This window comes from Delftia sp. NA_296.1 (genome assembly GCF_052692095.1).
Map to the genome: position 1 here is coordinate 569,037 of NZ_JBQZGF010000004.1, position 50,712 is coordinate 619,748.

At 65.4% G+C, this 50,712-nt stretch carries 52 protein-coding genes (1 of these 52 cut by a window edge); 23 read left to right on the forward strand and 29 right to left on the reverse strand.

All coding sequences use genetic code 11. The features are described from left to right. The 3 genes from ACUTR7_RS13495 to ACUTR7_RS13505 all read left to right on the forward strand — a co-directional run. A protein-coding gene (locus tag ACUTR7_RS13495) for a hypothetical protein (protein WP_445609009.1) crosses the window boundary here: on the forward strand, positions 1-451 show its 3' end. Its footprint begins 566 nt before the window's first position; only the last 451 of its 1,017 coding nucleotides appear in the window; its start codon lies off the left edge, out of view; its stop codon occupies positions 449-451. A gap of 110 nt (positions 452-561) precedes the next feature. Then, complete coding sequence (locus ACUTR7_RS13500) at positions 562-1,644, forward strand: GGDEF domain-containing response regulator (protein WP_012207049.1); 1,083 nt, start codon at positions 562-564, stop codon at positions 1,642-1,644. A gap of 108 nt (positions 1,645-1,752) precedes the next feature. After that, entirely contained in the window at positions 1,753-2,421 is a 669-nt protein-coding gene (locus tag ACUTR7_RS13505; protein ID WP_170962006.1) for a mechanosensitive ion channel family protein, read from the forward strand. A gap of 67 nt (positions 2,422-2,488) precedes the next feature. Here the strand turns inward: ACUTR7_RS13505 and purT are convergent, their stop codons facing one another. From purT to ACUTR7_RS13630, 25 genes are all read right to left on the reverse strand, one after another. Further along, entirely contained in the window at positions 2,489-3,706 is a 1,218-nt protein-coding gene (gene purT / locus ACUTR7_RS13510; RefSeq protein WP_197944081.1) for a formate-dependent phosphoribosylglycinamide formyltransferase, read from the reverse strand. 110 nt (positions 3,707-3,816) lie between these two features. Then, positions 3,817-4,479, reverse strand: a complete 663-nt coding sequence (locus tag ACUTR7_RS13515; RefSeq protein ID WP_445609010.1) for an HD domain-containing protein — start codon at positions 4,477-4,479, stop codon at positions 3,817-3,819. A gap of 18 nt (positions 4,480-4,497) precedes the next feature. Continuing rightward, positions 4,498-5,157 carry a DUF1294 domain-containing protein gene (locus tag ACUTR7_RS13520; protein ID WP_445609011.1) on the reverse strand — a complete coding sequence of 220 codons (660 nt, stop codon included), beginning with the start codon at positions 5,155-5,157 and terminating at the stop codon, positions 4,498-4,500. Positions 5,158-5,164: 7 nt separating this feature from the next. Beyond that, positions 5,165-6,262: a 6-phosphofructokinase gene (locus ACUTR7_RS13525; protein ID WP_063328133.1), complete on the reverse strand. Its 1,098-nt coding sequence runs from the start codon at positions 6,260-6,262 to the stop codon at positions 5,165-5,167. 110 nt (positions 6,263-6,372) lie between these two features. Next, on the reverse strand, positions 6,373-7,464 hold the full coding sequence (gene nagZ / locus ACUTR7_RS13530; RefSeq protein ID WP_278535110.1) for a beta-N-acetylhexosaminidase: 1,092 nt from the start codon (positions 7,462-7,464) through the stop codon (positions 6,373-6,375). Positions 7,465-7,523: 59 nt separating this feature from the next. Next, positions 7,524-7,919 carry a holo-ACP synthase gene (gene acpS / locus ACUTR7_RS13535; RefSeq protein ID WP_012207056.1) on the reverse strand — a complete coding sequence of 132 codons (396 nt, stop codon included), beginning with the start codon at positions 7,917-7,919 and terminating at the stop codon, positions 7,524-7,526. Between the two features lie 20 nt (positions 7,920-7,939). Further along, the gene (locus ACUTR7_RS13540; RefSeq protein WP_445609012.1) at positions 7,940-8,713 is read right to left on the reverse strand and encodes a pyridoxine 5'-phosphate synthase; all 774 of its coding nucleotides are present in this window, start codon (positions 8,711-8,713) and stop codon (positions 7,940-7,942) included. Beyond that, positions 8,710-9,480 (reverse strand): DNA repair protein RecO, encoded by a 771-nt coding sequence (recO, locus tag ACUTR7_RS13545; RefSeq protein WP_012207058.1) that lies wholly within the window; start codon positions 9,478-9,480, stop codon positions 8,710-8,712. The genes ACUTR7_RS13540 and recO overlap by 4 nt, the downstream gene beginning before the upstream one ends. Positions 9,481-9,507: 27 nt before the next feature. Next, positions 9,508-10,542, reverse strand: a complete 1,035-nt coding sequence (era, locus tag ACUTR7_RS13550) for a GTPase Era (protein ID WP_012207059.1) — start codon at positions 10,540-10,542, stop codon at positions 9,508-9,510. Beyond that, complete coding sequence (gene rnc, locus ACUTR7_RS13555; protein WP_012207060.1) at positions 10,539-11,222, reverse strand: ribonuclease III; 684 nt, start codon at positions 11,220-11,222, stop codon at positions 10,539-10,541. Before rnc ends, era begins: the two co-directional genes overlap by 4 nt. Next, on the reverse strand, positions 11,223-11,585 hold the full coding sequence (locus tag ACUTR7_RS13560) for a DUF4845 domain-containing protein (protein ID WP_012207061.1): 363 nt from the start codon (positions 11,583-11,585) through the stop codon (positions 11,223-11,225). 80 nt (positions 11,586-11,665) lie between these two features. Further along, on the reverse strand, positions 11,666-12,643 hold the full coding sequence (gene lepB / locus ACUTR7_RS13565) for a signal peptidase I (RefSeq protein WP_012207062.1): 978 nt from the start codon (positions 12,641-12,643) through the stop codon (positions 11,666-11,668). Then, on the reverse strand, positions 12,643-14,451 hold the full coding sequence (gene lepA / locus ACUTR7_RS13570) for a translation elongation factor 4 (RefSeq protein WP_012207063.1): 1,809 nt from the start codon (positions 14,449-14,451) through the stop codon (positions 12,643-12,645). Before lepA ends, lepB begins: the two co-directional genes overlap by 1 nt. 428 nt (positions 14,452-14,879) lie before the next feature. Further along, positions 14,880-16,352, reverse strand: coding sequence for a DegQ family serine endoprotease (locus ACUTR7_RS13575; protein WP_445609013.1), 1,473 nt, complete (start codon positions 16,350-16,352; stop codon positions 14,880-14,882). A 304-nt stretch (positions 16,353-16,656) separates the two neighbouring features. After that, positions 16,657-17,373 carry a sigma-E factor negative regulatory protein gene (locus tag ACUTR7_RS13580; RefSeq protein ID WP_013800997.1) on the reverse strand — a complete coding sequence of 239 codons (717 nt, stop codon included), beginning with the start codon at positions 17,371-17,373 and terminating at the stop codon, positions 16,657-16,659. A gap of 77 nt (positions 17,374-17,450) precedes the next feature. After that, a complete protein-coding gene (gene rpoE / locus ACUTR7_RS13585) occupies positions 17,451-18,080 on the reverse strand; it encodes an RNA polymerase sigma factor RpoE (protein ID WP_043783676.1) in 630 nt (209 codons plus the stop codon). Positions 18,081-18,118: 38 nt separating this feature from the next. Beyond that, positions 18,119-18,640, reverse strand: a complete 522-nt coding sequence (locus ACUTR7_RS13590; RefSeq protein ID WP_445609014.1) for a hypothetical protein — start codon at positions 18,638-18,640, stop codon at positions 18,119-18,121. A gap of 85 nt (positions 18,641-18,725) precedes the next feature. Then, on the reverse strand, positions 18,726-19,970 hold the full coding sequence (fabF, locus tag ACUTR7_RS13595) for a beta-ketoacyl-ACP synthase II (RefSeq protein ID WP_013800994.1): 1,245 nt from the start codon (positions 19,968-19,970) through the stop codon (positions 18,726-18,728). A 39-nt stretch (positions 19,971-20,009) separates the two neighbouring features. After that, the gene (gene acpP / locus ACUTR7_RS13600) at positions 20,010-20,249 is read right to left on the reverse strand and encodes an acyl carrier protein (protein WP_003058049.1); all 240 of its coding nucleotides are present in this window, start codon (positions 20,247-20,249) and stop codon (positions 20,010-20,012) included. A gap of 149 nt (positions 20,250-20,398) precedes the next feature. Beyond that, on the reverse strand, positions 20,399-21,145 hold the full coding sequence (gene fabG / locus ACUTR7_RS13605; protein WP_013800993.1) for a 3-oxoacyl-ACP reductase FabG: 747 nt from the start codon (positions 21,143-21,145) through the stop codon (positions 20,399-20,401). Continuing rightward, positions 21,142-22,086, reverse strand: coding sequence for an ACP S-malonyltransferase (gene fabD, locus ACUTR7_RS13610; RefSeq protein ID WP_043796600.1), 945 nt, complete (start codon positions 22,084-22,086; stop codon positions 21,142-21,144). Before fabD ends, fabG begins: the two co-directional genes overlap by 4 nt. A 56-nt stretch (positions 22,087-22,142) precedes the next feature. Beyond that, positions 22,143-23,120 carry a beta-ketoacyl-ACP synthase III gene (locus tag ACUTR7_RS13615; protein WP_012207070.1) on the reverse strand — a complete coding sequence of 326 codons (978 nt, stop codon included), beginning with the start codon at positions 23,118-23,120 and terminating at the stop codon, positions 22,143-22,145. A gap of 5 nt (positions 23,121-23,125) precedes the next feature. Continuing rightward, entirely contained in the window at positions 23,126-24,166 is a 1,041-nt protein-coding gene (plsX, locus tag ACUTR7_RS13620; RefSeq protein WP_013800990.1) for a phosphate acyltransferase PlsX, read from the reverse strand. Positions 24,167-24,279: 113 nt separating this feature from the next. Beyond that, positions 24,280-24,462 carry a 50S ribosomal protein L32 gene (gene rpmF, locus ACUTR7_RS13625; protein WP_012207072.1) on the reverse strand — a complete coding sequence of 61 codons (183 nt, stop codon included), beginning with the start codon at positions 24,460-24,462 and terminating at the stop codon, positions 24,280-24,282. Positions 24,463-24,599: 137 nt separating this feature from the next. Next, positions 24,600-25,157, reverse strand: a complete 558-nt coding sequence (locus tag ACUTR7_RS13630) for a YceD family protein (RefSeq protein WP_192366257.1) — start codon at positions 25,155-25,157, stop codon at positions 24,600-24,602. A 25-nt stretch (positions 25,158-25,182) separates the two neighbouring features. On the opposite strand from ACUTR7_RS13630, the gene ACUTR7_RS13635 reads away from it, so the two are divergent. Together ACUTR7_RS13635 and ACUTR7_RS13640 are read left to right on the forward strand one after the other, a co-directional pair. Further along, positions 25,183-25,803, forward strand: coding sequence for a Maf family nucleotide pyrophosphatase (locus tag ACUTR7_RS13635; protein ID WP_013800988.1), 621 nt, complete (start codon positions 25,183-25,185; stop codon positions 25,801-25,803). Further along, on the forward strand, positions 25,800-26,591 hold the full coding sequence (locus ACUTR7_RS13640; RefSeq protein WP_013800987.1) for an SAM-dependent methyltransferase: 792 nt from the start codon (positions 25,800-25,802) through the stop codon (positions 26,589-26,591). Before ACUTR7_RS13635 ends, ACUTR7_RS13640 begins: the two co-directional genes overlap by 4 nt. A gap of 84 nt (positions 26,592-26,675) precedes the next feature. On the opposite strand, the gene ACUTR7_RS13645 is transcribed toward ACUTR7_RS13640, so the two are convergent. The 4 genes from ACUTR7_RS13645 to ACUTR7_RS13660 are packed head-to-tail and all read right to left on the reverse strand — an operon-like array spanning position 26,676 to position 29,914. Then, positions 26,676-27,722, reverse strand: coding sequence for a S49 family peptidase (locus ACUTR7_RS13645; RefSeq protein WP_012207076.1), 1,047 nt, complete (start codon positions 27,720-27,722; stop codon positions 26,676-26,678). 1 nt (position 27,723) lies between these two features. Then, positions 27,724-28,092, reverse strand: a complete 369-nt coding sequence (locus ACUTR7_RS13650; protein WP_013800985.1) for a Rieske (2Fe-2S) protein — start codon at positions 28,090-28,092, stop codon at positions 27,724-27,726. A gap of 49 nt (positions 28,093-28,141) precedes the next feature. Continuing rightward, the gene (locus ACUTR7_RS13655) at positions 28,142-28,828 is read right to left on the reverse strand and encodes an HAD family hydrolase (RefSeq protein ID WP_012207078.1); all 687 of its coding nucleotides are present in this window, start codon (positions 28,826-28,828) and stop codon (positions 28,142-28,144) included. Between the two features lie 24 nt (positions 28,829-28,852). Further along, positions 28,853-29,914, reverse strand: a complete 1,062-nt coding sequence (locus tag ACUTR7_RS13660) for an RluA family pseudouridine synthase (RefSeq protein WP_445609030.1) — start codon at positions 29,912-29,914, stop codon at positions 28,853-28,855. A 535-nt stretch (positions 29,915-30,449) separates the two neighbouring features. On the opposite strand from ACUTR7_RS13660, the gene ACUTR7_RS13665 reads away from it, so the two are divergent. From ACUTR7_RS13665 to ACUTR7_RS13750, 18 genes are all read left to right on the forward strand, one after another. Then, positions 30,450-33,602 (forward strand): Rne/Rng family ribonuclease, encoded by a 3,153-nt coding sequence (locus tag ACUTR7_RS13665; RefSeq protein WP_445609015.1) that lies wholly within the window; start codon positions 30,450-30,452, stop codon positions 33,600-33,602. 118 nt (positions 33,603-33,720) lie between these two features. Further along, positions 33,721-34,506, forward strand: coding sequence for a peroxide stress protein YaaA (gene yaaA, locus ACUTR7_RS13670; RefSeq protein WP_013800980.1), 786 nt, complete (start codon positions 33,721-33,723; stop codon positions 34,504-34,506). Positions 34,507-34,586: 80 nt separating this feature from the next. Then, a complete protein-coding gene (locus ACUTR7_RS13675) occupies positions 34,587-35,471 on the forward strand; it encodes a 2OG-Fe(II) oxygenase (protein ID WP_012207082.1) in 885 nt (294 codons plus the stop codon). 156 nt (positions 35,472-35,627) lie between these two features. After that, positions 35,628-36,476 carry an NADPH-dependent 7-cyano-7-deazaguanine reductase QueF gene (queF, locus tag ACUTR7_RS13680; protein ID WP_013800978.1) on the forward strand — a complete coding sequence of 283 codons (849 nt, stop codon included), beginning with the start codon at positions 35,628-35,630 and terminating at the stop codon, positions 36,474-36,476. A gap of 747 nt (positions 36,477-37,223) precedes the next feature. Next, a complete protein-coding gene (locus tag ACUTR7_RS13685; protein ID WP_016447810.1) occupies positions 37,224-37,490 on the forward strand; it encodes a Flp family type IVb pilin in 267 nt (88 codons plus the stop codon). A 12-nt stretch (positions 37,491-37,502) separates the two neighbouring features. Further along, complete coding sequence (locus ACUTR7_RS13690; protein ID WP_445609016.1) at positions 37,503-38,981, forward strand: pilus assembly protein TadG-related protein; 1,479 nt, start codon at positions 37,503-37,505, stop codon at positions 38,979-38,981. Continuing rightward, positions 38,978-39,790, forward strand: coding sequence for a TadE/TadG family type IV pilus assembly protein (locus ACUTR7_RS13695; protein ID WP_445609017.1), 813 nt, complete (start codon positions 38,978-38,980; stop codon positions 39,788-39,790). The genes ACUTR7_RS13690 and ACUTR7_RS13695 overlap by 4 nt, the downstream gene beginning before the upstream one ends. Positions 39,791-39,804: 14 nt before the next feature. Further along, on the forward strand, positions 39,805-40,536 hold the full coding sequence (locus ACUTR7_RS13700; RefSeq protein WP_445609018.1) for a hypothetical protein: 732 nt from the start codon (positions 39,805-39,807) through the stop codon (positions 40,534-40,536). Then, on the forward strand, positions 40,533-40,712 hold the full coding sequence (locus ACUTR7_RS13705; protein ID WP_197955387.1) for a hypothetical protein: 180 nt from the start codon (positions 40,533-40,535) through the stop codon (positions 40,710-40,712). Before ACUTR7_RS13700 ends, ACUTR7_RS13705 begins: the two co-directional genes overlap by 4 nt. 73 nt (positions 40,713-40,785) lie before the next feature. Next, positions 40,786-41,739 (forward strand): Flp pilus assembly protein CpaB, encoded by a 954-nt coding sequence (cpaB, locus tag ACUTR7_RS13710; RefSeq protein ID WP_445609019.1) that lies wholly within the window; start codon positions 40,786-40,788, stop codon positions 41,737-41,739. 51 nt (positions 41,740-41,790) lie between these two features. Beyond that, the gene (locus tag ACUTR7_RS13715; protein WP_445609020.1) at positions 41,791-44,019 is read left to right on the forward strand and encodes a pilus assembly protein N-terminal domain-containing protein; all 2,229 of its coding nucleotides are present in this window, start codon (positions 41,791-41,793) and stop codon (positions 44,017-44,019) included. Continuing rightward, positions 44,016-45,773, forward strand: coding sequence for an ATPase, T2SS/T4P/T4SS family (locus tag ACUTR7_RS13720; protein ID WP_445609021.1), 1,758 nt, complete (start codon positions 44,016-44,018; stop codon positions 45,771-45,773). Before ACUTR7_RS13715 ends, ACUTR7_RS13720 begins: the two co-directional genes overlap by 4 nt. Then, positions 45,770-46,639: a type II secretion system F family protein gene (locus tag ACUTR7_RS13725; protein WP_238002004.1), complete on the forward strand. Its 870-nt coding sequence runs from the start codon at positions 45,770-45,772 to the stop codon at positions 46,637-46,639. The genes ACUTR7_RS13720 and ACUTR7_RS13725 overlap by 4 nt, the downstream gene beginning before the upstream one ends. 10 nt (positions 46,640-46,649) lie before the next feature. Further along, the gene (locus ACUTR7_RS13730) at positions 46,650-47,582 is read left to right on the forward strand and encodes a type II secretion system F family protein (RefSeq protein ID WP_071956650.1); all 933 of its coding nucleotides are present in this window, start codon (positions 46,650-46,652) and stop codon (positions 47,580-47,582) included. Positions 47,583-47,587: 5 nt separating this feature from the next. Beyond that, on the forward strand, positions 47,588-47,968 hold the full coding sequence (locus ACUTR7_RS13735; RefSeq protein ID WP_227469496.1) for a DUF192 domain-containing protein: 381 nt from the start codon (positions 47,588-47,590) through the stop codon (positions 47,966-47,968). A gap of 157 nt (positions 47,969-48,125) precedes the next feature. Further along, positions 48,126-49,289, forward strand: coding sequence for a hypothetical protein (locus ACUTR7_RS13740; RefSeq protein WP_016451155.1), 1,164 nt, complete (start codon positions 48,126-48,128; stop codon positions 49,287-49,289). Positions 49,290-49,348: 59 nt separating this feature from the next. Beyond that, positions 49,349-50,290, forward strand: coding sequence for a TadE/TadG family type IV pilus assembly protein (locus ACUTR7_RS13745; protein ID WP_445609022.1), 942 nt, complete (start codon positions 49,349-49,351; stop codon positions 50,288-50,290). Further along, positions 50,290-50,712, forward strand: a 423-nt coding sequence (locus ACUTR7_RS13750) for a DUF6531 domain-containing protein (protein ID WP_445609023.1), incomplete at its 3' end; no start/stop codon positions are given. The genes ACUTR7_RS13745 and ACUTR7_RS13750, both read left to right, overlap by 1 nt.

Consider the following 50,712-nt stretch of genomic DNA (forward strand, 5'->3'; position numbering starts at 1 on the left):
CATGGAGCGCGTCCAGACCTTCCAACAAAGCCACCCCGACTGGGGCCTGCGCGTCTACGAAACACCCAAGGGCCTGCGCGTCATCGTCACGCATGCCGATTTCGCATCGGACGATCCGGCCGTCGGGCGGCTGTTCGACGCCCTGCAGGTGGACCCGCTCTATGCCCTGCTGTGCGAGCGCCAGCAATGCTTTCGCGCACGTGTCTCCGGCAAGCCCTGGCGCATGGGCCTGACCGGCCTATCCACCTCGCTGCGCAGCTGGCCCGTTCCCGAAGACCGGCAGGAGGAGCGCCGCCAGTGGGCACTTGCCTATGACAGCAAAGCCCAGGGCTTTGCTGCCTGCAGGCTGCTGCAGCAACTGGGCAACCCGCGCATCTGCCCGGCTGCCGACGCCTTTGTGCAGTGGCATGACGAGGCCAGCCGCGCCCGCACGGATCTGCTGCTGGCCTAGCAAAAGCCCCGTTGCACACAATCGCACACGGACGCGACACCCGACTTACACTGGCGCCATCCCCCGCCGCGCACTGCGCGGCCCCTTGATCCATTCCTGGTTTCGCAACCATGAAGGCCATGCCCCCCGCTCCACCTCCCCTGCCCACCGACAGCGCCGACTCCCCCGCCATCGAGCCCAGCGGAGCACGCTTCGCCAAGCCGACGGACGAGTCCGCGCCCTTTTGCGTGCTGGTCGTGGAAGACCAGGCCTCGGTGCGCACCAGCCTGGTCAGCGAGCTGCTGCACGCGGGCGTGACCCGCGTGCTGGAGGCTGCCGATGGCCCCAGCGCCCTGGTCCTGTTCCGCGAGCAGCGCCCCGACCTGGTGCTGCTGGACATCCGCCTGCCCGGCGAGGATGGCTACTGGGTTGCCCGCCAGCTGCGCGAGGCCGAGCCCGGCGAGTGGACGCCCGTCATCTTCCTGTCCGGCCTGGACAATGACCTGGATGTGTGGCGCGGCATCGAGGCCGGAGGCGACGACTACCTGGTCAAGCCCGTCAAGCCCATCGTGCTCGTGGCCAAGCTGCGCGCCATGCGCCGCCTGCTGGACATGCGCAGGCGCCTGGTATCACTGTCGGCCGAACTGCACGAGGCCAACCAGAAGCTCAATGAAATGGTCGAGCTCGACCAGCTCACGGGCCTGGTCAACCGCCGAGGCTTCGACCGCATCCTGCATGCCGAGATCGCCTCGGCCCGCCGCGAAGGCCAGCCGCTGACGCTGATGCTCTGCGACCTGGACCATTTCAAGCGCTACAACGACACCTATGGCCACGTGCATGGCGATGAATGCCTGAAACAGATCGGACGCCTGCTGCGCGAGGTCTGCGTACGCCCCCGTGACGTGGCGGCGCGCTATGGCGGCGAGGAATTCGCGCTCATCCTGCCGCGCACGCCACGCTCGGGCGCCATGACGTTTGCGCGTGCCGTGGGCCAGATGCTGCGCGTGCTGCGCATACGCCACCCCGATTCGCCCCATGAATCGGGTCTCACGCTGTCGGGCGGCATCACCACCTGCATTCCCGACGAATACACCAGCGCCGAAGCCATGCTCATGCGCGCCGACCAGGCACTGTACGCGGCCAAGGCGCAGGGGCGTGACCGCTTCTTCAGCTTCGAGATGCAGATGGACACAGTGGAGCAGCGCCGCACCTGACTGCCGGGCCTTGCGCCTGCGCTTACGATCGCAGCTCAATGCCGGGCGCGCACGAGCTGCGCATCCGGGTCCCGAAAGCGGATTCCTGTTTCCTGAATGTTTGAAGTTATGCGTCGTTTTCAAGCGCACCTGCCCACCTGGATGCAGGATTGGCTGGAGTTCATCATCCCCGGTGCCCAGATCCTGCTGATCATCGGTGCGGCCTGGCTGCTCAATCGCCTGGTTCGCCGGCTGATCGCACGCGCAGGCCGGCACTACGGCCTGCCGCCGGAGCTGCTGGTGCCGCTGCGCGGCGTGTTCCGCTGGATTCTCATCGCCGCCACCGTGCCCCTGGTACTGGAGCGCCTGGGCGTCTCGGCCACCGTCCTGTGGACGGCCTTCACCGGCTTTGCCACCGTGGGCGCCGTGGCCTTCTTCGCGGCCTGGAGCGTGCTGTCCAACCTGTTCTGCGCCCTGCTCATCGTCATCGTCGGGCCCTTTCGCCTGGGTGACTACATCGAGGTGCTGGACACGGCTGAAAAGCCCGGTGCCAAGGGCCGCGTGATCGACATCAACATGCTCTACACCACCTTGCAGGACGCCCATGCGCCCGATGGCTCACCCAACCTGCTGCAGATCCCCAACTCGCTGATCTTCCAGCGCGTGGTCCGGCGCTGGAAGGGCGGCCTGGGTGCGGATGGCGAGCATGCCAGCCACGGCGAGGAGGAGCGCGCCATCCGGCTGACCACGCCGCATGATGCCCAGCCCTCGCAGCCGCCCATGCACACGACCAACTAAGCTCACCTTCCCACGAAAAAAGCCGCCGCCCGGTGCAGGGACGGCGGCTTTGTCGTTCAGCAGCGCCTCAGGGCTTGCGCGGCTTGACCTTGCTGGCAGCCAGCTTGGCGTTGGTGCGCGCCTGCTCCACATCCTGGGCGCGCGCCAGGGCCACGCCCATGCGGCGCTTGACGAAGCTCTCTGGCTTGCCGAACAGGCGCAGGTCCGTGCCCGGCACGGCCAGGGCCTCGTCCACGCCGTCGAACACCAGGCCTTCGGCATCCTGCCCGCCATAGATCACGGCGCTGGCTCCGGGGTTGCGCAGCGAGGCATCCACGGGCAGGCCCAGAATGGCGCGCGCATGCAGCTCGAACTCGCTTTGCCACTGCGTGGCCAGCGTGACCAGCCCCGTGTCGTGCGGGCGCGGCGAGACTTCGCTGAACCAGACCTGCTCGCCCTTGACGAACAGCTCCACGCCAAACAAGCCCAGGCCGCCCAGGTCATCGGTCACCGCCTTGGCGATGTCGCGCGACTTCTGCAGCGCCGCCGGGTGCATGGGATGGGGCTGCCAGCTTTCCACATAGTCACCGGACTGCTGGATGTGGCCGATCGGATCGCAGAAATGCGTCTGCACCTGGCCGTCCGCACCCTTGGCGCGCACCGTGAGCTGGGTGATTTCGTAGTCGAAGTCGATGAAGCCTTCGACGATCACACGGCCATGGCTCACCCGGCCGCCGGCCATGGCGTAGTCCCAGGCCTTGGCCACGTCGTCCGGGCCGTCCAGCTTGCTCTGGCCCTTGCCCGAGCTGCTCATCACGGGCTTGACCACGCAAGGGAAGCCGATGGCGGGCTGGCCATCCGTGCCGTCGATGGCGGCCTGCAGCTCCTGCTGCGAATCACAGAAGCGATAAGGGCTGGTGGCCAGGCCCAGCGTCTCGGCGGCCAAGCGGCGAATGCCTTCGCGGTCCATGGTCAGGCGCGCGGCGCGGGCCGTGGGGATCACGGTGACCACACCGGCCGCTTCCAGCTCTTCCAGCATCGGCGTGGCAATGGCCTCGATCTCGGGCACGACCAGGTCGGGCTTCTCGGCCTCGATCAAGGCCTTGAGCTGGGCCGGATCGCTCATGGTGATGGTGCGCGCGTGGTGGGCCACCTGCTGGCCGGGCGCATTCTCGTAGCGGTCCACGGCGATCGTCTCCACGCCCAGGCGCTGCAGCGCGATCAGCACTTCCTTGCCGAGTTCGCCGCTGCCCAGCAGCATGACTTTGGTGGCATGGGGGGAGTAAGGGGTTCCAAGGGTGGTCATCTGCGCGTCCTGTGAGCCAGGCGGAGCCTGGGCAAGATAAGAAAGAGAGGGAGGCAGGCCTGCACGGCCCGCAGCAGCCCCCGATCATAGGACGCCGACGCAGGCGCCGCCTACAAACCCAGCGCCTGCGCGAGGTTGCGCCGCGCCCGCGCCTCCAGCCGTTGCCGGAACCAGTCAGTGCAGTAGATGGCCTCGCGCTGCATGAAGCCCAGCAGCACCTCGCGGCGCTTGGCGCGGTACAGCGGCAAGGGCACCCATTCGTATTCGGCCCGCACCTGCACTTCGTATTCGGCAAACCGCAGAGGGTCGGCCGCGAGAATGCCCAGGTCGGCATCCACCAGCAGTTGGGCGTCGATTCCGGATGGCTGTGCAGCGTGGCAGGTCGCCATGATCAGGCCGTGCACGCGCCCGGCCACATCGGCAGGCAGACCCTGCTCACGCAGCACGGCGGCGGCCCAGTCGGCGCTGCGCGCCTCGTTGTCCTTGGCTTGAGTTTGGTAGATAGCGTCATGGAACCACAGCGCCAGAGCCACCTCGCCGGGGTGCTCGGCCAGGCCCAGCGCCGGTTGCAGCAGGCCCATGGCCTCGCCCAGATGCTGCAGCGTGTGGTAGTGGCGCTGGGGCTCGCTGTAGCTTTGCAGCAGTTGGGCCAGCACAGGCTGCGGAGCGCTGGCACCCAGTGCGGACCAGGCGCTCTCCCAATACGCCTGCCAGGTCTGCAGCGATGCATCGTTGGCGGAGGGCATTTGGGGCCGTGGTCCAGCATGGGTCATCGCCAGTTCCTTCAATTTTCAGAAGATGCCGGGCGCCAGCGCCCGCAGCGGCGCACCTGCCGATGACAGCAGCCATGCCAGCAGGCCGCAGTTGAGCACCACGGTGATCCAGAACACCAGTTGGAATGAAGCCTTGCTGGACTTGTGCCGCAGCAGCCCCTGCGCGAGCAGCGCGCCGGGCCAGCCGCACAGCAGTGCCAGCAGGAGCAGACGGCTTTCGCTGGTGCGCCAGCGGTCGTGCCTGGCGGCGGACTTGTCGAATCCATAGACCATGAAGGTCACAAAGCTTGCCGCCGCATACAGGCCGACCAGTGTCCAGGGCATGCGGCCGCTCCAGGCAACAGCCAGCAGCACGCAGAAGAAGGCAACGGCCAGGCCTACCGCCACCGGGCCTCGCACAGGCGGCAGAGGCCGCGAAGGCGTGCCGGCACGGCTTCGCCGCGCAGGCTGCGGGCGGCCGGTCCTTGGTTCGTCAATGAAGGCCACATCCTGCGCGCGCCATTTTCCCTGGGCGTTGCGGCTGGGCACATAGCTGACACGCTCTCCGCCCTCGGGCCTGCGGCGGCGATCGGTGAAGGACTTGATATGGACAAAGACCTGCGCGCCGCCTCCATCGGGTTCGATGAAGCCGAAGCCCTGCTCGTCCTTCCAGCCGGTGAGACGACCCTGCTGCCGCATGGCGGGCTCAGTGGCTGCCGGCTGCGGCCGGCCGCGCATCCTGCTTGCATGGCTCGCCCAGGCAAATGCCTATGTCGCGCGCCATGGTGAGCAGGCCGTGGTCCAGGGGCACGGTGCGCTGGGTGTTGGCCACGCGGGAGATTTCCACGCTGCCGATCTCGCCACCCTGCAGCGTGACCATGCGGCCGAAGCGCCCCGACAGCACCAGTTGCGCCGCATGGTGGCCGTACTGCGTGGCCAGCACGCGGTCAAAGGGCGTGGGGTCGCCGCCGCGCTGTACATGGCCGAGGACCGTGGTGCGCACCTCGCTCCTGAGGTGGGGCTGCAGGCGCTCGCGCAGCACATGGCCGACACCGCCCAGGCGGACCGGGTCGGGGCTTTGCTCGATGCGCTCGCGCACCGTGAGGCTGGCGCCGCTTTCCTTGGCGCCCTCGCCGATGCAGATGATGGTGTAGCGCTGGCGCTGCTCGCGGCCCCGGCAGAAATCGACGATGGCCTGCAGGTCGTAATCGATCTCGGGCAGCAGGATGACGTCGGCCGCACCGGCAATGCCGGCCTCCAGCGCCAGCCATCCAGCATGGCGCCCCATGGTCTCGACGATCATCACGCGGTGGTGGCTGTTGGCCGTGCTCTCGATGCGGCGCAGCGCCTCGGTGGCCGTGGCCACGGCGGTGTCGAAGCCAAAGCTGCGCTCGCAATTGGCAATGTCGTTGTCTATGGTCTTGGGCACGCCCACGCAGGTCAGCCCCACCTGTTCGGCCAGGCCATGCGCCAGGCTCATGGTGCCGTCACCGCCGATGGCCACCACCACGTCCAGGCCCAGCGCACGGACATTGCGGCCCACATGCTCCAGCGTGGCCGCATCGCGAAGGGGGTTGGCGCTGTTGCTGGTGCCCAGGATGGTGCCTCCCACATGCAGGATGCCCGAGACCTCGTCCCAGCCCAGCGGCTTGACGCCGGGCGGGTCGAGCATCAGGCCTTCGAAGCCGTCGGCAATGCCCAGCACCTCGCACTGGCCGTGGTTGATCAGGGACTTGGTGACCGCACGGATCACCGCATTCAGGCCGGGGCAGTCGCCACCTCCGGTCAGCACGCCAACGCGCATGGGAAAACTCTCCTGTGAAACACCGGCCGACGCGCCCTTTACGACACGCACATGCCTTTGCAAAGCCCGCCTTGGCCTCGGAGCGGCCAGCGGCGGCATTCTTCAATCCATCAAGGCAGCAGGTCCAGCGCCTGCAGATAGGCAGGCTGGCGCATGAGGTCGTCCCAGGGCTGGGGCACGGTCTCCGGCAGCAGGGCCACGCGGCGCGATTCGCTGTCGGCATCGGGCTGCCAGCGGCCGCTGCGCTGCGCGGCCTCCATGCCGGCCAGCAGCTCGTCCACATGCTCGCCCAGGCCCAGGCTCTGGTTGCACAGCAGCACCATGTCGCAGCCCGCCTCCAGCGCGGCCAGGGCCGCGTCGGTATAGCCGATGAGCTGGCCGTCGATGCGGCGCGCGCCCTCCATGCTCAGGTCGTCGCTGAAAATGGCGCCGTCGTAGCGCAGGCGGCTGCGCAGGATGTCCTTGAGCCACTTGGCAGAAAAACCGGCCGGGCGCTTGTCCACCTTGGGGTAGATCACATGGGCCGGCATCACGGCCGTGAGCACGCTGGACAACCAGGGATAGGGCGCAGCGTCCTCGCCCAGAATGGCGGTGAGGCTGCGGCCATCGACCGGAATGTCCACATGCGAATCGGCCTTGACGAAGCCGTGGCCGGGAAAGTGCTTGCCGCAGTTGCCCATGCCGGCCTGCAGCAGGCCGTGCATGAGGCTGCGGGCCAGCGCGGCCACCACGCGCGGGTCGCGGTGGAAGCTGCGGTCGCCGATGACGCTGCTGGCACCATAGTCAAGGTCCAGCACCGGGGTGAAGCTGAAATCCACGCCGCAGGCGCGCAGCTCGGTGCCCAGCACGTAGCCGGCCGCCGTGGCGGCATTCATGGCAGCCAGGGCACCGCTGCCTTCACGGTGCTTGCCGCCCTTGCCGTCGTCCATCCACATCTGGCCGAAGGCGCGCATGGGCGGCAGGTGCGTGAAGCCGTCAGCGCGAAAACGCTGCACGCGTCCGCCCTCATGGTCCACGCAGATCAGCAAATCGGGCTTGACCGCCTTGATATCGGCGCACAGCTGCACCAGCTGCTCGCGGCTTTCCCAGTTGCGGGCAAAGAGGATGATGCCGCCGACCAGCGGATGCGCCAGGCGCTGGCGGTCCACATCGGTGAGTGCCTTGCCGGCGATGTCGATGATGAGGGGTGCGTGCTCGGTCATGCCGGGAGTTCCTATGAATCCTGTGGAGTCAAAAAAGCCAGCGTCACGCTGGCCGGGTATCAGGCGCGGCGCTCGACCACGCAGAAGCTGGCCGCGTAGTCGCTCTCGTCGGTTACGGACAGGTGCACCTGCAGGTTGCGCGCCTCGAACCATTCCTTGAGCGCGCCGTGCAGCACGATGGCAGGCTGGCCACTGGGCAGTTTGATGACCTCGCAGCTGCGCCAGGTCATGGGCATGACCATGCCCATGCCTATGGCCTTGGAAAAGGCCTCCTTGGCGGAAAAGCGCGTGGCCACGAAGCGGATGCCGCGCTCAGGCCAGCGCGCGCGGCGGGCACGCCAGGTGGCCAGCTCGCCCTCGGCCAGCACCTTCTCGGCGAAACGGTCGCCATGGCGCTCCAGGCTGGCGCGGATGCGGCGCACGTCGCAGATGTCGGTACCGATGCCGTAGATCATGGATTCGCTCCGCGAAAGCTTCAGGCGCGCGCCGCCATGCCCTGGTCTATGCACTGCTGGTAGGCGCGCACGGTTTCGGCGTAGCCCAGCTCCAGCGCGTCGGCGATCAGCGCATGGCCGATGGAGACTTCAAGCAGGCCCGGCACGCGCGCCACGAAGGCGGCCAGGTTGTCACGGCTGAGGTCGTGGCCGGCATTGATGCCCAGCCCGGCATCCAAAGCCGCCTGGGCCGCCGCCGCATAGGCGCGCAGTTGCGCTTCCTGGTCTGCCGTGCCCCAGGCAGCTGCGTAGGGTTCGGTATACAGCTCGACCCGGTCGGCGCCCACGGCGCGCGCAGCGGCCATCTGGGCGGGCACGGGGTCCATGAACAGGCTGACGCGCACGCCCAGCTGGCGGCATTCGGCAATCAGCGGCTTCAGGCGCTCGGCGTCCTGCGGGAAGTTCCAGCCATGGTCGCTGGTGAACTGGTCCTCGCTGTCGGGCACGAAGGTGGCCTGGTGCGGGCGCGTGTCGCGGATGAAGTCCATGAGGTTCTGCGTCGGGTTGCCCTCGATGTTGAACTCCGCCTGCGGCCACTGTGTCATCAGCGCCTGCAGTTCATAGACATCCTCGCTGCGGATATGGCGCTGGTCGGGACGCGGATGGATGGTGATGCCCTGGGCACCGGCCTCCAGGCAGATGCGCGCGGCGCGCGTCACGCTGGGAATGCCCAGGTGGCGCGTGTTGCGCAGCAGCGCAACCTTGTTGACATTGACCGACAGCGCCGTGCGCTGCGAAGCGTGGGAAAGATTCATAGCGATTGCAGATCCATCATCAGCTGGCGGGTGCGCAGCATGGGACTGCCGCAATGGTATTGCAGCAGGGCCCTCAGTTGGGGCTTGAGGGCCAGCGCCTGCTCGGGTTGGGCCACCACATGCAGCGTGGCATTGAAGGCCTGCCGGGCCTGCAGCGCGCTTTCAATGGCCTGCCATTGCGCAGCGCCCAGCACGGCGCGCTCGCCCTGCAGCGCCGGGCGCAGGCCGCCTTCGGCCACCAGCGCATAGCGGCGGCCTTCGGCCAGCGGTGCCAGCGTGGCGCTTTCCTCATTCAAGGCGGGCAGATGGCCCAGTTCGCGCAGCAGCAGCAGCTCGAAGGTGCGCAGCACGGGCTCGATGGCATCGCCATGCTGGCCCGCCAGCACGCGCACCACGCCGGCATAGATGTCGAACAGCGCCGCATAGGGATCGTCTCGCGCCAGCAGGCGCATCAGCAGCTCGTTGAGGTACAGGCCCGACATCAGGGCGTCGCCCTGGGGCATGACATGGCCGCCCACCCACTCGGCGCCCTTGAGGGTATGGATCTCGGCATTGCCCTCGCCGCCCAGGCTGTAGCTCAGGCTCAGCGGCTGCAGCGGCAGCAGCACGGGGCGAAAGTTCGAGGTCGGGCGCTTGACGCCCTTGGCCGCCAGCGCCACGCGGCCCCGGTGCCGCGTGAAAACCTCGAGGATCAGGCTGGACTCGCTCCAGTCATAGCTGTGCAGTACATAGGCCGGCTCATCCGAGACACGCTTGGCGCTAGCCATGGACAGAGGGCCTTGCGGGGAGGTTTCTCACTCGTAGCCGAAGGAGCGCACGCGGGCCTCGTCGTCGGCCCAGCCGGAGCGCACCTTGACCCAGACTTCGAGGAAGACCTTGGCATCCATGAGCTTTTCCAGCTCCTGGCGGGCCTCGGTGCTGATGCGCTTGAGGCGCTCGCCCTTCTCTCCGATGATCATGGCCTTGTGTCCGTCGCGCTCGACCACGATGGTGGCCGCCACGCGGATGAAGCGCTTGTGCTGCTTGCTGGCCTCTTCCTCGAACTTGTCGATGACCACCGTGGAGGTGTAGGGCAGCTCGTCGCCCGTGAAGCGGAACAGCTTCTCGCGCACGGTTTCCGAGGCGAGGAACTTCTCGCTGCGGTCGGTCAGCTCGTCGGGCGCATACATCCAGTCCTGCTCGGGCAGGTACTTCTCGCAGATGCCGAACAGGCGCTCGATGTCGCCCTTGCTCTTGGCCGACATGGGCACGAACTCGGCAAACGGATGGCGCTCCTGCATGCTCTTGAGCCAGGGGGCGATCTCGGCACGGCGGCCCACGGTATCGAGCTTGTTGGCGATCAGCAGCGTGGGAATGCCGGGCTTGAACAGCGACAGCACCTTGGCATCGGCCAGCGTGAACTGGCCGGCTTCCACGACGAACAGGATCAGGTCCACGTCGCCGATGGCGCCCATCACGGTCTTGTTGAGCGACTTGTTCAGCGCCGTGCTGTGCTTGGTCTGGAAACCCGGTGTATCGACGAAGATGAACTGCGTCGCGGCGCGCGAGCGAATGCCCGTGATGCGGTGGCGCGTGGTCTGCGCCTTGCGCGAGGTGATGCTGATCTTCTGGCCCACCAGCGCATTCATCAGCGTGGACTTGCCCACATTGGGCTTGCCGACGATGGCGATCAGGCCGCAACGCTGCGGGCCTGTCGGCACCTCGGGCGCCTGGGCTTCATCAGGGGCGGATGCCGTGCGTGCTGCGCCGGCGCCGGGCTTGGCCGCAGCCAGCAGGGCATCGAGTTCGGCGGCGGTCTGTGCCGGCGCCGGAGGTTTGTCTTGGTTCATGCGTGTCTTGCTTTCAATAGTTCCAGCATGGCTGTGGCAGCCGTCTGCTCTGCGGCTCTGCGCGAGGCACCCGTTCCCCGGGCCTGCAATTGCAGCTCGGCAATCGCGCAGGCCACTTCAAAGGTCTGGCGGTGGGCGGCTCCCGTGGTGGCGACCACCTCATACTGCGGCAGCTTCATGCGCCGTCCCTGCAGCCATTCCTGCAGGGCCGTCTTCGCATCCTTTTCGGCTGCGCGCATGTGGGGGTTGATGTCCACGCCCTCGAAAAGATGGTGTACCACCTTCTCGCCCGCCGCGTAGCCGGCATCCAGATAGACCGCGCCGATCAGGGCCTCGACCGCATCGGCCAGGATGGAGGGGCGTTGCTTGCCGCCCGACTTGGATTCACCCTCGCCCAGGCGCAGCAGATCAGGCAACTGCAGCCTCAGCGCGATCTGGTGCAGCGTGCCTTCCTTGACCAGGTTGGCGCGCACGCGGGACAGATCGCCCTCGGGCATGGAACTGAGCCGCTGGTAGAGCAGGCTGGAAATGGCAAGGTTCAGCACCGAGTCACCGAGGAATTCCAGGCGCTCGTTGTTGTCTGCCGAGAAGCTGCGGTGCGTGACGGCACGCTGCAGCAATGCAGGCTCGGCAAATTGATGCTGCAGCCTCAGCTGCAGCGCATTCAGTAAGGGAGGCACCTATTGGGTCTGCTTCTTAAAACGGTAAGTCAGGTAGGCGGGGCCCACGAGATGGATCTCGCGCGAATATTCGAACCCCACCACCACACGGTCATTGATCTTGGTCACTTCGAGATCGCCACCCTTGACGGACGTGAAGTCATCGATGGCAGCGGAACGCTCGAAGCTGGCTTTCACCTCGGCCACGGAATTGCCCTCGCGGGCCGCCTTGTTGGCGGCCTTGACGATGGCCTGGTATTCCAGGAAGACAGGCACGGATTGTGCGCCTACGGCCACCACGCCCACGCCCAGGGCAATCACAAACACCAGTCCCAGAAAGGACAGGCCGCGCTGGCGCGAACGCCGGTTGTTCGATGTCAACATGCTTTTTCCTCCTCCGGTGTGAATCCCTCGCGCATGCCCGGGCCACTGCGGTCCTCATGCATGCATGTGATGTGATGTGATCAATGGAAGCTGCCGATGCGCTTGAAATCCCCGAAGTTCATCCAGACAAAGAAAGCCCGGCCCACGATGTTCTTGTCGGGCACAAAGCCCCAGTAGCGGGAATCCAGCGAGTTGTCGCGGTTGTCGCCCATCATGAAGTACTGGCCTTCCGGCACCTTGCAGGTGATGCCTTCGACGCTGTAGCGGCAGTTCTCGCGGAACTCGAAGCCGCTGGCGCCCTGGATGAAGGCCGGCACGTCCTGGTTCACGATCATGCGGTGCGGCTTATCGCCCAGCGACTCCTCGTACTGCTTGAAGTAGCGCATCGCATCCTTGTCGAAGAAGTCGGGCAGTGCATTGACCGGGACTTCCTTGCCATTGATCGTCAGCCGCTTGTTCAGGTAGGCGATCTCGTCGCCCGGCAGGCCCACCACCCGCTTGATGTAGTCCAGGCTGGGCTGGGGCGGGTAGCGGAACACCACCACATCGCCACGCTGCAGCGGCGTTCCCTGCGTGATCTTGGTGTTGATCACCGGCAGGCGCACGCCATAGGTGAACTTGTTCACCAGGATAAGGTCGCCCACGAGCAGCGTGGGGATCATGGAGCCAGACGGGATCTTGAACGGCTCGAACAGGAACGAGCGCAGCACGAAGACGATTGCGATCACCGGGAACAGGCCTGCCGTCCAGTCCAGCCACCAGGGCTGCATGAGGATGCGGCCCTTGGCCTCTTCCGACACCTCGATGTCGGTCTTGGCGATGCCCATGCGGTCGAGTTCTGCGCGGCGTGCCACGGCAGCCTCCTCGATGGCTACGGCAGCGCGGCGGCGGCGCGGCAGGAAGTACAGCCGCTCGGCCACCCAGTACAGGCCCGTGACCACGGTGGCCAGGAACAGCAGCAGCGCGAAGTTGCCCTCGATGAAACCTGTGTACCAGGCACCGATATAGCCCACGAAGGCCGCGAGTACGACGGCCGTAATCCATTGCATGGCTTGCATCAATCCTCCACTTGCAGGATGGCCAGGAAGGCCTCCTGGGGCACTTCCACCGATCCGATCTGCTTCATGCGCTTCTTGCCGGCCTTTTGCTTTTCCAGCAGCTTGCGCTTGCGGGTGATGTCACCGCCGTAGCACTTGGCCAGCACGTTCTTGCGCATGGCCTTGACGGTTTCCCGCGCAATGATGTTGGCACCGATGGCGGCCTGGATGGCCACATCGAACATCTGGCGGCTGATGATCTCGCGCATCTTGGCCACCACGGCCCGGCCGCGGTACGTGGCCTGGGAGCGGTGCACGATGATGGACAGCGCATCGACCTTCTCGCCGTTGAGCAGGATGTCCACCTTGACCACATCGGAGGCGCGGTACTCCTTGAACTCATAGTCCATGGAGGCGTAGCCGCGCGAGACCGACTTGAGCTTGTCGAAGAAGTCCAGCACGATTTCGCCCAGCGGCATCTCATAGGTGAGCATCACCTGGCGGCCGTGGTACTGCATGTTGATCTGCACGCCGCGCTTCTGGTTGGCCAGCGTCATCACCGGGCCCACATAGTCCTGGGGCATGTACAGGTGGACGGTGACGATGGGCTCGCGCACCTCCTCGATACGGCCGGCATCGGGCATCTTGGACGGATTCTCGACCTGGATGACCTCGCCATCGCCCTTGACCACTTCGTAGACCACGCTGGGCGCGGTGGTGATCAGGTCCTGGTCGAATTCGCGCTCTAGGCGCTCCTGCACGATTTCCATGTGCAGCAGGCCCAGGAAGCCGCAGCGAAAGCCGAAGCCCAGCGCCTGCGAGACTTCAGGCTCGAACTGCAGGGACGAATCGTTGAGCTGCAGCTTCTCCAGCGCATCGCGCAGCTGGTCGTACTCGCTGGCTTCGGTGGGGTACAGACCCGCGAACACCTGGGGCTTGATTTCCTTGAAGCCAGGCAGGGCCTCGGTGGCAGGACCCAGATTGTTGGGAAGCTTCTTTTCCAGCGTGATGGTGTCGCCCACCTTGGCTGCCTTGAGCTCCTTGATGCCGGCAATGATGTAGCCCACCTCGCCGGCGCGCAGCACGTCGCGGGGCACGTCGGCCGGTGTGAACACGCCCAGGTTGTTGGCTTCATAGGCAGCGCCCGAGGCCATCATCTTGAAGCGCTCGCCACGCTTGAGTTCACCATCGACCACGCGCACCAGCATCACGACGCCGACATAGGTGTCGAACCAGCTGTCGATGATCATGGCGCGCAGCTGGCCATTGGGATCGCCCTTTGGCGGCGGCACCTTGGCGACCACCGCCTCCAGGATCTCCTCGATGCCCATGCCGGTCTTGGCCGAGCAGGGAATGGCGTCGCTGGCATCGATGCCGATGACATCCTCGATCTCGGCCCTGGCATTTTCGGGATCGGCCTGGGGCAGATCCATCTTGTTGAGAACAGCCGTCACTTCCACGCCGAGTTCCAGCGCGGTGTAGCAGTTGGCCACGGTCTGCGCCTCGACACCCTGCGAGGCATCCACCACCAGCAGCGCTCCCTCGCAGGCCGACAGCGAACGCGAGACTTCATACGAGAAGTCCACGTGGCCGGGCGTGTCGATGAGGTTGAGGTTGTAGACCTGGCCATCCTTGGCCTTGTACTGCAGGGCTGCGGTCTGCGCCTTGATGGTGATGCCGCGCTCTTTCTCGATATCCATCGAGTCCAGCACCTGGGCTTCCATGTCACGGTCAGCCAAGCCTCCGCAACGCTGGATGAGGCGGTCAGCCAGCGTCGACTTGCCATGGTCGATGTGCGCAATGATGGAAAAATTTCTGATGTGGTTCATCAACGGGAAGGACTGCTAGTGAAAGTGGAAAACGACAGGGCCGGCGCGCAAGAAAAAAGGGCGCGTCCATGAACGACGCGCCCCGAACCAACAATCTCTGGCAACTGCGATAGTTGGGACTTTATTGTAGGCAAAACGGGCTGAAAACCAAGCCCTGACAAGGCCTGCAAAGGTCCGGGCTTGATCTGTCACAATTATTTATCAACAGTTTATCAACAGAACCGCCGAGCCATTTCTCGCCCGTCGATCACCGGATAGTGCGGTGCTTTTGCACCGCAACAATCCCCTTTGAAAACAGGTTTCTGACGCCTTGAGCCGTCACGCTTTGGTGGGGCATTTTACCCAATGCCCCAAGGGGCATGGGCGGCTCCGGGTCAGGATTCCGAGGGTATTCCCCAGGATCCGGAAAACCGCCCTCCCCTGCGGCCTCAGCGCGTCGGACGGATCAGCACGTACTGTGCCCATTCCCCACGGCGCACCAGCAGGTTCACCGGCTTGCTCTTGTCCACCTTGGCCAGCGTGGCCTCGAAGCTCTTGAGCCCCGTGATCTCGACATTGGCCAGCTGCAGGATGACGTCACCTTCGCGCAGGCCCGCACGTGCCGCAGCCTCGACGGCCGCCGTCACGCGCACGCCGCCCTTGATGCCCAGCTCCTTCTTCTGGGCATCCGTGAGCTCGGCCAGCGTCAGGCCCAGCGGCTGGGAAACCAGGGTGCTGCCCTTGCCGGTGGCCTTGGCCTGCGGAGCCGCGCCGTCGGGCTCGACCTCCGCGATCACCATGGTCAGATCCTTGGCTGCGCCGCGACGGAACACGGTGATGGTGCTGCGTGTGCCGGGCTTGGTATTGCCCACCAGACGCGGCAGGTCGGCCACCTTGTCGATGGCCTTGCCGTCGAACTTGATGATCACGTCACCAGCCTCGACGCCCGCCTTGGCAGCGGGCGAATCCAGCTCGACGGCCGAAACCAGTGCTCCCTGCGCCTTGCCCAGGCCAATGGATTCGGCAATGTCCTTGGTGACCGGACCGATCTGCACGCCAATGCGGCCTCGCGTGACCTTGCCGGTGGCGCGCAGCTGGTCGCTGACACGCACGGCCTCATCGATCGGAATCGCGAAGCTGATGCCCATGAAGCCGCCGGAGCGCGAATAGATCTGGCTGTTGATGCCCACGACCTCGCCGCGCATGTTCAGCAACGGGCCGCCCGAGTTGCCGGGGTTGATGGCCACATCGGTCTGGATGAAGGGCAGATAGTCGCCCGTGTCGCGCTGCTTGGCACTGACAATGCCCGCCGTGACGGAGTTGTCGAGGCCGAAGGGCGAGCCGATGGCCATCACCCACTCGCCGACCTTGAGGCGGTTCACATCGCCGATCTTCACGGCCGGCAGCCCTGTGGCGTCGATCTTGACCACGGCCACGTCGGTGCGCTTGTCGCTGCCCACGATCTTGGCCTTGAACTCGCGCTTGTCGGTCAGCGTGACGATCACCTCGTCAGCGCCTTCGACCACGTGGGCATTGGTCATCACAAAGCCATCGGCCGTCAGGATGAAGCCGGAGCCCACGCCGCGCGGCTGCTCCTCGTCAGGCTGTGAACGCGGTTGGGGACGTTGGCGCGGCACATTGGGCACGGGCAGGCCGAAGCGGCGGAAGAATTCGAGCATGTCCTCGTCCATGCCCAGCGCCTCGGCAGAGTTGGCCGACACCTTCTCCAGCGTGCGGATGTTGACCACGGAAGGGCCGACCTGCTCGACCAGATCGGTGAAGTCCGGCAGCCCCCGCACCACGGCGCCACTTTGCGCATGGGCGGCACTCACCGGCACCAGCATTCCTGCGCTGCCTGCAGCCAGCGCCAGAACGCCGGCCAGTGTGCAGGACTGCAGCGTCTTCCATCGAACAGTGGTCATGGTCATCCTTTCCATCTCAATCATTACGTTGCCCCGACGCCATCGCGCCCAGGCGGTTTGTTCGGACACATGGCAGCCGACTTGCTTTCGGACGAACGTCACATTCTGGCGTAGTCCTGGCGAGCATCGGCCAGACGATGGCTCAGAAGCCTGAAAGACGCGGTTAGTTCCCGAATCGGCAGCATGCATGGGGCACAAGCCGCCGTGCATGGAGCACAAATGACTGCACCCGCGTCCATTTCAATGCCGAAAGGCTGGACGCGGGTGCAAAAGAAGGCAGGAGAGCAATGCTCTCCTGTGAGATTCAGCGCTGGTTGGCGCGCGGTGCTGATGCGAAGTTGGCGTTGCGCAGGAAGCTGGCAGGCATCTGCAACGTGGCCGGGCCACTGTATTGCGGATGGGAGGCCAGCAGCGCATCCAGGCGCGGATCACGCAGCATCACGCTCTGCCCGTAGGGTCCGGCCACCGCCACGACCGAGGAAGACTGGGCCGTATCGCCAAGCGGGAAGTCCTGGGCATTGCCAGCCACCGCAACCGGCGCCGACGGAGCACCCGTCTCAAGGGCCGCCAGGGCGCGGCCCGGCGCCGCGCCGGGACCGGCAGGCGCGCCCAGCATCACGCTCCAGCCAATGGCAGCCACGGCCGCCACGGAGGCAAAGCCCGCCGCCATCTTCCAGCGGAATACCGAGGCATTGGCCGCATCGCGCAGCGGCGCTCCATTGATCACAGCCCGGTCCTGCGCCGGATGCGCAATTTGCGCCAGCTCTTCAGTGGCCACGGAAACCAGCGGACGGCGAGGCTCGTTGGCCAGTTGGGCGCGGATTCCGGAGAGCACATCGTGCCGGCTGTGATGCGCCAATTCCGGGGAACGCAGCACATCGCCCACGAGGTGGTACATGCGCCACTCCTGCTGGCCTGCGTCGCTTTCCGCATAGGCCAGCACGGCCTGCAACTCTGCGGCAGAGAGTTCACCATCAGCCAATGCCGACAATTGTTCGCGCTTCGTCAGATCGTCATTCATGATCAATCACCTGCTTGTCTGCTTTGAGACCCTGTACCCAAAAAATGCACCACCCGGCGGCCACAACCCCGTCACGCCTACCAACGCTTGCCCGACTGGCGCTCCAGCAAAGGCTTGACCCTGGCTGAAATCGCTTCCCGTGCGCGAAAAATCCGTGAGCGCACGGTGCCGATGGGGCAACCCATGGCGTTCGAGATTTCCTCGTAGCTCAGGCCTTCGATTTCCCGCAACGTGACAGCCTGCCGGAGATCCTCGGGCAAAGCCTCCATGGCGGCGTTGACTGCCTGGGCAATTTCCTGGGCTGCCAGGATCGTTTCGGGCGTTTCTTCGGTGGTTAGTTCCTGGCTGACCCGGGAAGTTTCATCATCGTCATCCCCGTTGTGTAACGCGCTTTCGGTGATCAGCGGCGAGCGCTTCATGTCCAGCAGCGCCTTCTTGGCAGTATTCACGGCAATGCGGTACAGCCAGGTATAGAACTGGGCATCACCCCTAAACTGGTGCAGGGCACGATAGGCGCGGATGAAGGTTTCCTGCGCAATGTCCGGCACCAGGTCCACGTCGCGCACCATGCGGCCGATGAGGCGCTCGATGCGGCGCTGGTACTTGATGACCAGTAGCTCGAAGGCCCGCATGTCTCCTGCGTTGGTGCGCTCGACCAGAGCCAGGTCGCTATCGGCAGAAGAAGGCGGGAATTCGGGAGGCGTCATGAAATCGGTGAAGACGGGCCGCGGCGGCCCTGGCGCAGTCATTGCGCCCGTTCTGTAGGTCTGGCCGGGGAATATACAGCACGCCGCAAATCACCCCAGGTTTCCGGACTCTGCCTGCACAACAGGAGCAGCCAGCGGGAGCTGCGCCAACGCAAGGGCCCCGCCGGCACCATGGAAACCAGGGGACGGACCTGCACCCACAACCACGATCCACCATCGGCTCGCACCTGCAGCAGCACCGGCTGCGCAGCCTGGCCTGGGTCCGCCTCGCCGATCGACCACTGCACGCCATCCCAGGCGATGAAACCTTTACCCAGGCTGTGCCATCCATGCCACATGCCTGCAGCAGCAACCAGGCAAACCGCAACGGCCACGGCTGCAGGCCACCACCCTGACTGGAGATTCAAGGCCCATGCCAGCAAAAGCATGGCGGCCAGCAGCCAAAGCGCACAAAGACACACTGCCACGGTGCGCGATGGCTTCAACGGATGGCGAACTGCGGGCGGCGCATGGCGAGACGGCATGCCTGCAGTGTCGCAAAACCGCAGCATGACCGACATTTATCCTGCTTTCACCTGGCACATGCGCGAAATAAAAAAGCCCGCTCCCTTGCGGGGCGGGCTTTTCATGTGCGTTGCGCAGGCCTCAGATCCGCTTGAACACCAGCGTTCCGTTGGTGCCTCCGAAGCCGAAGTTGTTCTTCACCGCCACCTCGATCGTCGCGTCCCGCGCCGTATTGGCGCAGTAGTCGAGATCGCACTCCGGGTCCTGGTTGTCCAGGTTGATGGTCGGAGGAATCTTTTGCTCGTGCAGTGCCAGCACGGTGAAGACGCTCTCGATGCCACCAGCACCGCCCAGCAGGTGGCCTGTCATGGACTTGGTCGAACTGACAACGATTTTCTTGGCGTGATCGCCCAGAGCCGCCTTGATGGCGTTGGTCTCGTTGAGGTCGCCCAGCGGCGTGGAAGTGCCGTGCGCGTTCAGATAGTCGATCTGGTCGGCATTGATGCCGGCATTTCGCAAAGCTGCCAGCATGGCGCGGCGCGGGCCGTCCATGTTGGGTGCCGTCATGTGGCCGGCATCGGCACTCATGCCGTAGCCGCACAGTTCGGCGTAGATCTTGGCACCGCGGGCCTTGGCATGCTCGTACTCTTCCAGCACCAGCACGCCCGCGCCTTCGCCCAGCACGAAGCCGTCGCGGTCCTTGTCCCAGGGGCGCGAAGCGGCCTTGGGATCATCATTGCGCGTGGACAGGGCGCGCATGGCGGCAAAGCCGCCGACGCCCAGGGGGGAGACCGTGGCTTCCGTGCCACCAGCCACCACCACATCGGCATCGCCGTATTCGATCATGCGTCCTGCCTCGCCTATGCAGTGCAGCCCGGTCGTACAGGCAGTCACCACGGCAAGATTCGGCCCCTTGAAGCCGAAGCGCATGGACACATGGCCAGCCACCATGTTGATGATGGAGGCAGGCACGAAGAACGGCGTGATGCGGCGCGGTCCGCGCGCAGCCAGTTCCGCGTGGGTGTTCTCGATCAGCGGCAAGCCGCCGATGCCCGAACCGATCACACAGCCGATGCGCGTGGCCAAATCATCCGACAAGGCCTCGCCCGTGGGCAGACCTGAGTCCTGCACGGCTTGCGCCGCAGCAGCGATGCCGTAATGGATGAAGGTGTCCATGGAGCGCGCATCCTTGGCGCTCATGTACGACTCCACATCGAATCCCTTGACCTCGCCCGCAATCTTGCAGGCAAAGTTCGAGGCATCGAACTTGGTGATGAGGTCAATGCCGGACTGGCCGGCCAAAAGATTGGCCCAGGCGTCGCCCACCGTGTTACCCACGGGGGAGATGCAACCCAGGCCGGTCACGACAACGCGACGACGGCTCATGCGTAAAACCTTCTGCTGATCGCTCGGGTCAGGGCCCTATCAGGCCTTCTGGTGGGTGTTGGCGTAGTCGATGGCGTTTTGCACCGTCGTGATCTTTTCCGCGTCTTCGTCGGGGATCTCGATGCCGAATTCATCTTCCAGGGCCATCACCAGCTCCACCGTGTCCAGGGAGTCAGCACCCAGATCAGCCACGAAGGCCTTTTCGTTGGTGACTTGAGACTCTTCAACGCCGAGTTGTTCGGCAATGATTTTTTTGACACGTGCTTCGATATCGCTCATGGTTTCCCTCTGGGGGTTGTGAATGAACCCGCGATTCTAGCTGCTTCGGGCCTCAGGCCCTCTTCAGCCGGCCGTCGCGAGGAAACGGCCTCTTCTGTTGCAAGCAACGCCGGCTTCTGGCAGGGGTCTGCCCGCAGCCGCCGCAGCACTTACATGTACATGCCGCCGTTGACGTGCAATTCCTGGCCGGTGACGTATCCCGCACCCGCAGATGCGAGGTAGGCCACGGCATGGGCGATGTCGCTGGGCTGGCCCAGATCGCCCATGGCGATCTGCGATTTGAGCGCGTTCTTCTGCTCTTCGGGCAGCTCCGCCGTCATGTCGGTGGCAATGAAGCCAGGCGCCACGCAGTTGACCGTGATGCCGCGGCTGCCCAGTTCACGGGCCAGCGCACGCGTCATGCCGGCAACGCCGGCCTTGGCGGCTGCATAGTTGGCCTGACCGGGGTTGCCGGAGGCGCCAACGACGCTGGTGATGTTGATGATGCGGCCAAAACGCTGCTTCATCATGGGCCGAATGGCCGTACGGCTGACTCGGAAAACCGCCTTGAGATTGGTGTCGATCACCGCATCCCAGTCGTCGTCCTTCATGCGCATGGCCAGGGTGTCGCGTGTGATACCGGCGTTGTTGACCAGCACATGCAGGCCGCCGTCATTCTTGACGATGCTGTCGATCAAGGCATCGACGGCCGCCCCATCCGTGACATTGAGGTTCACGCCGCGGCAGCCCTCATGGGCCGACAGGGCCTGGCCGATCTTTTCCGCGCCACCGTCGGTGGTGGCCGTGCCGATCACGCGGTAGCCGCGCGCTGCCAGCTCCTGGGCAATGGCAGCACCAATGCCACGCGAGGCACCCGTCACCAGGGCAACCTGGGGCTTGTTCTGGTTGTCAGTCATGCGAGGGATTCTTTCACGTCGGCCAGCGTGGCCGGATCATAGAGGGCAGCGGCCGTCAGGTCCGCGTCAATCCGCTTGGTCAGGCCCATGAGCACCTTGCCGGGACCGCACTCGACGAGATGCACGATGCCGCGCGCCTTCATGGCCTGAACGCATTCAACCCAGCGCACCGGGCCAAAGGCCTGGCGATACAGCGCATCGCGGATGGCGTCGGCGTCTTGCTCGACCGCCACGTCGATGTTGTTGAGCACGGGAATCTGCGGCGCAGCCAGCGCCGTGGCAGCCAGCGCCGCCTTGAGCTTTTCGGCCGCAGGCTTCATCAGGCTGGAATGGAACGGCGCCGACACGGGCAACGGCAGGGCACGCTTGGCGCCTGCGGCCTTGAGGGCTTCGCAGGCCTTTTCGACAGCAGCCTTGCTGCCGGCGATCACGGTCTGCGAAGGATCGTTGAAATTGACGGCTTCGACGACTTCAGCGCCACCCAGGGCAGCCGTGACCTCGGCGCAGCCTGCGCGCACCTTGTCGGCGTCCAGACCCAGGATGGCCGCCATGGCGCCCGTGCCCACGGGCACGGCCTCCTGCATGGCTGCAGCACGCAGGCGCACCAGCGGGGCAGCCTGGGCCAGCGTCAGCACGCCCGAGGCGACCAGGGCGGAATACTCGCCCAGCGAATGGCCTGCCACGACATCGGGCAGCGCGCCGCCTTCGGCCTGCCACACGCGCCAAGCGGCCACACCGGCCACCAGCATCACGGGCTGGGTGTTGGTGGTGAGCGCCAGGGCTTCCTTCGGTCCTTGCTGGATCAGCTGGCCGATGTTTTCACCCAGCGCCTCGGAGGCTTCGGCCAGCGTCTGCGCCACGACAGGATGGTCACCCCATCCGTCGAGCATGCCCACCGATTGCGAGCCCTGGCCAGGAAAGACGAATGCAAACTTCTTCATATTTTCAAAAATAAAAGCCGCGCCATGGGAGCCTGCCGACAGGCAGGCATCCCGCATCACATCTTGAGAAGCACCGCACCCCAGGTGAAGCCACCGCCCACGCCTTCCAGCAGCACGGTCTGCCCAGGCTTGACCTGGCCATTGCGCACGCCGTGGTCCAGCGCCAGCGGGATCGAGGCGGCCGAGGTATTGCCATGCTGGTCCACGGTCACCACCACCTTGTCCATGGACAGCTTGAGCTTGCGCGCCGTGCTTTGCATGATGCGGATGTTGGCCTGGTGAGGGATCAGCCAGTCGATATCGGCATCGGTGAGCCCGGCCTTGTCCAGCGTCGCGCGGGCGGCCTTTTCCAGCACGCCGACCGCCAGCTTGAACACGGCCTGTCCATCCATCTTCAGCAGCGGATCGCCGAGTACCTGGCCGCCGGATACATTGCCCGGCACGCAGAGGATGCCGACATGCTTGCCATCGGCATGCAGGTCGGACGCCAGGATCCCAGGCTGCTCGGACGCCTCCAGCACCACCGCGCCGGCGCCATCGCCGAACAGCACGCAGGTCGTGCGGTCGTTGAAATCAAGAATGCGGCTGAAGACTTCGGAACCCACCACCAGCGCGCGGCTTGCGGCGCCGGACTGGATCATGGCATCGGCCACCGTGAGAGCGTAGACAAAGCCGCTGCACACAGCCTGCACGTCAAAGGCCGCGCAGCCATTGGCGCCAAGCTTGTTCTGCAGGATGCAGGCAGTGGACGGGAAGACCATGTCGGGCGTCGAGGTGGCGACGATGATCAGGTCGATGTCCTGTGGCTGGCAGCCAGCGGCCTCCAGCGCCTTCTTCGACGCCTCCAGGGCCAGATCGCTGCTGGCCACGTCGGGCGCGGCAAAGTGACGGGCATGGATGCCGGTGCGCTCGACGATCCACTCGTCCGAGGTCTCTATGCCACGCTGGGCCAGTTCGGCAGCCAGATCGTGATTGGTGAGTCGGCGGGGTGGCAGGTAGCTGCCCGTGCCGGTGATGCGTGCGTAGCGTCTCATCTGTATTAGGGCGCCGACGGTCCCGATTCCGACTGCGCAGCCAGCAAAAGAGGCAGGGCTGCGGAGATGCGGGTACGGACACGGTCGAGCAGGTTGTTGCGGGCCGCATCATACGCGCGGTTCAGCGCGTGCTCGAAAGCCAAGGCATCGGCTGACCCATGGCTTTTGAACACCAGCCCACGAAGGCCCAGCAGCGCCGCACCGTTGTGACGCCGATGGTCCACGCGATTCATCAGCGCAGTTAGCACCGGATAGGCAACGATTGCAGCCATTTTGGTGAAGATGTTGCGCTTGAACTCCTGCTTGAGGGCATTGGAGATCATGGACGCCACCCCCTCGGAAGACTTGAGGGCCACGTTGCCCACAAAGCCGTCGCAGACCACGACCTGGGTCGTGCCCTTGAAGATATCGTTGCCTTCGACGTTTCCGTAGAAGTTCAGGTGACCGGCCTTGCCTGCCGCGCGCAACAGTTCGCCCGCACGCTTGATGACTTCACTGCCCTTGATCTGCTCTTCGCCGATATTGAGCAGGCCCACCGAAGGCGCCTCTTCGTTGTTCAGCGCAGACACCAGGGCCGAGCCCATGACGGCGAACTGCAGCAGATGCTCGGCCGAGCAATCCACGTTGGCACCCAGGTCCAGCACCGTGGTGGCACCACCCTTGGCATTGGGCAACTGGGGAGCGATGGCGGGGCGATCGATGCCATCCAGCGTCTTGAGCAGGTAGCGCGAGATGGCCATCAGCGCACCCGTATTCCCAGCTGACACGGCAGCAGCAGCCTGGCCATCCTTGACCTGCTGGATGGCGACGCGCATCGAGGAATCCTTCTTCCTGCGCAGCGCCACCTCGATCGGGTCATCCATGCCGACGACTTCCGAGGCCGGCACCACGCTGGCGCGCTCATGCGCAAAGCCAGCCAGCGCATCGGGCTGGCCGACCAGCAGCAGCCGGGCGTCGGAATGGGAATCGAGGAACTGGCGGCACGCCGCGAGCGTGACGCGGGGGCCGTGATCACCCCCCATGCAGTCAACGGCCAAAGTGATCATGAGCGACTGGCAAGCCTGTTGCAAGGCCTGGAAAGATAGGAACGGCCATCAGAAAAAACAAAAGCCCGCGCTACGAAAACTGTAGCCGCGGGCTCTGCGGGAACGGTCGAAGGTCAGGCTTCGGACTTGTTCTTCAGCACTTGACGGCCGCGGTACACGCCGTTGGGGCTGATGTGGTGACGCAGGTGGGTTTCACCGGTGGTGGGTTCCACGGCGATGCCAGGCACATTCAGTGCATTGTGCGAACGGTGCATACCGCGCTTGGAGGGGGACTTCTTGTTCTGCTGAACAGCCATGATGGCTCCTGTGTATCTGAAAAGGGTTGGTAAAAAACGCGATCAGCCCATTAAAGACACGAGGGGGTTTCGCGCGAAGCCCTTGATTATAGCGCAATCGCTTTTCCCGGCCTCGACCTTTTTTCCGGGCATCTCGATCAGTCTGCGGATTTGCCCACATCCAGGCCGCGAAGGACGGCGAACGGGTTGGGCTTGTCCTCGATGGCCTGCTCGAAGTCCGCGTCGCTGGACTGCAAGCTCACAGTCTCGGGGCAGACATCGTGACGCGGCACCACAGGCAGCTCCATGAGCAACTCGTCCTCGATGAGTTCGAGCAGATTGAACTCGCGGCTGAGCACCAGCAGGTCCTCATCGCTTTCATCGTCCTCGGACTCGGCTGTGGCTTCATCCGCAACAAAGCGAAAAGACCGATCAACCTGCAGGGTGATGGGCGCCAGGGCCAGGCAGCGCTGGCACACCATGGGCACGACGGCATCGGCCTGCAGATGCAGCCACACCTGACCGGGGCCACCGGTCTGCTCGACCAGCTCGCCGTCCGCCTGCCAGTGCACCTGGCCATGCGTGTCACCGGCATCCGGCTGCGCATCCTGGGCCAGACGCGGGAAGACTGACAGTGTTGTCTGGTCCTGAAGATGGCCCTGCGATTGCGCGAAAGCGCGAACATCGAGGCGGGCCGCAGAAAATTCCTTGCTCATGCGGGCAGTGTAAGAGAATCCGGGCATGCAAGCTCCCCACCCCGCCTTAGCCCAGGCTCCCGGCCTGGCGCGTCCCCTGATCCTTGGCTCCACCTCACGCTACCGCCGCGAACTCCTGGAGCGGCTGCGGCTGCCATTCCAGACCGTCTCCCCGGAAGTCGATGAAACACCTCTGGCCGGAGAGACACCGCACGCCCTTTCCCTGCGCCTGGCCCTGGCCAAGGCCCAGGCCGTGGCTGCGCTGCACCCCCGCGCCGTTGTCATCGGCTCCGACCAGGTGCCCGAGCTCGATGGCCTGCCGCTGTCCAAGCCCGGCAACCATGAACGCGCCACCGAACAGTTGCGCCAGATGAGCGGGCGCCAGATGAATTTCCACACTGCCGTGAGCGTGGTCTGCCAGGAAACCGGCTTTTCCGAGACCGACGTGGTGACGGTTCAGGTGCGCTTTCGCGATCTCAACGATGCGGAAATCGAGCGCTACCTGCGCGCCGAGCAGCCGTATGACTGCGCAGGCAGCGCCAAGAGCGAGGGCCTGGGCATTGCCCTGCTCGACGCCATCGTCAGCGACGACCCCACGGCACTGATCGGCCTTCCGCTGATCCGCACATGCCAGTTGCTGCGCGCCGCAGGAGCCGTGCTGCCATGAGCGATGCCATCACCAAGCCCCTGACAGGAACGCTCTACCTGGTGCCCGCGCCGCTGGACTTCGGCTGCGATGAGCAAACGCCGCTGACGCAGGTCCTGCCCGATGGGACACTGCGCACCGCTGCGCGGCTGACCCACTGGATCTGCGAAAACGCCAAGAGCACACGCGCCTATCTCAAGCGCATCGACGCGCTGCATGCACTGGCCCAGCCCTTGCAGACCCAGCAGATCACCGAACTGCCGCGCGAGGCCCACAAGAAGGGGGACCATGGCGACAAGGGTGCCGCCGTCTTTGACGCCAAGCCACTGCTCGCCCCCTTGCTGGCCGGACACGACATGGGACTGGTCAGCGAGGCCGGAATGCCCGCGGTGGCCGACCCCGGCAGCTCCATCGTGCGCGCCGCGCACGATTTGGGCATACGCGTCGTGCCGCTGATCGGACCCGTATCGCTGCTGCTGGCGCTGGCCGCCAGCGGGCTCAACGGACAGAACTATGCCTTTGTGGGCTACCTGCCCCAGGATGCCGGCGGACGGGTACAGCGCATCAAGGAGCTTGAAGCCCTGGCATTGCGCCAAGGCCAGACCCAGCAGTTCATCGAGACGCCCTACCGCAACGCCGCGCTTTGGCAAGCCCTGCTGCAGACGCTGCAACCCCATACCCGTTTGGCGTTGGCCTGCGGCCTGACACTGGAGAGCGCCCGCATCGAAAGCAGGCTGGTGCGCGAATGGCGCCAGCACAAGGAAGCGCCGGACAACCGCACGCCGGTGGTGTTCTCCATCGGCCGCTGAAGCCGCCCATCAGCGAAAAAGCCCGCCTTCGACAGGAAGGCGGGCTTTTCGTCTTGGCAGACCGAGCGGGAAACCCCGCAAGAATCAGCGCAGAGCCGGGAGGCTGGAACGCAGTGCCTGCACCGCACCGCCGCCAAAAGCCGCGCCGAAACGCTTGGCCAGGCGCTCGGCCACGTTGTCGCGGCGCGTGTAATCCACCACCTCTTCCGCCTTGACCACTTCACGGGCCACATAGTCAAGACTGCCCAGCTTGTCGGCCAGGCCCATCTCCACCGCCTGCTGGCCGGTCCAGAACAGGCCGCTGAAAGTCTCGGGCGTCTCATGCAGGCGGTCACCACGGCCAGCCTTGACCACGTTGATGAACTGCGAGTGGATCTGGCCCAGCATCTTGTGGGCATGTTCGCGCTGCCCTTCGGACATGGGGCTGAACGGGTCCAGGAAACCCTTGTTCTCGCCAGCCGTCAGCAGGCGGCGTTCCACGCCGAGCTTTTCCATGGCACCGGTGAAGCCAAAGCCATCCATGAGCACGCCGATGCTGCCCACGATGCTGGCCTTGTCCACAAAGATCTCATCGGCGGCGGCGGCAATGTAGTAGGCGGCCGAAGCGCAGGTCTCTTCCACCACGGCATACAGGGGCTTGTCGTACTTGCCCTTGAGCCGCACGATTTCGTCATTGATGATGCCGGCCTGCACAGGGCTGCCGCCCGGCGAGTTGATCAGCAGCACCACGGCGCGCGAGCCCGAATCCTCGAAGGCACTGCGCATGGCGGCCACCACGAACTCCGCGCTGGCGTCGGCACCTGCGGCGATCTCGCCCTTGACCTCGACCACGGCCGTGTGCGGGGAGGAACTGGTCGTGGTCGCCGTGTCCTTGGCAAACAGCACCCACAGCACCACGAGGATGAGCGCCGTCCACAGCAGGCGGCCAAACAGGCGCCAGCGGCGCGAGGCACGCTGCTCGTTGATGGTGGCGAAGACCAGCTTTTCCAGCACCTCCCGCTCCCAGCCGCTCGATGCCGCCGTGCGCGCATCGGCAGCCGCCGTGGCGGGCGTGGCCCGGGCCCACAGGTCCGCCCCCGGGGATGGGTGCGATGCGGAGCCAGGATTTTCCGGAGGTATGGGGGAAGTCATGTCAGAACTCGACGGGTTTCAGGTTATCGGCAGTATGCCAGTGCACCACCCCCGCGCTTTCGCTCAGGGAGATTTTCACAAGGCCGCCACGGCAGGGCCCGCCAGCGCAGGCGCCGCTGTCAGGCGCGTAGGCCGCTCCATGGGTTGCGCACAGCAGCCAGCGTCCGGTGTCATCGAAAAAGCGGTCCGGCTGGTAGTCCATCTCCATGGCCACATGGGTGCAGCGATTCAGATAGGCATGCACCTGTCCCTCGAAGCGGATGGCGAATGCGCGGCAGGCATGACCCGCGTAGACCACGTCGAAAGGCACGGCATTCGCCCCTTCCTGCAGGGCATCGCTGGCGCACAGAACGATGCGTTCAACGGTCAACGGCACACCTCACGAGCATGAATCCACGCGCTGACGCGGGCATGACGACTCAGCCATGGGCCAACAGCCACTGATGCAAATCCGCAACACTCTGCGCCACATGCAACGGCTTCAGCACGCCAAAGCCGTCGGTGGGATGCGCGCCATAGCCCACGCCCACGCTGGCACAGCCTGCATTGCGGGCCAGTTCCAGGTCGTGCGTGGTGTCGCCGATCATCAGCACCCGCGAAGGGTCCGCACCAAACTCGGCCATCAGCTCCTGCAGCATCAGCGGATTCGGCTTGCCGGCGGTCTCGTCCGCCGTGCGCGAGCTGTCGAACATGCCGCGCAACTGCGGGTCCTGCAGCGCATCGTTCAGACCACGGCGGCTCTTGCCCGTGGCCACGGCCAGCAGGTGCCCTCGCTCGCGCAGCGCCGCCAGCATGGGCAGCACGCCGGCGAACAGGCTGATGTCGTCCTGATGCTTGATGAAATGGTGGCGATAGCGGTTGCCCAGCTCGGGGTATTTTTCGGGCGGCACATCGGGAGCTGCACGCGCCAATGCGGGCATCAGCGCCATGCCGATCACATAGGACGCCGCCTCATCGCTGGGAGGCGTGCCCCCCACATCGGCCACGGCCGCCTGAATGCACTTGACGATCACCGCGGTGGAATCCGACAGCGTCCCATCCCAGTCGAAGGCAATGAGATCGAAGCGGCGCGCACGGTGCATCTCGGAAGAACCAGGATTTGTCATATCTACAAGGAGTCAGAGCCAGCGTCAGCCGGCGAAACGGGCCAGTTCTTCGGGAAGCTCGGCGCGCAGCTCCACCCGCTCGCCACTGGCCGGGTGGGTGAACTGTAGCCGCCATGCGTGCAGGAACATGCGTTTGAGACCCTGTTTCTGCAGGCGTCGGTTCAGGTCGAAGTCGCCATATTTGTCATCGCCCGCAATCGGGTGCCCCTGGCTGGACAGGTGCACGCGGATCTGGTGCGTGCGCCCGGTCTTGATGGTCACCTCCAGCAGGCTCATCGCCGGCAGCCCCAGCAGTGGCTGGGGCGCCAGCGTGCTGCGAACGCGCACCAGCGTGACGGAGCGCATGCCGTCAGGATCATCGGCCGTGGTCACCCGCACGCGGCGTTCGCCGTCGGCCTGCAGGTATTTGTGCAGCGGCAGATCAATCACCTTGTGGTTGGCCGGCCAGGTGCCCTGGACCAGGGCCAGGTAGGTCTTGCCGGTCTCGCGCTCGCGGAACTGGTCCTGCAGATGCGTCAGCGCCGAGCGCTTCTTGGCCACCAGCAAGATGCCGGATGTCTCTCGGTCTAGCCGATGCACCAGCTCCAGAAAACGGCTTTGCGGCCGCGCCTGGCGCAGTTGCTCGATGACACCAAAACTCACACCCGAGCCGCCATGCACGGCCACACCGGCGGGCTTGTCGATGGCGATCAGGTGCTCGTCTTCCAGCAGACCGGGGAAATCCCTGGCTGGCGCTGGCCGCTCGGCCTTTTCGGCGACTTTTTCGGAAATGCGCACGGGCGGTATGCGGACGATATCGCCGGTAGAAACGCGGGTTTCCGCACTGACGCGCCCTTTGTTGATGCGCACTTCTCCACTGCGGATGATGCGATAGACATGGGTCTTGGGAACGCCCTTGAGATGGCGTATGAGAAAGTTGTCCAACCGCTGTCCGGCCGAATCGTCATCGACTTCGATCAGCCGCACTGCGGCAGTGGCTGCGTTCAGGGAACGGTCGTCTGCCGGTTTGCCCTCTATAATGTGTTTCACCTGTGCCGAACTATTTATAAGTGGTTGATTCTCATGGAGTTTAGTCCAAACAACCATTTCCCCGCACAGGCAGGTCGATGCCATCCGGTGTCATGCACGCGAAACAGCAGGAAAAGATGGCCTGCGAAGTTCGTCGTTGCATCGGTTGTGGCTGACGAATTGAAACACTGATACGGAATCTCAAGCTGGCAGAAGGGGTCGGACCCGGCGTCCACCGCTGCCAGCGGATCAAAAGCGAGCATGTGGATCTTTTGGGCATGGATGGTCACGCTGTGGAGCAGGAAAACGCCTGCGCCCAGGATCATTGCCGCCCCCAAGCCTCCCGCCTGCCCCGCACGTGCAGCAGCTTCGCTTGAAGCTGGACGGCGTGCCTCTCTCATCGCTCTCGTCCCCCTGCCCTTGCCCCCATTGCTGACTTGAGCCAGGTCTCAAGCATCAGGGCATCCGGCGATTCCTTTCGTTTCGACGCGTCAGTCCGGCATCTCGGCTCCCTCGCGAGCCTGTCTTTGATTACAAGTCAAAGGCGTGACGGTCTGGCAGCAGAAGCTGCACTCCGGCGCGCCCCAGAGAAAACGAATAAAGGAAACGCATCATGAAACGGATGCTCATCAACGCCACGCAGTCGGAAGAACGTCGCCTTGCCATCGTCGATGGCCAGAAGCTGCTCGACTACGAAATCGAAATCGAAGGGCGCGAGCAGCGCAAGGGCAACATCTACAAGGCCGTGGTCACGCGCGTGGAGCCCAGCCTCGAGGCCTGCTTCGTCGATTACGGCGAGGACCGCCACGGCTTCCTGCCCTTCAAGGAAATCTCCAAGCAGTATTTCGCCGAAGGCGTCTCCCCCAGCCAGGCCCGCATCAACGAAGTCATCCGCGAAGGCCAGGAACTGATCGTCCAGGTCGAGAAGGAAGAGCGCGGCAACAAGGGCGCGGCCCTGACCACCTTCATCTCGCTGGCCGGCCGCTACGTGGTGCTGATGCCCAACAACCCGCGCGGCGGTGGCGTCTCGCGCCGCATCGAGGGCGAGGACCGTGCCGAACTCAAGGAGGCGATGGACCAGCTTGAGTACCCCAAGGGCATGTCCATCATTGCGCGCACCGCCGGCATCGGCCGCACCGCGCCCGAGCTGCAGTGGGACCTGAACTACCTGCTCAAGCTGTGGAACGCCATCGACGGCGCCGCCAAGTCGGCCAAGGGCGCCTTCCTGATCTACCAGGAATCGAGCCTGGTGATCCGCGCCATCCGCGACTACTTCAACGGCGACATCGGCGACATCCTCATCGACACCGACGACATCTACGAGCAGGCGCAGCAGTTCATGCAGCACGTCATGCCCGAGCATGCCGCCCGCGTCAAACGCTACCGTGACGACGCCCCGCTGTTCAGCCGCTTCCAGATCGAGCACCAGATCGAATCGGCCTACGCACGCACCGTGACCCTGCCCTCGGGCGGCGCCATCGTCATCGACCACACCGAAGCGCTGGTCTCCATCGACGTGAACTCGGCCCGCGCCATCAAGGGCGGCGACATCGAGGAAACCGCCACCCGCACCAACCTGGAAGCCGCCGACGAAGTCGCGCGCCAGATGCGCCTGCGTGACCTGGGCGGCCTGATCGTCATCGACTTCATCGACATGGAGGAGAGCAAGAACCGCCGCGAGGTCGAGAACCGCCTGCGCGACGCGCTGCGCCAGGACCGTGCCCGCGTGCAGTTCGGCACCATCAGCAAGTTCGGCCTCATGGAGATGAGCCGCCAGCGCCTCAAGCCGGCCCTGTCCGAAGGCGCGCACATCAACTGCCCACGCTGCGGTGGCTCCGGCCACGTGCGTGACACGGAAAGCTCGGCGCTGCAGATCCTGCGCATCATCCAGGAAGAGTCCATGAAGGACAACACGGCCGCCGTGCACTGCCAGGTGCCCGTGGAAGTGGCCAGCTTCCTGCTCAACGAAAAGCGCGGCGAGATCACCAAGATCGAACTCAAGCAGCGCGTCAACGTGATCATGGTTCCCAACAAGTCCATGGACACGCCGCACTACAAGCTCGAGCGCCTCAAGCACGACGACGTGCGCCTGGAAAGCATGGAAGCCAGCTACAAGCTGGCCGAGGAGCTGGACGCGGAAACCACGGTGACGCGCCGCTCGCAGGAGCCCACCAACAAGCAGACGCCCATGATCAAGGGCGTGCTGCCCGACATGCCGGCCCCCATCGCCGAGCCCCGTCCCGAAGGCAGCCGCAACCGCCCGGCCAACGGCCAGCAGCGCGATGCCAAGCCTGCGGCAACCGCTGCAGCGCCCGCACCGGCCGTCGCCCCCGTCGTGGTCCGCGAGCAAGGCTTCTTTGCCTGGCTCAAGAGCCTGTTCGGCTTTAGCGCGGCACCTGCGCCGGTCGCAGCGCCCGCTCCGGCCGCCGAAGCCCCCGCTCGCGAAGCACGCCGTGACGGCCGCAACGACAACCGTGGCCGCCGCAACGAACGCAATGGTGAGCGTGGCGAGCGCTCGGAGCGCAATGGCGAGCGCGCTGGCGCCCCCAATGCCGAACGCCAGGCAGGCAACGGTGACCGCAACCGCCGCAATGCCGAGCGTGGTGAGCGCACTGAACGCGGTGAACGCCCGGAGCGTGGAGAGCGCCCGGATCGTGGCGAGCGCCCGGATCGTGGCGAGCGCGGTGAGCGCGCCGACCGCGGCGAACGCCGTGGCCGTGGTGAACGCAGCCGTGACGGTGAAAGCCGCCAGCCGCTGGAAGCCGTGAACGGCGTGGCCGCTGTCGCTGCAGATGGCAGCACCATCGAGCAGCGTCCCGAGCGCGCCCCGCGTGGCGAGCGCCAGGAGCGCGGTGAAGGCCGCCGCGAACGTGGCGAGCGCGGTGAACGTGGTGAACGCGCCGAACGCAGCGAGCGCCAGCCCCGCCAGTTCGAAGTCGCTCCCGAGGCCGAAGAGAACCTGGACAACCAGGCCCAGCAACAGGACCCGTCCCTGGACAACGCTGCCCCCGCCTCCGGCGAAGAGCAGCCGCGCCAGCGCCGTTCGCGCGACCGCTATGGCCGTGACCGCCGCGAGCGTGGCGATCGCGGTGACCGTGCAGAGCGCGCACCGCGCGAAGCGGAGGGCGAAGCCGTCCAATCCTTCGAAGCCGCCGCTCCCGAGCAGGACCAGCCTGCCCGCCGCAGCTACTTCAACGCAGCCAGCCCTGCCGCCGAAGCCCAGGCTCCTGAAGCCATGGCCGAAGCGCAAGTGCCTGCGCAGCCCGCAGCAGCTGCAGCAGCCCAAGCGGTGCAGCAACCCGTCGCGGCCCCCGTGCCCGAGCAGCAGGTTGCCGCTCCCGCGCCCGTGGCTGCGGTGACCCCCGCGCCGGTCGCACCCGCCCCCGTGGTGGCACCCGTGGCAGCACCTGCACCCCTGGCCGCTCCTGCCGCAGTGGCAGTCGCGCCCGCAGCAGCCAAGGCCGTTGAAGCAACCGCCGAACGCGGCCTGCCCAAGGTCCAGGCCTACCAGTTGCCCATGTCCGAGCTGCAGGCGCTGGCCGCCGCTTCGGGCCTGCAATGGGTGGGCTCCGATGCCGACAAGGTGGCGGCAGCCCAGGCAGCCATCGCCGCCGAACCGCAGCCCGAGCGCGTCGTGCGCGAGCGCCCGCCCGTGGTCGCTCTGGATGACGGCCCGCTGATCCTCGTGGAAACACGCAAGGACCTCAGCGAGCTGCAACTGCCGTTCGAGCAGCAGCCGCAGCCACAGGGCGCGGCCCAGGTCTGACCACAGACAGTGACAACACAGGGGCCCTCGCGGCCCCTGTTTGTTTCCGCCTCCGCCCTCACCTCATCCGTCTCCCCACGCCTTCCGTCCACCTCTTTCCAGGAGCTTCCGTCCCGCCATGCTGTTGCTGCTCTCCCCCGCCAAATCGCTGGACTACGACACCCCACTGCCCCCGAAACTGCCGCACACGCTGCCCGTCTTCTCCGAACAGCCACTGGAGCTGATCGAAGTGCTGCGCCGCCAGTCGCCCCAGCAACTGTCGGAACTGATGGGCATCAGCGACAAGCTGGCCGCGCTCAACGTGGCGCGCTACGAGGCCTTCAGCCCGCGCTTCACGGCCACCAACGCCCGGCAGGCGCTGCTGGCCTTCAACGGCGATGTCTACGAGGGCCTGCAGGCACGCAGCCTGGACGCCGAGGACCTGGACTGGGCACAGCAGCACCTGGCCATCCTCAGCGGCCTGTACGGCGTGCTGCGTCCGCTGGACCGCATGCAGCCCTACCGCCTGGAAATGGGCACCCGGCTGGAAACCGCGCATGGCAGCAATCTCTACCAGTTCTGGGGCAGCCGCATTGCCGAGCACCTGAACCAGCGCGCGGCCAAGCAGCCGGCGGGCGAGCGCGTCATCGTCAACCTGGCTTCGCAGGAATACTTCAAGTCGGTAGACTTGAAGCACCTCAAGCCCCCGGTGGTGGAATGCGCATTCGAGGATTACAAGAACGGCGCCTACAAGATCATCAGCTTCCATGCCAAACGTGCGCGCGGGCTGATGGCACGATTTGCCATACAACGACGCGCTCGCAGCGCGGCTGAACTCGAAGCCTTCGATCTGGAGGGCTACGCGCTGGCGCCAGCTTCCTCGACGCCTGCGCGCCTGGTGTTCCGTCGCAAGACCGCTGACTGAGCCTCGCCGGCCACACCGGCCGGCCCCGGCCTCGATGCCTTTGGAGTCCATTCACTGCGGCAAGGGCCGCACTGCACGCCATGAGCCTCAAATCCTCACCAGATTCCCAGACCGCCGCGCAGGACCTGCCCGTCGGTCTCACGCCTGAACTCATGCAATGGGTGCGAGACCAGCGCGCATCCGGCATAGGGCCTGCGGCCCTGCTGCGCTCCATGCGCGACGTGGGCTGGAGCGAAGAACTGGCAAGGCGGGCGCTGGACCTGCCCGAACAGGGCGAGGTGTCGCCACCGGCCGTCGTCGTCTCGGCCTCGAGCCTGCCCGAACCGGACCTTGCCCAAGACCCCAGCAGCATCGATGTCGGCGACCGCCAGGTCCAGGTGCTGGTCAGCATGCGCAACCCGCGCATCGTGGTCTTCGGCAACCTGCTCTCGCATGAGGAGTGCGACGCCATCATCGCCGCCGCGCGTCCGCGCATGGCGCGCTCGCTCACCGTGGCCACGCAAAGCGGCGGCGAAGAGATCAATGACGACCGAACCAGCAACGGCATGTTCTTCCAGCGCGGAGAAACCGGCATCGTCAGCCAGCTGGAAGAACGCATCGCCCGCCTGCTGCGCTGGCCGCTGGACCATGGCGAAGGCCTGCAGGTGCTGCACTACGGCCCGGGCGCCGAATACAAGCCCCACCACGACTACTTCGCGCCCGGCGAACCCGGCACGCCCACCATCCTCAAGCGCGGCGGCCAGCGCGTGGGCACCCTGGTCATCTACCTGAACGAGCCCGAACGGGGCGGCGCAACCATCTTCCCAGAAGTGCCGCTGCAAGTCGTGCCGCGCCGGGGCAATGCCGTCTTCTTCAGCTATGAGCGCCCCGACCCCTCCACGCGTACCCTGCACGGCGGCGCGCCCGTGCTGGCAGGCGAGAAATGGATCGCCACCAAATGGCTGCGCGAGCGCGAATTCCACTGAAGAGCCAGCGAACCCGGACGCACCCACCCTTATTGACCTTATATGGCCGCCCATGCCTGCGGGCATGGAAATTCAGTTAGCTTCAACGCCTGGGTCCACGCGCTCCGCGCGGACCGTCCAGGCCTGACCAGCGCCGGCACGGCCGGCCCTTTTTCCATGAACACTCCCGAACAATCCCAGCTGGGCAAAAGCTCCGCCTACATCGACCAGTACGCCCCCTCGCTGCTGTTCCCCCTGCCCCGCGCGCCCAAGCGCGAAGAAATCGGCATTCAGGGCAGACAGATGCCCTTCTTCGGCGCCGACCTGTGGACGGCGTTCGAGCTGTCCTGGCTCAACCTGCGCGGCAAGCCGCAGGTGGCGCTCGTGCATTTCACGATTCCCTGCGAGACCCCCAATCTCATCGAAAGCAAGTCCTTCAAGCTCTACCTCAACAGCTTCAACAACACCCGCCTGGCCGACGCTGCCGAGGTCCAGGCACGCCTGCGCACCGATCTGGCCGAAGCGCTGTGGCGCGGCAGCGAGCAAAAGGGAAGCATCGGCGTGAAGATCATCGGCCTGGACCGATTCGACCAGGAAATGGTGCAGGAGCTCGACGGCCTGCTGCTGGACCGTCTGGATGTGGAGTGCACGCAATACCAGCCCGCCCCGGAGCTGCTGCGCGCCAACCATGAAGAAGGCCCCGTCACCGAAACCCTGGTCAGCCACCTGCTCAAGAGCAACTGCCTGGTCACAGGCCAGCCCGACTGGGGCAGCGTGCAGATCCGCTACAGCGGCGCGCAGATCGACCAGGAAGGCCTGCTGCAATACCTGGTGAGCTTCCGCAACCACAACGAATTCCATGAGCAATGCGTGGAACGCATCTTCATGGACATCTGGACGCGCTGCCGCCCACTCAAGCTCTCGGTCTACGCACGCTACACGCGCCGTGGCGGCCTGGACATCAACCCATTCCGCACCAGCCATCCTGGCGCCTTGCCGGCCAACGTGCGCTCGGCGCGGCAGTAAAAGAGGCGGCCGGCCATCCTCAGGCCGGCCGTCATTTCAAGCTTTTCACCGGCATGCCGACGCCGCAGCGGCATGCCCGCACTCCCGCCCATCGAGCCCCGCGCCCAGGCTCCTGTCGGCGGCCCGCACCTGAATTCTGAAAAATAGGAATCGTCCTGCATCGATTCAGATTGATTTTTCAGATCACCCTGCTTGAGCCCATTTCGCCTCGATTTATCTGACACGGATGGATCGTCGAAAACACGGAATTCACTAAATAGCTTGCTATTGAAATGACAGCAAAAATCTCCGTCGATGCATTCAGAAACATCGTCAGGAGTTGTCTTAGAGACATGCGAGAAAAAGATTCATAGGCTTGGCGGCACAAGAAATGACTTCGGGGCGCAATGAATCGCCACCTGAAAGTCAGGCATATGCAGGCGCCTTTTCCTGCCAATGCCCCACGCAGAACTGCCCTGGCGCACAGCGCCAAAGCGGCAGTCCATCGCCAACATCGAGGGAGAGACCACCCATGCATCGCTTTCATTCAGCGCCTTGACGCAGTGCGCTGACGCCAAGGCCCTGTGCCTGGGCGCGGCTGATTCCCTGCACATGCGCAATTCGGAAAAACCGCCAGCCACCGCCCTGGTGCCCGCTTATTCCTGAATTGCGTTTTCCCTTTTTCCCGTTTCCGTGATGCACGGCTGCAGCCTTGCGTCCGCCTGCTTACGTCCCTACAGATTCTTCCACCAGCACAGGAGCTTTTGCATGACCACCTTCAATACCTCACTTCAATCTCGCAAGCAACGCGGCCAGGGCATGACCGAGTACATCATCATCGTGGCCCTGATTGGCGTGGCCGCCATTGCCGTCTACCAGTACTTTGGCGAAACCATCCGCGCCCAGACTTCCGGCATTGCCAATGAAGTGGCCGGCAAGTCAGCCAAGAAGGCCATCCAGGCGGCAGAAGCTGCCGCCGGCAAGGCTGATGGAGAGCGCAAGGAAAAGGGCCTCGACGCCTACGAGAACAAGTAAGCGGGCCTGCCCATGTCCACCATCACCACCCTGCGCGGCGGTCCAATACGGAGGCGGGACGGGCAACGCGGGCAGGCACTGATCTACGGCATCTTTGTCCTGATCGGTGCACTGGCCTCGCTGTTCTTTCTGTTCAACACCGGCCAGCTCTCCCAGGAAAAAACCAAGCTCGTCAGCACGGCCGATGCCGTGGCCTACAGCGCCGGCGTGATGCACGCGCGGGCGATGAATTTCACGGCCTACGGCAATCGCGCCCTGATCGCCAACGAGGTGCTGGTGGCGCAGATGGTGAGCCTGTCCTCGTGGGCGCAATACGCACAGACCCACGCGGAGAACCTGCCCACGCAGTTCCCCGAATGTGCTGACTACACCGGTTGGGGCGCATTGATCGGTGCTGCATTCCACTACAACGAGATGTACGCGATCATGTGCTACGCCACCGTGCAGTACGCGGGCCAGTACATCCAGCAGATGGCCAAGATGGTGCCGTCGCTGGCATTCGATACGGTCACAGCCGTGGAGGCCAACAAACAGGCAATACAGAAGGCGCACAACCTGCTGCACGCCCGCTCCTACCTGCAGGACATACGCAGCAGTGTGATGAAGGACGTGGCCCAGGCCAACTACGCAGGCGATGGCAGCGTAAAGGTGGAGCCCATAGGCCCCGGTGCCGCCGTAGCGCTGACCGACGACCTTGATGGCTTCACCCAAAGCTACAGCGGCAAGGACCGAGGCCGCATGGCCAAACTGGCTGTGTATGCGGCGCATAGCGACAGATTCACCAAGGAGCGTGTCTGGACGGCCGAGGCAGAAGTGCCTGGCCCAGACGAAATCTGCATCCTCATGTGGCGCAAAAGCGAGGTGCGCCGACGCGGCGGTACCGAACTGGTCAACTACGACGAGTGGATCGCTGAAGACACCGAGTCGTTCTGGCGCGCGCAGCGAAAGGGCGGGCTCATTCCACGCTGCCGACTCAGGGAAGAGCCCATCGCCTGGGGCGAACAGCAGGCCCATCCCGAGGATCAGGATGATTCAGGCGCATGGTTGGGAGGTGCGCGCACCAACGCAAAGGCGTCCAGCCAGGCCTCATCCAACAAGTGGCGCCAATACACCGGCCTGCCCAGCTACTACGACCTGAGCAAGCCGCAACTGACCAAGGACGACGACCCCACGCTGCGGTTCAGCGTGCGCCTGTCGCGGGCGCGCAGCGAATTGCGCACCTCCGATGGCGCCAGCGAAATAAGCGGCACGCCGGACAGCCGCATCAACGCCTATCAGAGCCAGGTCGCCAAAGGCGAAATGGTGGCCGTTGCCACGTCCGAAGTGTTCTTCGAGCGCCCTCTGGCACAGCGTCAGAACCGCTATGGCGCAAGCCAGGGTCTCCCCCTGGAGCTGCCCAGCCTGTTCAACCCGTATTGGCAGGTGCGCCTGATCCACTCCCAACCCGATGTACTTGGCCAGCAGATGCGCCAGCGAGGGCTGATCCCATGAACCTCCTGAACCGCGCCCGCTACCCAAGGCGGCAGGCAGGCCAGGCCCTGGTCGAATTCCTGGCCATGGCGGCGCCCCTGCTGGGCCTGTTCCTGCTGATGCCCATGATCGGCAAGTACCAAGACATTGCCCATGCCACCCAGATGGCCAGCCGCTATGCAGCCTTCGAGGCCACGGTACACAACGACGAGGCGGGCAGCTACAAGCCGCCTACACAACTGGCAGCCGAAGTGCGCAGGCGCTACTTCAGCCGACCCGACGCCCCCATCAAGACGGACGATACGGCAGGCGACTTCGACGCACACCGCAATCCGCTGTGGACGGATCCTGCAGGCAATCCGCTGATCCCGCGTTTTTCAAACATCTCGGTCAGCTTTGGCGAGAGCCAGTCCGCCGCGCACAGCAATGCCTTCAAGGCCAGCGAGGACGGCGTGCCATTTCGCAGAGTCCCCCTGGCCAGCCACACGCAGCTTGACCTGCGCGCCCAGGGCATATACCGCGCCAACATCTCCGTGCCCCTGGCCAACCTACCCGCAGGCATCCAAAGCTACACCCCCTTCGACCAACTGGACCTGCGCGTCACACGCCACACCAGCGTGCTCATCGAGCCTTGGGCCTCGCGCTCCGTGGAGCAGACCATGGACCGGTTCGGCCGGCTGGCGCCGCTCAACAGCCTGTTCTCCCCGGTGGAGACGCTGCTGGATGTGGCCATACCGGTCTTCGAGTTGATGGAGGTGCCGGCCCCCAAGTTCGGACACCTGGACAAGTGGCAGGACATTGTTCCGGCAGACAGGCTCAGGGCCGAATGATGACAACGGCTCGCATGCTCCGTTCCATCTGCCTGAGCCTGCTGACGCCAGGGCTCACCCATGCCTTTGCGCAGGCCAACTGGCCCGAGATCCCGCTGCCCGAACATGCCAGGAGCTACCACATCGGCCAGCAGATGGACCTGGACGGCCTGCCCATGCGGCTGACCGGCTTCGCCACCCGCAGCACACCCAGGCAGACCGGCGACTGGTTTGTGCGCACCCTGGGCCAGCCCCTGATGGACGACCAGCGCGATGGCCAGCGCATTCTGGGCCGCGCCCAGGGCGAGCACTACCTCACCATCCGACTGGAACCCGCCCCCGACGGCGGCACGCGTGGCCTTGTCGCTGTCACCCACCTGCGCGCAGCCTTGAGCGGCAAGGCCCGCAGCCAGGGGGAAAGAGCCCGATGGCGGCGCCTGCTGCCAGCGGGAACCGAGATCGCCAGCCTGCTGAACACCCAGGACGGTGGCCAGCTGTCCACCCATCTCGTTGCCACGAACAGGCACGGCGAGGCGCTCAATGCGCAGCGCCTCACGGCGGCGTTGCAGGAGCAGGGCTATGCGCTGGAACGCCGCTTCGACGCCGCAACAGACACCAAGGGACACGCGTTCGGCTCTGAGACCGGCGCCATCACGGTGCTGATGCGCGGCCCGGGCAAAGAGGCGACGGCCGTCATTTCCCGCAATGCGCTGGGCCTCACCAGCATCGTTCTCGTCACCAGCGTGGCGGTGGAGACCACGCCATGAAGCTTGCCCATCGCCTGCGCGGCCAGTCCTCGGTGGAGTACGCCGTGGTCTGCGCGGCCCTGGCCTTCGCGCTGGGCGTCGGCATGGTGGACAGCAACAGCGTGCTGCGCCAGTTGCTGCTCGCCCTGCAGGCTGCCTACCAGAAGTTCAGCTTCGCCCTCTCCCTGCCCATTTGACCCGTCAGCCATGAACTCCGCACTCGCCCGAATCACCGCCCTGCGTCCCAACAAAACCTGGATCGCCCTTGGCATGGCACTTGCGATTGGCCTGGGCGCCGCCGTGATCGCACGCGGCTACCTGAACAGCCAGATGCAAGCCATAGAAGCGCGCGGGAAAAGCAAAACCCGGCCGCTGATCGTGGCCAAACGCGATCTCAGGAAGGGCGATCCCATCTCCAAGGAGACCATTGCCGTGCGCGACGTTCCCCATGACTACGCGCACTCGCTGGCCATCGGCCCCGAGGATTTTTCCCGCATTGCAGGCCGCGCGCTGGAGCATGGCATGCAGCACGGCGACATCCTGCTGTGGAACCTGCTCGAAGGCGACAAGGTGCCGACCTTCTCGGCCCGCATCGAGGTAGGGAGGCGCGCCATCACCGTGCACGTGGACGAGATCAACTCCATCTCGGGCCTGCTGGAGCCGGGGGATGCCATCGACCTGATGCTCACCCTGGATCAGAAAGGCCGCAAGACCACCTTTCCACTGCTGCAGAACGTCCAGGTCATGGCCACCGGCCAGCGGTCCGTGGATGACCCCAGAAGCGGTGAGCGGCGCCAGTATTCCACCGTCACGCTGGACACCACCCAGGCGCAGGCCCGCAGCGTGATCATCGCGCGCGAGGCGGGAAAGATCACCGCCTTGCTGCGCAACCCCAAGGACTCGGAGGTTGTCGAAGGAGACAGCGCGGCCATGGCCGCCCTGCTGGGCCTGGCAGGCGACGTGCAGTCCCTGATTCAGACAGCGGGCGCAGCGCAATCGCCGGGCCGAACCGTTCCCGTGCTCTATGGCGGGCGCCGCATGGACTTCAAGCCCGAAGACCTGCTGCTGCGCCAGGACAAGGCCCACGATGCCGGCGAAGGCCCGCCCGAGGCAGCCGCAGCCCCCACGCCTGTGCAGCCAGCCCCGCAAGCCGCATTGCAACCAGGCCAGGCTCCCCTTTTTCCCGCGTCCTTCCCGATCCAGCCAGGCGCGTTGCCTCGCTGACGGCGCCTCACCTGCTCCTGCCTTTTTCTTAGCTCCATGCGCCTGATCCCAATGTCCATCCGTTCAGCCCCCACTGCATCCCTGTCCGCCCGCTCCAGTCCAACGCCCTTTCTGCATGCCTTGCGCTGCGGCTTCGTGCTGGCACTGGGCTGGAGCCTGGCCGGCCCGGCAACAGCCCAGATACCAGAGGATGCAACAGGCTCTGCGCAATCCCTCGGCATGCCGGGTGGATTCGCGCCCATGCTGCAGGGCGTGCCCAGCCGCGAGGCTGCGGCGGGCCAGCCGTACCGCCCCATACAGAAACCGGACGACCAGGCTCAGGTGCCGGAAATCGAGATGTTCGTGGGCGAATCGCGCGTCTTCCCCAGCCCCGGCGTGGCGCGCATTGCCGTGGGCAATGGCCGGGTGCTGACGGCCGCCGCGCTGGACGAGCGCGAGGTCATCATCTTCGCCAACGAGATCGGCACCTCCTCGCTGTTCGTGTGGAACGCCGACGGCCGATATCAGCGCGTCAAGATCCATGTGGTGCGCGGCGACACAAGCCGCCATGCGCGCGAGATCGCAGCCTTTCTCAGCACCATCCCCAACGCGCGGGCCTCCATCATCGGTGACAAGGTCGTGGTCGAAGGGGACCATCTCAGCGATGTCGATCTCAAGAAGATCGAAGACCTCAGAAAGCACTACCCGCAGATCATCAACTTCACCAACCAGATCGGCTGGGAGCAGATGGTGCTCATGGACGTGAAGGTAGTCGAATTCCCGGTCAATGAGCTGCGCGAATTCGGCTTGCGCTGGACCGCCCAGGGCGGGGCCAGCGTGGGAGGCATCTGGGCGCCGGCGCGGCGCGGCCATCAGCCCGGTCTGGTCATCGGCGTCCAGAACCCGCCAATCACCCCGGACAGCGGTGACAAAGGCCCGCTGCCCCGAGGCCTGAACGTCCTCACCGCCGTCAACATGGGCCTGGCAGCCAGGCTGGACCTGCTGGCCCGTGACGGAAAGGCCAGCATTCTTGCCCAGCCCCAGCTGTCGGCGCGCAATGGCTCCAAGGCCGAGTTCCTGGCCGGTGGCGAATATCCGTACTCCGTGGCCACGATCTACGGCCCCGTGGTCATGTTCAAGCCCTACGGCGTCAAGCTGCGCATCACGCCGCGCGTTGACCGCAACGGCGTCATCAGGGCCGAGATCGACAGCGAGGTCAGCAACATCGACCCATCGTTCTCCACGCCCTCGGGGCCCGGGTTGAGCACTCGGCGCACCTTCACCGAATTCAACGTCCAGGACGGCGAGACCATGGTGCTGGCCGGCTTGCTGTCGCGCAAGGGTGGCGACAACGTCGACAAGGTTCCCTTCCTGGGAGACCTGCCCGTGCTGGGTGCCCTGTTCCGGTCCCAGCGATTCCAGAACGAAGAGACCGAATTGGTGGTCTTCGTCACGCCCACGGTGATCAACAGCCGCTCGCCGGGCCTGCTGCAGCGCGTGGAAGACGCCGGTGCGCGCCTGGGCCAGCGCTACGGTCCCCAGCCCTACCTGACCGAACCCGGCCCTGCGCCCGAGCATCCTCCCCGGCTGGCGCCCCTGCCTGTGGCCAGCGCAAGCGCCAGCATCGCGGCGCCTGTGCAGGAACTCCCCGCGCCAGTGCGGCCCCTGCCCGCACCGGCCACCGCGACCCTGCCCGAACACTGGCCCGCCCTGCCGCACACCGGCAACCCGCTGGCCTCCGCGGCAGCAGCGGACCAGCCGCTGGTCAACCACTGGCGCGTGGTGCATGACGGGCTGGCCTTGCATGCCGAACCTAGGGCGCAAAGCGACACCCTGCTGCAACTGGGCCAAGGCAGTTTCGTGCGTGCCGCACCCGGTTCATCTGCCGCCCACAACCCGCACTCCGGCTGGCGCGCGGTGGCGGTCGCAGCCCTGACGGGCTGGGTGCGCGATGAAAGCCTGCAGCCCGTCGCGCACGTTCCGGGCATGAAGCCCGCACCCGACGGACCCCATGCGCGCCAGGCGCGGCAAGGCCGGGCTCTCACGCCCCATGAATCCGGCGCCACCACGGGCCACTCCGCACCAGGCATCTACCGCGTGGGCCTTGATGGGCTGGCCCTTCGCGTGTCCCCCGACATCAACGCCCCCGTCCTCCAGAACCTGCCCGTGGGCAGCCTTGTGCAAGTGCTGCCCCAGGCCCCGCAGGCCCAGTTCTCGGCCGTGCGCATTGATGACCGGCTGGGCTGGGCCGAGACCCAGTGGCTTTCACCCCTGACCTCCGCAACCGGCAGCCCCCAATGATCGACCTTGAAATCATCCACCCCGACGGCCGGCGCCAGCCGTTGAGCGTGCCCGATATGTGCTCCATCGGCAAAGGCTCCCAGTGCGAAGTCCGCCTGGACAACTGGCGCCTTGCCAAGGAGCATGCACGCCTTTTCACCAGCCCCTCGGGCGTGCTGATCGACGACGCAGGCAGCTTCGGGGGCGTGCTGGTCAACGGTCAGCGCATCACCGCCCAATACGGCCCGCTGCAAAACGGCGACCTCATCGGCATTGGCCCGTTCCAGTTGCGCATCCTGAACAGCGGTGAAGAGCCGCAAGCCGCGGCTTTTCCTGTACCGGCCGCAGCGCATGCCGCCACCACAGCGCCCATGCAGAGCACACAGGACAGGCCGCTGGCAGCGCCTGCCGACGCGCCCGAGCCTGCGGCAGCCGAGCCCGGGGACGCCCACTTGCAGGCGCTGCAATTCGAATGGCGCAAGCGCCTGCACACCAAGCTCATCGACACCATGGACCTGCGCCGCCATGACGTCTCCAGCATGTCCGACGAACACCTGCGCGCAGAGGCGGACCGGCTCATCGCCAGAACGCTGCAGGACATGGACGACGAGATACCGGCCCAGCTGGACCGCAACGCGCTGCGCAGGCAGGTTCTGGACGAGGCCGTGGGACTGGGGCCGCTGGAGGAATTGCTGGCCGACGAAACGGTCAGCGAAATCATGGTCAACCGCTTCGACGAAATCTATGTCGAGCGCGCGGGGCGCCTGCAAAAGCATGCCCTGAGCTTCACCAGCGATCGCGCCGTCATGGGCGTGATCGAGCGCATCGTGGCACCGCTGGGCCGGCGCATCGACGAATCCTCGCCCATGGTCGATGCACGGCTCAAGGACGGCTCGCGCGTCAACGCCATCATCGCGCCGCTGGCGCTCAAGGGCTCCACACTGACCATCCGCAAGTTCGCCAGGCGTAAGCTCAACGCCGCCGACCTTGTGCAGTTCGGCGCGCTCAGCCCGGCCATGGCCGACTTTCTGCGCATCTGCGTGGAGGCCCGCAAGAACATCATCGTCTCGGGCGGCACGGGGTCTGGCAAGACCACGCTGCTCAACATCCTGTCCAACTTCATCCCGTCCGGCGAACGCGTGATCACCGTCGAGGACGCCGCCGAACTCAAGCTGGCCCACGAGCATTTGATCAGCCTGGAGTCGCGCCCCGCGAATGTGGAAGGCAAGGGCGGCGTGCCCATCCGAGAACTGGTGCGCAACACCCTGCGCATGCGCCCGGACCGCATCGTGGTCGGCGAATGCCGCGGCGCCGAGGCGCTGGACATGCTCCAGGCCATGAACACGGGCCATGAGGGATCTCTGACCACGCTGCACGCCAACACCCCGCGCGACGGGCTCGCCCGGCTGGAGACCATGGTGCTGATGGCCGGCATGGAACTGCCCTTGGCGGCCATACGCGAGCAGATCGCCAGCGCCGTGGACATCATCGTGCAGCAGACCCGCTTTGCCTGCGGCACACGCCTGGTCACCCACATCTGCGAAGTCAGCGGCATGGAAAGCGGAAAGATCCAGCTGCAGGAGCTGTTCCGCTTTGCCAACAAAGGCTACGCCGCCCAGGCCAACGGCCTGGCCAAGGTGCAGGGCCTGTTCACCGGCTGCGACGTCGTTCCCCACTTCTACGACGAACTGCGCGCCAGCGGCCATGCGCTGGACCTGGATATCTTCCGTCCGGGCTCCGAGAGCGCGGACCTGCATGCCGGAGAGCGGCCATGAGCGGGCTCTCGCCAGACACCGTCCTGGCCCTGATCACGGCCGTGGTCGCCCTCTGCGTCGGTCTGCTGACATGGCTGGCCTTGGACCTGGGAGGCTCCACGCTCAAGCGCTACCGGGCCGGCTTCACGGAGCGCGCCGGCTTTCAGGCAGCGGAATTCTTTCTCTTCATCGACCCGCGCAAACTCTTCCTGGCCAACCTGGCAGTCATGTCGCTGGGCGGCGTCCTGGTGTGGCTGGTCAGCGGCAGCCATCTGCTGGCTGTGCCCGCCTTCTTCGCGCTGGGGCTGCTGCCCCGGCTGCTGTACCGGCACATGCGCAAGCGCCGGCTGCGCAAGTTTGAAGAGCAGTTGCCCGATGCGCTGATGATGCTCAGCGGCGGCCTGCGCGCCGGCATTGGCCTGAGCAGCGCCATCGCCCAGCTTGTAGCCGAATCCCGCCCGCCGCTGAGCCAGGAGTTCTCGCTGATGCTGCGCGAGCAGCGCCTGGGCGTATCCCTGGAACAGGCACTCAATCACCTGAGCCTGCGCGTGCCCACCCAGAGCACCGTGCTCATCACCTCGGCCATGCGCATCGCCAGCGAAACCGGAGGCGGCCTGGCCGAGACCATGGAACGCACGGCCTCCACCGTGCGCAGCCGGCTGCAAATGGAAGCCAAGATCGGCTCCCTCACCGCCCAGGGAAAACTGCAGGCCTGGGTCGTTGGCGCCCTGCCCCTCGTCCTCATGCTCATCCTCGACCGGATGGAGCCGCAAGCCATGTCCATGTTCTGGCACTCCCGCGTGGGCTGGGGGGCGCTGGCCGTGATCGCCTGCTTCGAGGCCATGGGCATCTATGTCATCCGAAAGATCGTCGCCATCGACGTCTGAAGGCCGCGCCATGGACTCCAACACCGTGATACTCGCCCTGATCGCTGTGGCAGCCGGACTCAGTGCTGCCCTGGTGGCCTGGCTCCTGGGCCACTCGATGAGCAGCGTTCCCGCCGAGGACCGCAGCTACAAGGATCCGCCGCCACTGGCCCTGCGCATGGTCTGGTGGCCCATCCAGTGGATCAGCCACCACCTGTCGCCCCGGCTCGGAACGGGCAGAACCGCGCAAGCCGTGCAACTGCGGTTGCGACAGGCGGGACTGGACTACGCGCTCAGTCCTGCACAGTTCATCGCCAGCCGCATCGTTGGCGCCGGGATGGCCGCGCTGGCGGCCTGGTGGCTGGTCTCCAGCTTCGACGGCCTGCCCCGGGGCGCCGATGGCGGCGCGCGCCACATCGCCCTGTCCATCTATCTGCAGGCCATGGCCGCAGGTGCACTGCTGGGCTGGGCCTACCCCGCCATCTGGCTCAGGGATCGCATCGCCGTGCGCCGGCGCGAACTGCTGCGCATGCTGCCCTTCTTCCTGGACATCATCACGCTGTGCGTGGAAGCCGGCCTGAACATGCAGGGCGCCATGACCCAGGCCGTGGCCAAAGGTCCCCAGGGACTGGTGCGCGACGAATTCCAGCGCGTGCTGCGCGATATACGCGCCGGCAAGGCGCGTGCCGAAGCACTGCGCGGCATGGCCGAGCGCCTGAACGAACCGAGCGTCGCCAACTTCACCTCCGCCGTGATCCAGGCAGAGAGCATGGGCATGAACCTCGGCCCCGTGCTGCGGGCACAGGCCGATCAGCGCCGCTCCGAACGCTTCATGCGCGCGGAAAAACTCGCGATGGAAGCGCCCGTGAAGATGCTGTTTCCGCTGATCGCCTTCATCTTTCCCTGCACCTTCATCGTCTTGCTGTTCCCCATAGCGATGAAGCTGCTGAACTCGGGACTGTGATGCAGATGCCGCCCTCCCCCTTCCTGGTGCGCCAGGCCTGCGGCTTCTGGCAGCGCCTTGCCGGCCTCATGGGCCAGGCCCAGCCCGCCGCCCGCTGCGCATTGCTCATCGCGCGCTGCACCAGCGTGCACACCTGCTTCATGCGGCAGGCCATCGACATCGTCTACCTCGACCGGCAGGGCCGCATCACCGGCCTGCGCCCTGGCGTTGACCCCTGGCGCTTCAGCCGGGGCGGACGCGGCAGCGCCCATGTGCTGGAGATGCGTGCAGGTGCCATCGCCTGCCAGGGCCTGGTGCCGGGCATGCAGTTGCAGCCCTGGCCCATCGAAGGTGCCGGGGCTGCGCTGAACGTCTGCGCCTTCACCCCTGACGGGTCCAACTCCTAATGCAACGCCGAGGAGGTGCCCACACAACGCATTGCCCAGAACACAACAAAGTGAATTGCCAGCCGGCCCCGCCGGCCTTCCTCCACTACGCATTGAAAAACCGACGGACATGCACCATCCATCCATCACCTCTCCCACAGACCACGGTGCCACGCACATGCGGCTGACACACCCTTCATCCTGGCTTCTGGCCTGCGCCGCTGGCCTGGCCCTGACCGCCTGCGGTGGCGGCTCCGGCAACGAAGGCGGCGCGGGAGACCCAGGCCCCGGAGGCACCGCCAGTTCCGGCGTCTTCATCGCCCCCTCAGGCCCGCTGTGCACCAAACTCAGCAGCACGGGCAACTGTCTGCAACCCACCTCATCGGCCATTGAGGAGTCTGACCTGATCAAACTCATCACCGATCCCGATGCACAAACGTCGTTGATCGATTTCAGCGGCGTGGGTGTGATCCACAACACCACACTCACCTATAGCCAGCAGCCGGGCCAGGCCATCGAAAGCAGTTTCATCTACAGCTCCTACGGCATGGCAAGGCGCGACTTCCAGGTAGGGCGCAACACCTTCATCGTGCAGGGCAGGCAGTACCCGCAGGTCACGCACTACCCGGAGGCGGGCCAGAGCCACTACAAGAACATCAGCGGCGATGCAGGCGTCATCTTCCTCGTAGGACCACCGGACCAGCACGAGGAAGGCATCTGGGGCACCACCTTCTCGGAAGGCCAGAACCTCAGCATGGTCGGCCGCATGCCCAACATGCGCAGCGAAAACACCAACTGGATTTCCGCCATCAGACTGCTCACCGACCAGAGCCAGGCGCCGAGCGAGCCGACCGTGACCTATATCGGCAGTGTCAGCACGCTGGCCGGCACGGCACAACGGCTGGACCCGTACACCACCGACATACTGGACACCGGCGTCAACTACGAGGCGGAATTCAATACGGCCACGGGCAAGCTCACTGGCGTAAAGATCGACTACACAGACCCCAAAAGCCAGAGGCGCACAGTGATGGAAGTGCCAGAGCTGACGTTTGTGAACTCGCAGTTGATCTCTGACTCGCGCAGCCAACGCATCAACGTCGTGCTGGAAGGCCCTGCGAGCGACGTCCGCGCAGATGCCCCCCGGCCCGACACACCCCTCACCCGGCAGGACTACACCCTCGATGGCCTCGAAGGCGAAATCACCGGCAAGCAGGCCGAGATCATCCACATCCTCGGCGCTGGCCCCCAGGGCACCATGCAATTGATGCTGATGCGCAAGGACAAGGCCGGACCGGACGTGCCCATCCACATCCCCCTGCCACACCCAAACAGGCCCTGAAGCATGGCCAGCGGGTGGATACAAGCCCGTCCGCTGGCCGCAAACCTGCAGGCATCCTCATGCGCCAGAGCACCTCATACCGCAGGCCGCGCCAGCGCGGCAGCGCCATGGTCGAGTTCACCGTGGTCGGCCCCATCATCACCCTGCTGGGGCTGGCCCTGCTGCAGTACGGCCTGGTTTTCTTCAACAAGAACCAGATCAATCACGCCAGCTTCATGGCCGCCCGCGCGGGCACCATGGCCCATGCGCGCATGGACGATATCCGCGAGGCCTATCTGCGCGCCATGGTTCCGCTGTATGGCGGTGGCAGCAACAGTGACGAACTGGCGGATGCCAAGACAAAGGCCAAGGCCGACCTTGAAGGCCACCTGCGCATAGACCTCATCAACCCCACGCGCGAGAGCTTCGAGGACTGGAGCGAGCCCCACCTGAAAGAGAAATATGGCGTGCCCGCCATCCCCAACGCCGGCCTGGCGCACCGAGACAAAAAAGACATTGGCAGCAAGTCAGGCCAGAGCGTGCAGGACGCCAACCTGCTCAAGATCCGCGTCACCCACGGCTACGAACTCAAGATCCCGCTGGTGCGCGGCATCTACCAGCACTACCTGCGCTGGCTGGACGACGGCAGCGACCCCTTCCACACCGAACTCATACGGCACGGTCGACTGCCCATCGTCGCGCAGGCCACCTTGCACATGCAAAGCGATGCCACGGTATCCATCCCCGACAAAGGCAACAAGGGCAATCCGCAGGACCCAGGCCAGCCCGATACATCGGAACCCGGTGAACCGCCCGATTGCGAAACCGTGGGCTGCACCACGGTCGGGCCGCCGGGGCCGGGCGATGAGGGTGAAGAAGACGGTGACGGTGACGGTGACGGTGACGGTGACGGTGGCGGTGGCGGAGATGGAGATGGAGATGGAGGCAATGAAGGCGATGGCGATGGAAACGACAAGGACTGCAAAGGGGCCGAATGCCCCAGTTGCGAGGGGAAAGCATGATGCTCACTAGGACGTACCTCATTCAGTTGCTGCACAGCGCCCTGCTGTGCCTCGCCGCACTGCTGGCCCAGGCCACGCCCACCCTGGCGACTGCCGCCCCCAACCTGGGCGGCGGCTCCAGCAAATGCGACCCCACCGTGCAAAGCTGCGCCCCCGGCGCGGGCGGCGGCATCGACCTCGGCGGTGGCGGCTCGGGCGGCGGCACCTGCACCCCCACGCCCGGCGGCAGCCCTTGCGGCGGCGCCGGCCCCGCCACCCAGGGCAACTCCAGCAGCACCAACCAGGGCGCAGGCAACCCCATCCACCTCATCAACGGCAACAAATACCAGCGCGAAGTGGACATGCCCGCCTTGCCCGGCGTGCTCGGCCTGGAAGTCGTGCGCCACTACAACAGCAGCTACAGCCGGGCCTACGTGCCCCCG

Excerpts from the sequence above, each read along its gene's own strand:
- ACUTR7_RS13500 (WP_012207049.1), top strand. The coding sequence starts at position 562 with ATGAAGGCCATGCCCCCCGCTCCACCTCCCCTGCCCACCGACAGCGCC.
- ACUTR7_RS13505 (WP_170962006.1), top strand. The coding sequence starts at position 1,753 with ATGCGTCGTTTTCAAGCGCACCTGCCCACCTGGATGCAGGATTGGCTG.
- purT (WP_197944081.1), bottom strand. The coding sequence starts at position 3,706 with ATGACCACCCTTGGAACCCCTTACTCCCCCCATGCCACCAAAGTCATG.
- ACUTR7_RS13515 (WP_445609010.1), bottom strand. The coding sequence starts at position 4,479 with ATGACCCATGCTGGACCACGGCCCCAAATGCCCTCCGCCAACGATGCA.
- ACUTR7_RS13520 (WP_445609011.1), bottom strand. The coding sequence starts at position 5,157 with ATGCGGCAGCAGGGTCGTCTCACCGGCTGGAAGGACGAGCAGGGCTTC.
- ACUTR7_RS13525 (WP_063328133.1), bottom strand. The coding sequence starts at position 6,262 with ATGCGCGTTGGCGTGCTGACCGGAGGTGGCGACTGCCCCGGCCTGAAT.
- nagZ (WP_278535110.1), bottom strand. The coding sequence starts at position 7,464 with ATGACCGAGCACGCACCCCTCATCATCGACATCGCCGGCAAGGCACTC.
- acpS (WP_012207056.1), bottom strand. The coding sequence starts at position 7,919 with ATGATCTACGGCATCGGTACCGACATCTGCGACGTGCGCCGCATCCGC.
- ACUTR7_RS13540 (WP_445609012.1), bottom strand. The coding sequence starts at position 8,713 with ATGAATCTTTCCCACGCTTCGCAGCGCACGGCGCTGTCGGTCAATGTC.
- recO (WP_012207058.1), bottom strand. The coding sequence starts at position 9,480 with ATGGCTAGCGCCAAGCGTGTCTCGGATGAGCCGGCCTATGTACTGCAC.
- era (WP_012207059.1), bottom strand. The coding sequence starts at position 10,542 with ATGAACCAAGACAAACCTCCGGCGCCGGCACAGACCGCCGCCGAACTC.
- ACUTR7_RS13560 (WP_012207061.1), bottom strand. The coding sequence starts at position 11,585 with ATGTTGACATCGAACAACCGGCGTTCGCGCCAGCGCGGCCTGTCCTTT.
- lepB (WP_012207062.1), bottom strand. The coding sequence starts at position 12,643 with ATGCAAGCCATGCAATGGATTACGGCCGTCGTACTCGCGGCCTTCGTG.
- lepA (WP_012207063.1), bottom strand. The coding sequence starts at position 14,451 with ATGAACCACATCAGAAATTTTTCCATCATTGCGCACATCGACCATGGC.
- ACUTR7_RS13575 (WP_445609013.1), bottom strand. The coding sequence starts at position 16,352 with ATGACCACTGTTCGATGGAAGACGCTGCAGTCCTGCACACTGGCCGGC.
- ACUTR7_RS13580 (WP_013800997.1), bottom strand. The coding sequence starts at position 17,373 with ATGAATGACGATCTGACGAAGCGCGAACAATTGTCGGCATTGGCTGAT.
- rpoE (WP_043783676.1), bottom strand. The coding sequence starts at position 18,080 with ATGACGCCTCCCGAATTCCCGCCTTCTTCTGCCGATAGCGACCTGGCT.
- ACUTR7_RS13590 (WP_445609014.1), bottom strand. The coding sequence starts at position 18,640 with ATGTCGGTCATGCTGCGGTTTTGCGACACTGCAGGCATGCCGTCTCGC.
- fabF (WP_013800994.1), bottom strand. The coding sequence starts at position 19,970 with ATGAGCCGTCGTCGCGTTGTCGTGACCGGCCTGGGTTGCATCTCCCCC.
- acpP (WP_003058049.1), bottom strand. The coding sequence starts at position 20,249 with ATGAGCGATATCGAAGCACGTGTCAAAAAAATCATTGCCGAACAACTC.
- fabG (WP_013800993.1), bottom strand. The coding sequence starts at position 21,145 with ATGACTGACAACCAGAACAAGCCCCAGGTTGCCCTGGTGACGGGTGCC.
- fabD (WP_043796600.1), bottom strand. The coding sequence starts at position 22,086 with ATGAAGAAGTTTGCATTCGTCTTTCCTGGCCAGGGCTCGCAATCGGTG.
- ACUTR7_RS13615 (WP_012207070.1), bottom strand. The coding sequence starts at position 23,120 with ATGAGACGCTACGCACGCATCACCGGCACGGGCAGCTACCTGCCACCC.
- plsX (WP_013800990.1), bottom strand. The coding sequence starts at position 24,166 with ATGATCACTTTGGCCGTTGACTGCATGGGGGGTGATCACGGCCCCCGC.
- rpmF (WP_012207072.1), bottom strand. The coding sequence starts at position 24,462 with ATGGCTGTTCAGCAGAACAAGAAGTCCCCCTCCAAGCGCGGTATGCAC.
- ACUTR7_RS13630 (WP_192366257.1), bottom strand. The coding sequence starts at position 25,157 with ATGAGCAAGGAATTTTCTGCGGCCCGCCTCGATGTTCGCGCTTTCGCG.
- ACUTR7_RS13635 (WP_013800988.1), top strand. The coding sequence starts at position 25,183 with ATGCAAGCTCCCCACCCCGCCTTAGCCCAGGCTCCCGGCCTGGCGCGT.
- ACUTR7_RS13640 (WP_013800987.1), top strand. The coding sequence starts at position 25,800 with ATGAGCGATGCCATCACCAAGCCCCTGACAGGAACGCTCTACCTGGTG.
- ACUTR7_RS13645 (WP_012207076.1), bottom strand. The coding sequence starts at position 27,722 with ATGACTTCCCCCATACCTCCGGAAAATCCTGGCTCCGCATCGCACCCA.
- ACUTR7_RS13655 (WP_012207078.1), bottom strand. The coding sequence starts at position 28,828 with ATGACAAATCCTGGTTCTTCCGAGATGCACCGTGCGCGCCGCTTCGAT.
- ACUTR7_RS13660 (WP_445609030.1), bottom strand. The coding sequence starts at position 29,914 with ATGGTTGTTTGGACTAAACTCCATGAGAATCAACCACTTATAAATAGT.
- ACUTR7_RS13665 (WP_445609015.1), top strand. The coding sequence starts at position 30,450 with ATGAAACGGATGCTCATCAACGCCACGCAGTCGGAAGAACGTCGCCTT.
- yaaA (WP_013800980.1), top strand. The coding sequence starts at position 33,721 with ATGCTGTTGCTGCTCTCCCCCGCCAAATCGCTGGACTACGACACCCCA.
- ACUTR7_RS13675 (WP_012207082.1), top strand. The coding sequence starts at position 34,587 with ATGAGCCTCAAATCCTCACCAGATTCCCAGACCGCCGCGCAGGACCTG.
- queF (WP_013800978.1), top strand. The coding sequence starts at position 35,628 with ATGAACACTCCCGAACAATCCCAGCTGGGCAAAAGCTCCGCCTACATC.
- ACUTR7_RS13685 (WP_016447810.1), top strand. The coding sequence starts at position 37,224 with ATGACCACCTTCAATACCTCACTTCAATCTCGCAAGCAACGCGGCCAG.
- ACUTR7_RS13690 (WP_445609016.1), top strand. The coding sequence starts at position 37,503 with ATGTCCACCATCACCACCCTGCGCGGCGGTCCAATACGGAGGCGGGAC.
- ACUTR7_RS13695 (WP_445609017.1), top strand. The coding sequence starts at position 38,978 with ATGAACCTCCTGAACCGCGCCCGCTACCCAAGGCGGCAGGCAGGCCAG.
- ACUTR7_RS13700 (WP_445609018.1), top strand. The coding sequence starts at position 39,805 with ATGCTCCGTTCCATCTGCCTGAGCCTGCTGACGCCAGGGCTCACCCAT.
- ACUTR7_RS13705 (WP_197955387.1), top strand. The coding sequence starts at position 40,533 with ATGAAGCTTGCCCATCGCCTGCGCGGCCAGTCCTCGGTGGAGTACGCC.
- cpaB (WP_445609019.1), top strand. The coding sequence starts at position 40,786 with ATGGCACTTGCGATTGGCCTGGGCGCCGCCGTGATCGCACGCGGCTAC.
- ACUTR7_RS13715 (WP_445609020.1), top strand. The coding sequence starts at position 41,791 with ATGTCCATCCGTTCAGCCCCCACTGCATCCCTGTCCGCCCGCTCCAGT.
- ACUTR7_RS13720 (WP_445609021.1), top strand. The coding sequence starts at position 44,016 with ATGATCGACCTTGAAATCATCCACCCCGACGGCCGGCGCCAGCCGTTG.
- ACUTR7_RS13725 (WP_238002004.1), top strand. The coding sequence starts at position 45,770 with ATGAGCGGGCTCTCGCCAGACACCGTCCTGGCCCTGATCACGGCCGTG.
- ACUTR7_RS13730 (WP_071956650.1), top strand. The coding sequence starts at position 46,650 with ATGGACTCCAACACCGTGATACTCGCCCTGATCGCTGTGGCAGCCGGA.
- ACUTR7_RS13735 (WP_227469496.1), top strand. The coding sequence starts at position 47,588 with ATGCCGCCCTCCCCCTTCCTGGTGCGCCAGGCCTGCGGCTTCTGGCAG.
- ACUTR7_RS13740 (WP_016451155.1), top strand. The coding sequence starts at position 48,126 with ATGCGGCTGACACACCCTTCATCCTGGCTTCTGGCCTGCGCCGCTGGC.
- ACUTR7_RS13745 (WP_445609022.1), top strand. The coding sequence starts at position 49,349 with ATGCGCCAGAGCACCTCATACCGCAGGCCGCGCCAGCGCGGCAGCGCC.